General features: G+C 50.3%; 61 protein-coding genes (2 of these 61 running past the window's edge). 35 read left to right on the top strand and 26 right to left on the bottom strand.

Annotation, left to right across the window (positions count from 1 at the left end; all coding sequences use genetic code 11):
- From AB7038_RS07145 to AB7038_RS07115, 7 genes are all read left to right on the top strand, one after another.
- On the top strand, window positions 1-450 hold the 3' portion of the coding sequence (locus tag AB7038_RS07145; protein ID WP_369453016.1) for a CDP-alcohol phosphatidyltransferase family protein. Its footprint begins 222 nt before the window's first position; 450 of the gene's 672 nt are visible here — the last part of the coding sequence; its start codon lies beyond the left edge, outside the window; it ends in the stop codon at window positions 448-450.
- Entirely contained in the window at window positions 447-1124 is a 678-nt protein-coding gene (locus AB7038_RS07140; protein WP_368888522.1) for a lysophospholipid acyltransferase family protein, read from the top strand. The genes AB7038_RS07145 and AB7038_RS07140 overlap by 4 nt, the downstream gene beginning before the upstream one ends.
- On the top strand, window positions 1114-2040 hold the full coding sequence (locus AB7038_RS07135) for a phosphatidate cytidylyltransferase (protein ID WP_369453015.1): 927 nt from the start codon (window positions 1114-1116) through the stop codon (window positions 2038-2040). Before AB7038_RS07140 ends, AB7038_RS07135 begins: the two co-directional genes overlap by 11 nt.
- On the top strand, window positions 2040-2624 hold the full coding sequence (locus AB7038_RS07130) for a hypothetical protein (protein ID WP_369453014.1): 585 nt from the start codon (window positions 2040-2042) through the stop codon (window positions 2622-2624). The genes AB7038_RS07135 and AB7038_RS07130 overlap by 1 nt, the downstream gene beginning before the upstream one ends.
- Before the next feature lie 206 nt (window positions 2625-2830).
- Window positions 2831-3598, top strand: a complete 768-nt coding sequence (locus tag AB7038_RS07125; protein WP_046892383.1) for a basic amino acid ABC transporter substrate-binding protein — start codon at window positions 2831-2833, stop codon at window positions 3596-3598.
- Window positions 3599-3666: 68 nt separating this feature from the next.
- Complete coding sequence (locus AB7038_RS07120; protein ID WP_368888525.1) at window positions 3667-4431, top strand: amino acid ABC transporter permease; 765 nt, start codon at window positions 3667-3669, stop codon at window positions 4429-4431.
- Complete coding sequence (locus AB7038_RS07115) at window positions 4418-5140, top strand: amino acid ABC transporter ATP-binding protein (protein ID WP_004240079.1); 723 nt, start codon at window positions 4418-4420, stop codon at window positions 5138-5140. The genes AB7038_RS07120 and AB7038_RS07115 overlap by 14 nt, the downstream gene beginning before the upstream one ends.
- A 56-nt stretch (window positions 5141-5196) precedes the next feature.
- Here the strand turns inward: AB7038_RS07115 and adeD are convergent, their stop codons facing one another.
- Entirely contained in the window at window positions 5197-6963 is a 1767-nt protein-coding gene (gene adeD / locus AB7038_RS07110; RefSeq protein WP_368888526.1) for an adenine deaminase, read from the bottom strand.
- A gap of 221 nt (window positions 6964-7184) precedes the next feature.
- On the opposite strand from adeD, the gene AB7038_RS07105 reads away from it, so the two are divergent.
- On the top strand, window positions 7185-8519 hold the full coding sequence (locus tag AB7038_RS07105) for an NCS2 family permease (RefSeq protein ID WP_195430991.1): 1335 nt from the start codon (window positions 7185-7187) through the stop codon (window positions 8517-8519).
- 38 nt (window positions 8520-8557) lie between these two features.
- Here the strand turns inward: AB7038_RS07105 and AB7038_RS07100 are convergent, their stop codons facing one another.
- Window positions 8558-8971 (bottom strand): putative signal transducing protein, encoded by a 414-nt coding sequence (locus AB7038_RS07100; RefSeq protein ID WP_368888527.1) that lies wholly within the window; start codon window positions 8969-8971, stop codon window positions 8558-8560.
- 187 nt (window positions 8972-9158) lie between these two features.
- On the opposite strand from AB7038_RS07100, the gene AB7038_RS07095 reads away from it, so the two are divergent.
- The 4 genes from AB7038_RS07095 to AB7038_RS07080 all read left to right on the top strand — a co-directional run bounded on the left by AB7038_RS07095 (window position 9159) and on the right by AB7038_RS07080 (window position 12555).
- Window positions 9159-10346: a glycosyltransferase gene (locus AB7038_RS07095; RefSeq protein ID WP_369453013.1), complete on the top strand. Its 1188-nt coding sequence runs from the start codon at window positions 9159-9161 to the stop codon at window positions 10344-10346.
- 41 nt (window positions 10347-10387) lie between these two features.
- Entirely contained in the window at window positions 10388-11365 is a 978-nt protein-coding gene (locus tag AB7038_RS07090; RefSeq protein ID WP_368888529.1) for a hypothetical protein, read from the top strand.
- A gap of 353 nt (window positions 11366-11718) precedes the next feature.
- Window positions 11719-12174 carry a hypothetical protein gene (locus tag AB7038_RS07085; RefSeq protein ID WP_139294267.1) on the top strand — a complete coding sequence of 152 codons (456 nt, stop codon included), beginning with the start codon at window positions 11719-11721 and terminating at the stop codon, window positions 12172-12174.
- An 87-nt stretch (window positions 12175-12261) separates the two neighbouring features.
- A complete protein-coding gene (locus tag AB7038_RS07080; RefSeq protein ID WP_368888531.1) occupies window positions 12262-12555 on the top strand; it encodes a DUF1883 domain-containing protein in 294 nt (97 codons plus the stop codon).
- Between the two features lie 74 nt (window positions 12556-12629).
- Here the strand turns inward: AB7038_RS07080 and AB7038_RS07075 are convergent, their stop codons facing one another.
- Window positions 12630-13256 carry a hypothetical protein gene (locus AB7038_RS07075; RefSeq protein ID WP_369453012.1) on the bottom strand — a complete coding sequence of 209 codons (627 nt, stop codon included), beginning with the start codon at window positions 13254-13256 and terminating at the stop codon, window positions 12630-12632.
- 349 nt (window positions 13257-13605) lie between these two features.
- On the opposite strand from AB7038_RS07075, the gene cycA reads away from it, so the two are divergent.
- On the top strand, window positions 13606-15003 hold the full coding sequence (gene cycA / locus AB7038_RS07070; protein WP_368898405.1) for a D-serine/D-alanine/glycine transporter: 1398 nt from the start codon (window positions 13606-13608) through the stop codon (window positions 15001-15003).
- A gap of 48 nt (window positions 15004-15051) precedes the next feature.
- On the opposite strand, the gene putP is transcribed toward cycA, so the two are convergent.
- Window positions 15052-16539, bottom strand: a complete 1488-nt coding sequence (putP, locus tag AB7038_RS07065) for a sodium/proline symporter PutP (protein ID WP_368888824.1) — start codon at window positions 16537-16539, stop codon at window positions 15052-15054.
- Window positions 16540-17066: 527 nt separating this feature from the next.
- Here putP and putA point away from each other — a divergent pair.
- The gene (gene putA, locus AB7038_RS07060; RefSeq protein ID WP_369453011.1) at window positions 17067-21041 is read left to right on the top strand and encodes a trifunctional transcriptional regulator/proline dehydrogenase/L-glutamate gamma-semialdehyde dehydrogenase; all 3975 of its coding nucleotides are present in this window, start codon (window positions 17067-17069) and stop codon (window positions 21039-21041) included.
- Between the two features lie 86 nt (window positions 21042-21127).
- Here the strand turns inward: putA and fliZ are convergent, their stop codons facing one another.
- From fliZ to AB7038_RS07040, 4 genes are all read right to left on the bottom strand, one after another.
- Window positions 21128-21640, bottom strand: coding sequence for a flagella biosynthesis regulatory protein FliZ (fliZ, locus tag AB7038_RS07055; RefSeq protein WP_004236794.1), 513 nt, complete (start codon window positions 21638-21640; stop codon window positions 21128-21130).
- A gap of 57 nt (window positions 21641-21697) precedes the next feature.
- Window positions 21698-22420, bottom strand: coding sequence for an RNA polymerase sigma factor FliA (locus AB7038_RS07050; RefSeq protein ID WP_024473838.1), 723 nt, complete (start codon window positions 22418-22420; stop codon window positions 21698-21700).
- Between the two features lie 323 nt (window positions 22421-22743).
- Complete coding sequence (locus AB7038_RS07045; protein WP_369453010.1) at window positions 22744-23826, bottom strand: FliC/FljB family flagellin; 1083 nt, start codon at window positions 23824-23826, stop codon at window positions 22744-22746.
- Window positions 23827-24056: 230 nt separating this feature from the next.
- Window positions 24057-25202: a FliC/FljB family flagellin gene (locus AB7038_RS07040; protein ID WP_368888536.1), complete on the bottom strand. Its 1146-nt coding sequence runs from the start codon at window positions 25200-25202 to the stop codon at window positions 24057-24059.
- Window positions 25203-25532: 330 nt separating this feature from the next.
- On the opposite strand from AB7038_RS07040, the gene fliD reads away from it, so the two are divergent.
- Genes fliD through fliT form a run of 3 tightly spaced genes read left to right on the top strand, consistent with a single transcriptional unit; the run spans window position 25533 to window position 27761 of the window.
- Window positions 25533-26978 (top strand): flagellar filament capping protein FliD, encoded by a 1446-nt coding sequence (gene fliD / locus AB7038_RS07035; RefSeq protein ID WP_368888537.1) that lies wholly within the window; start codon window positions 25533-25535, stop codon window positions 26976-26978.
- A gap of 5 nt (window positions 26979-26983) precedes the next feature.
- Window positions 26984-27382 (top strand): flagellar export chaperone FliS, encoded by a 399-nt coding sequence (fliS, locus tag AB7038_RS07030; RefSeq protein WP_036406930.1) that lies wholly within the window; start codon window positions 26984-26986, stop codon window positions 27380-27382.
- Entirely contained in the window at window positions 27372-27761 is a 390-nt protein-coding gene (gene fliT / locus AB7038_RS07025) for a flagellar protein FliT (RefSeq protein WP_349418514.1), read from the top strand. The genes fliS and fliT overlap by 11 nt, the downstream gene beginning before the upstream one ends.
- Window positions 27762-27855: 94 nt before the next feature.
- Here fliT and AB7038_RS07020 read toward each other — a convergent pair whose 3' ends face one another.
- The 3 genes from AB7038_RS07020 to AB7038_RS07010 form a co-directional block, all read right to left on the bottom strand.
- A complete protein-coding gene (locus AB7038_RS07020; RefSeq protein ID WP_368888538.1) occupies window positions 27856-28254 on the bottom strand; it encodes a CrcB family protein in 399 nt (132 codons plus the stop codon).
- A 10-nt stretch (window positions 28255-28264) separates the two neighbouring features.
- Window positions 28265-28645, bottom strand: coding sequence for a fluoride efflux transporter CrcB (gene crcB, locus AB7038_RS07015; protein ID WP_004236805.1), 381 nt, complete (start codon window positions 28643-28645; stop codon window positions 28265-28267).
- Window positions 28646-28807: 162 nt separating this feature from the next.
- Window positions 28808-29140, bottom strand: a complete 333-nt coding sequence (locus AB7038_RS07010; RefSeq protein ID WP_369453009.1) for a hypothetical protein — start codon at window positions 29138-29140, stop codon at window positions 28808-28810.
- A 132-nt stretch (window positions 29141-29272) separates the two neighbouring features.
- Here AB7038_RS07010 and AB7038_RS07005 point away from each other — a divergent pair, with 132 nt between their 5' ends.
- Window positions 29273-29776, top strand: a complete 504-nt coding sequence (locus AB7038_RS07005; protein WP_369453008.1) for a DUF4377 domain-containing protein — start codon at window positions 29273-29275, stop codon at window positions 29774-29776.
- Window positions 29777-29839: 63 nt separating this feature from the next.
- Here AB7038_RS07005 and AB7038_RS07000 read toward each other — a convergent pair whose 3' ends face one another.
- Window positions 29840-30172, bottom strand: a complete 333-nt coding sequence (locus tag AB7038_RS07000) for an MliC family protein (RefSeq protein WP_369453007.1) — start codon at window positions 30170-30172, stop codon at window positions 29840-29842.
- A gap of 223 nt (window positions 30173-30395) precedes the next feature.
- Between AB7038_RS07000 and AB7038_RS06995 the strand changes: the two genes are divergently transcribed.
- Both AB7038_RS06995 and AB7038_RS06990 read left to right on the top strand, forming a co-directional pair.
- Entirely contained in the window at window positions 30396-30989 is a 594-nt protein-coding gene (locus AB7038_RS06995) for a cytochrome b/b6 domain-containing protein (RefSeq protein WP_369453006.1), read from the top strand.
- 108 nt (window positions 30990-31097) lie between these two features.
- The gene (locus AB7038_RS06990) at window positions 31098-31793 is read left to right on the top strand and encodes a hypothetical protein (protein ID WP_369453005.1); all 696 of its coding nucleotides are present in this window, start codon (window positions 31098-31100) and stop codon (window positions 31791-31793) included.
- Between the two features lie 131 nt (window positions 31794-31924).
- On the opposite strand, the gene AB7038_RS06985 is transcribed toward AB7038_RS06990, so the two are convergent.
- Window positions 31925-32614, bottom strand: a complete 690-nt coding sequence (locus tag AB7038_RS06985; RefSeq protein ID WP_369453004.1) for a DUF7424 family protein — start codon at window positions 32612-32614, stop codon at window positions 31925-31927.
- Window positions 32615-32919: 305 nt separating this feature from the next.
- On the opposite strand from AB7038_RS06985, the gene AB7038_RS06980 reads away from it, so the two are divergent.
- Window positions 32920-33138 carry a hypothetical protein gene (locus AB7038_RS06980; protein ID WP_139294265.1) on the top strand — a complete coding sequence of 73 codons (219 nt, stop codon included), beginning with the start codon at window positions 32920-32922 and terminating at the stop codon, window positions 33136-33138.
- Between the two features lie 150 nt (window positions 33139-33288).
- On the opposite strand, the gene fliE is transcribed toward AB7038_RS06980, so the two are convergent.
- A complete protein-coding gene (fliE, locus tag AB7038_RS06975) occupies window positions 33289-33600 on the bottom strand; it encodes a flagellar hook-basal body complex protein FliE (RefSeq protein WP_368888544.1) in 312 nt (103 codons plus the stop codon).
- 274 nt (window positions 33601-33874) lie between these two features.
- Between fliE and fliF the strand changes: the two genes are divergently transcribed.
- The 13 genes from fliF to fliR all read left to right on the top strand — a co-directional run bounded on the left by fliF (window position 33875) and on the right by fliR (window position 44849).
- A complete protein-coding gene (fliF, locus tag AB7038_RS06970) occupies window positions 33875-35575 on the top strand; it encodes a flagellar basal-body MS-ring/collar protein FliF (RefSeq protein WP_369453003.1) in 1701 nt (566 codons plus the stop codon).
- Window positions 35572-36564, top strand: coding sequence for a flagellar motor switch protein FliG (fliG, locus tag AB7038_RS06965; RefSeq protein ID WP_024473852.1), 993 nt, complete (start codon window positions 35572-35574; stop codon window positions 36562-36564). The genes fliF and fliG overlap by 4 nt, the downstream gene beginning before the upstream one ends.
- Window positions 36557-37288, top strand: coding sequence for a flagellar assembly protein FliH (gene fliH / locus AB7038_RS06960; protein WP_368888546.1), 732 nt, complete (start codon window positions 36557-36559; stop codon window positions 37286-37288). The genes fliG and fliH overlap by 8 nt, the downstream gene beginning before the upstream one ends.
- Window positions 37285-38649, top strand: a complete 1365-nt coding sequence (gene fliI, locus AB7038_RS06955; RefSeq protein WP_369453002.1) for a flagellar protein export ATPase FliI — start codon at window positions 37285-37287, stop codon at window positions 38647-38649. Before fliH ends, fliI begins: the two co-directional genes overlap by 4 nt.
- An 11-nt stretch (window positions 38650-38660) precedes the next feature.
- A complete protein-coding gene (gene fliJ / locus AB7038_RS06950; RefSeq protein WP_004236816.1) occupies window positions 38661-39104 on the top strand; it encodes a flagellar export protein FliJ in 444 nt (147 codons plus the stop codon).
- Complete coding sequence (locus tag AB7038_RS06945; protein ID WP_369453001.1) at window positions 39104-40471, top strand: flagellar hook-length control protein FliK; 1368 nt, start codon at window positions 39104-39106, stop codon at window positions 40469-40471. Before fliJ ends, AB7038_RS06945 begins: the two co-directional genes overlap by 1 nt.
- A gap of 164 nt (window positions 40472-40635) precedes the next feature.
- Window positions 40636-41121 (top strand): flagellar basal body-associated protein FliL, encoded by a 486-nt coding sequence (fliL, locus tag AB7038_RS06940; RefSeq protein WP_024473857.1) that lies wholly within the window; start codon window positions 40636-40638, stop codon window positions 41119-41121.
- A 5-nt stretch (window positions 41122-41126) separates the two neighbouring features.
- Window positions 41127-42140, top strand: coding sequence for a flagellar motor switch protein FliM (gene fliM / locus AB7038_RS06935; protein WP_024473858.1), 1014 nt, complete (start codon window positions 41127-41129; stop codon window positions 42138-42140).
- Window positions 42133-42543 carry a flagellar motor switch protein FliN gene (gene fliN, locus AB7038_RS06930; protein WP_025152197.1) on the top strand — a complete coding sequence of 137 codons (411 nt, stop codon included), beginning with the start codon at window positions 42133-42135 and terminating at the stop codon, window positions 42541-42543. The genes fliM and fliN overlap by 8 nt, the downstream gene beginning before the upstream one ends.
- Window position 42544: 1 nt before the next feature.
- Complete coding sequence (fliO, locus tag AB7038_RS06925) at window positions 42545-43012, top strand: flagellar biosynthetic protein FliO (protein WP_369453000.1); 468 nt, start codon at window positions 42545-42547, stop codon at window positions 43010-43012.
- Between the two features lie 8 nt (window positions 43013-43020).
- Window positions 43021-43761, top strand: a complete 741-nt coding sequence (gene fliP / locus AB7038_RS06920) for a flagellar type III secretion system pore protein FliP (protein WP_072871791.1) — start codon at window positions 43021-43023, stop codon at window positions 43759-43761.
- Window positions 43762-43790: 29 nt separating this feature from the next.
- A complete protein-coding gene (fliQ, locus tag AB7038_RS06915; RefSeq protein ID WP_004236823.1) occupies window positions 43791-44060 on the top strand; it encodes a flagellar biosynthesis protein FliQ in 270 nt (89 codons plus the stop codon).
- A gap of 3 nt (window positions 44061-44063) precedes the next feature.
- Window positions 44064-44849 carry a flagellar biosynthetic protein FliR gene (gene fliR / locus AB7038_RS06910; protein WP_004236824.1) on the top strand — a complete coding sequence of 262 codons (786 nt, stop codon included), beginning with the start codon at window positions 44064-44066 and terminating at the stop codon, window positions 44847-44849.
- Window positions 44850-45012: 163 nt separating this feature from the next.
- Here the strand turns inward: fliR and AB7038_RS06905 are convergent, their stop codons facing one another.
- Window positions 45013-45750 carry an SDR family NAD(P)-dependent oxidoreductase gene (locus AB7038_RS06905; protein ID WP_368888551.1) on the bottom strand — a complete coding sequence of 246 codons (738 nt, stop codon included), beginning with the start codon at window positions 45748-45750 and terminating at the stop codon, window positions 45013-45015.
- Between the two features lie 112 nt (window positions 45751-45862).
- Here AB7038_RS06905 and AB7038_RS06900 point away from each other — a divergent pair, with 112 nt between their 5' ends.
- On the top strand, window positions 45863-46816 hold the full coding sequence (locus tag AB7038_RS06900; RefSeq protein ID WP_349418503.1) for a LysR family transcriptional regulator: 954 nt from the start codon (window positions 45863-45865) through the stop codon (window positions 46814-46816).
- Window positions 46817-46885: 69 nt separating this feature from the next.
- On the opposite strand, the gene flgL is transcribed toward AB7038_RS06900, so the two are convergent.
- The 11 genes from flgL to flgB all read right to left on the bottom strand — a co-directional run.
- Complete coding sequence (gene flgL / locus AB7038_RS06895; protein WP_368888552.1) at window positions 46886-47833, bottom strand: flagellar hook-associated protein FlgL; 948 nt, start codon at window positions 47831-47833, stop codon at window positions 46886-46888.
- Window positions 47834-47857: 24 nt separating this feature from the next.
- The gene (gene flgK / locus AB7038_RS06890) at window positions 47858-49498 is read right to left on the bottom strand and encodes a flagellar hook-associated protein FlgK (RefSeq protein WP_368888553.1); all 1641 of its coding nucleotides are present in this window, start codon (window positions 49496-49498) and stop codon (window positions 47858-47860) included.
- A 149-nt stretch (window positions 49499-49647) separates the two neighbouring features.
- Window positions 49648-50625, bottom strand: coding sequence for a flagellar assembly peptidoglycan hydrolase FlgJ (flgJ, locus tag AB7038_RS06885; RefSeq protein ID WP_369452999.1), 978 nt, complete (start codon window positions 50623-50625; stop codon window positions 49648-49650).
- Window positions 50625-51731 carry a flagellar basal body P-ring protein FlgI gene (locus AB7038_RS06880; protein WP_025152188.1) on the bottom strand — a complete coding sequence of 369 codons (1107 nt, stop codon included), beginning with the start codon at window positions 51729-51731 and terminating at the stop codon, window positions 50625-50627. The genes flgJ and AB7038_RS06880 overlap by 1 nt, the downstream gene beginning before the upstream one ends.
- 17 nt (window positions 51732-51748) lie before the next feature.
- Window positions 51749-52498, bottom strand: a complete 750-nt coding sequence (locus AB7038_RS06875) for a flagellar basal body L-ring protein FlgH (RefSeq protein ID WP_072871785.1) — start codon at window positions 52496-52498, stop codon at window positions 51749-51751.
- A gap of 75 nt (window positions 52499-52573) precedes the next feature.
- On the bottom strand, window positions 52574-53356 hold the full coding sequence (gene flgG, locus AB7038_RS06870) for a flagellar basal-body rod protein FlgG (protein WP_004236835.1): 783 nt from the start codon (window positions 53354-53356) through the stop codon (window positions 52574-52576).
- A gap of 19 nt (window positions 53357-53375) precedes the next feature.
- Window positions 53376-54131, bottom strand: coding sequence for a flagellar basal body rod protein FlgF (locus AB7038_RS06865; RefSeq protein ID WP_369452998.1), 756 nt, complete (start codon window positions 54129-54131; stop codon window positions 53376-53378).
- 21 nt (window positions 54132-54152) lie between these two features.
- Window positions 54153-55571, bottom strand: a complete 1419-nt coding sequence (gene flgE, locus AB7038_RS06860; protein ID WP_369452997.1) for a flagellar hook protein FlgE — start codon at window positions 55569-55571, stop codon at window positions 54153-54155.
- 30 nt (window positions 55572-55601) lie between these two features.
- The gene (locus AB7038_RS06855) at window positions 55602-56408 is read right to left on the bottom strand and encodes a flagellar hook assembly protein FlgD (RefSeq protein ID WP_368888557.1); all 807 of its coding nucleotides are present in this window, start codon (window positions 56406-56408) and stop codon (window positions 55602-55604) included.
- An 11-nt stretch (window positions 56409-56419) separates the two neighbouring features.
- Window positions 56420-56824: a flagellar basal body rod protein FlgC gene (gene flgC, locus AB7038_RS06850; RefSeq protein ID WP_004236840.1), complete on the bottom strand. Its 405-nt coding sequence runs from the start codon at window positions 56822-56824 to the stop codon at window positions 56420-56422.
- 5 nt (window positions 56825-56829) lie between these two features.
- Window positions 56830-57148, bottom strand: the 3' portion of a protein-coding gene (flgB, locus tag AB7038_RS06845) for a flagellar basal body rod protein FlgB (RefSeq protein WP_368888558.1). Its footprint extends 98 nt past the window's final position; 319 of the gene's 417 nt are visible here — the last part of the coding sequence; the start codon falls outside the window, past its right edge — the gene reads right to left on this strand; its stop codon occupies window positions 56830-56832.

Here is a 57148-nt window from a genome sequence, read left to right as displayed (position 1 = left end):
GTACAGGGACGGCTCATCTGTAATCTGCTCGATGGTATGGTGGCGGTTGAAGGCGGCCTGCGCAGCCCTGTTGGCGCCGTATTTAACGATTTGCCGGACCGCGTTTCGGACAGCCTGATCCTCATCGGTGCCGGTTACGGGCTGGCCGGTTTTATCACTTATGCCCCGCAGCTCGGCTGGGCCGCTGCGCTGATGGCAGTGATAACCGCCTATGTCCGGGTGCTCGGCGGCAGTTGTGAACAGCCGCAGAAATTTTCCGGCCCGATGGCCAAACAGCACAGGATGGCGCTGCTGACCGCCGGTGCCGTTGCCGCCTGTTTTCTCCCGCTGTATCAGGCTCAGTGGCTGTTTCTTATCATACTGTGGGTGATTACCCTCGGCGCACTCTGGACCACCGTGCGCCGTACCCGCATACTGATAGCTGATTTACGTAAGGAATATAAAGGATGACCCGTAAAACGTTTTCGCCGGATCAAAAAATTGTCTCGGCGCTGCTGGTGTCGGTATGCCGGTTTCTGACCGGGATCCGCGCAAAGCAGAACGCTCCGCTGCCGGAAGGTAAACCCTGTATTTATTATGCCAACCACTCCAGTCACCTTGACGGACTGGTGATCTGGTCCTGCCTGACCGGTGCGGCGCGAAAACGCGTTCACCCGGTAGCGGCGCAGGATTACTGGGATAAAACCCGGTTCCGCCGCTATATTGCCAAACGTATTTTTGGTGCGGTGCTGATTGCACGCGGTAAAAAAATCGAACCGGCAACGGAAGATGAACAACAGGAGACTGCGCCGGCGGAGAATCCGCTGGATGTGATGCAGAATGTCCTCAATACCGGGGATTCCCTGATTCTGTTCCCGGAAGGCACACGCGGTGACGGTGAAAAAATTCAGGATTTCAAAGCCGGGCTCTGGCATTTATCCCGCAATAATCCGGATGCGGTGCTGGTACCGGTCTATCTGGAAAACCTTAACCGCGTACTGCCGAAAGGCTCACGGCTGGTTGTACCGATTATCTGCACCGCCACATTCGGTGCCCCGGCTGAACCGGCCGGGGAAGAAGAGAGCAAAGCGGACTTTTTAGTGCGGACCCGCCTGGCGTTAGAGGCAATACATCATGAAAGATAATGAATTATTCTGGATCTTCAGCGGGCTGTTCGGGTTCCTGGCGGTGGCAACAGTTATCGGCCTGATCCTGAAACAGATTAAAGGAAATACCTCTGTTATCAGTAACCTGAATGCCCGTATCCGCGCCTGGTGGCTGATGTGTATTATCGCCGCCGTGGCTATCAGCATCGGGCCCATCGGCTCTGTGGTGCTGTTTGCCTTTATGTCCCTGCTGGCACTGCGTGAGCTTATCACTCTGACACCGACACACCGCGCCGATCACGGTGCCCTGTTCTGGTGTTTCTTTATCATCCTGCCGGTGCAGTATGTCCTGGTCGGTATCCAGTGGTATAATCTGCTGGCGGTCTTTATCCCGGTATATGCTTTCCTGTTTATCCCGACCCGCATGGTGCTCTCCGGCGACACCCGCCACTTCCTGGAGCGCATGGCAAAAATCCAGTGGAGTGTGATGATTGCGGTTTACTGCCTCAGTTACGCCCCTGCACTGCTGGTACTGCCGATTCCGGATTTCACCGATAACATCAACCTGCTGCTGTTTCTGATGATCGTGGTTCAGATTTCTGACGTGCTGCAATATGTATTCGGTAAACTGTTCGGAAAACACCCGATTGTGCCGAAACTCAGCCCGAACAAAACCATCGAAGGCTTTATCGGCGGGATCCTCAGCGCAAGCTGTGTCGGGATGGCGCTGTGGTGGGCCACACCGTTCAGCCCGTGGGCGGCGTTTCTGCTCTCACTGATGATTTGCCTGGCCGGTTTCGCCGGTGGATTATGTATGTCCGCCATCAAGCGGGACAGCGGGATCAAAGATTTCGGTGCCATGATTGAGGGCCACGGCGGCATGATGGACAGACTGGATTCCCTCTGCTTCGCTGCCCCGATCTTCTTCCATGTGCTGAAATATTTTTATACCTGATGACTCAGGAAATTCTGCTGATCCGCCACGGCGAACCGGTGCCGGATAAAAAAACACCGCTGGCGCTGCGCGACCTTCGTGCCTGGCTGGCGGAGTATGATGCGGGCGGAATTATCCCGCCGGCAGCTCCGCCGTTATCCCTGTCCGCAGAAGAATTATCCCGTTATTTCCCGGTAGCCAGCCCGCTGTTCCGTACCACGGCATCACTGGACGTTCTCGGGCTCACGCCCCGCGCCATTGTTGACGAGCTGCATGAGGCGGTACTTCCCCTGTTTTCCCCTGCACTGCTGATGCCGGTAAAACTGCCGCCGATGTGGTGGGTAACGGCGTTCCGTCTGCTGTGGCTGGCAGGTGGCGGAAAATCTGTTCCCTCTGTGGCACAGGTACGCGGACGGGCACAATGCGCTGCGCAAATCCTCTCCGGCTATGCACAGGAACACGGTGCAGTACTGGTGATGGCACACCGGATTATCAATCACGCCCTGCGCCCCGCACTCGAACAATCCGGCTGGCGGATAACAGAAAAAACACATAACAGCTACTGGGGAATGATGCGGTTCACCCGCGCCACACCACACCTGTGATGCCTGCCGGTGTATTCTGAACCGCATTCCTCCGCACGTTCCGCCACATCCGCTCTGTTTTACTCACTTTCCCGTATATGACTCTGCCTGCTTTGTTCCGCAGGCTGATCATCTGCTGCCGCCTTGCTTATTTTTAAATAGTTATTGCCATTAAATGAATATTTATGTATTTTTAATTGAAAATCACGCATAAAAATGAGGTTATCATGTTTAAGAAATTAGTCTTTGCAGGCTGTTTATCATTATTAGCATTCACCGGGGTAAGCCAGGCCAAAGAAACCTATGTGGTCGGTGCGGGCGGCACCTATCGTCCGTTTGAATTTGAAAACAGTGAGAAACAACTCGAAGGGTTTGATATCGATATTATCAAAGCGGTTGCTGCCGCTGAAGATTTTGACGTCAAACTAATTAATACGCCGTGGGAAGGTATTTTCGCCACACTGTCCGCCGGGGATCGCGATATTTTAATTTCCGGTATTACCATCACCGATAAACGCAAACAGATGGTGGATTTCTCCGCCCCGTATTTCCCGGCAGAACAGGCGATTGTGGTGAATGAAAATTCACCGATCAGCGCATTATCTGAACTGAGTAAATATAATGTCGGCGTGGTGAACTCCAGCACCGGAGATATTGTGGTTTCTGATGTACTCGGAAAAAACAGTACAGCTATCAAACGGTTCGACAATACTCCGCTGCTGTTACAGGAATTATATGAAGACGGTGTGGATGCGGCGGTCGGCGATGTCGGTGTGGTGAAGTTTTATATTAAAACCCATCCGGATAAGAAATTTAAACTGATTTACGACAATCATTTTGAAAAACAGTATTTCGGCATTGCAGTCGCCAAAGGTAATACGGAATTACAGGAAAAAATTAACCGGGGCCTGGCCAAAATTATTGCTGACGGTACTTACGCCAAAATCTATCAGAAATGGTTCGATAACGACGTACCTTCCCTGCCCGCGCAGTAATTCATTATTTATCTGATTAAAAATCCGCTCCTGCGGCGGATTTGATCTGTTTTTTCAGGATGGATGTTATGTCAGCTTTCCGCTGGGAAATTATAGAAGAATACGCTCCGTTATTTATGGACGGGGCACTGATGACAATAAAATGTACCATTATCTGCGTCATCTTAGGGACTCTCTGGGGACTGACACTCGGCCTCGGCCGGACAGCCCGTGCCGAACGCGGCCCGGCAAAATGGCTGCTGCTGTTCTTTGTGCAGTATCCGGTACGGTTTTATGTCAGCGCATTCCGCGGTACACCGCTGTTTGTGCAGATCATGGTGGTGCATTTCGCCCTGGTGCCGCTGTTTATCAACCCGCGTGACGGTCTGATGGTCACCGGCGGTATTATCTCTTCCGACACGGCCAGAATGCTGCGTTCGGACTATGGCGCATTTCTCTCCTGTATTGTTGCTATCACACTCAATGCCGGGGCGTATGTTTCCGAGATTTTCCGCGCCGGGATTCAGTCCGTTGATCGCGGTCAGACAGAAGCCTCCCGCGCGCTGGGCATGAGCTGGGGGAAAACCATGCGCAAAGTGATCCTGCCGCAGGCTTTCCGCCGTATTCTGCCGCCGCTGGGTAACAATGCGATCGCGATTGTCAAAGACTCCTCCCTGGCCTCCGCTATCGGCCTTGCCGACCTGGCTTATGCCGCACGGACCGTGTCCGGCGCATATGCGACTTACTGGGAGCCGTACCTGGTCATCTCCGTTATTTACTGGATGCTGACATTCCTGCTGGCGCAGCTGGTTCAATACACCGAAAGAAGGTTGAGCAGAAGTGATTCACGTTAATAATTTACAGAAAAAATTCGGCAATACCCATGTGCTGCGCGGCATCAGCTGTGATATCCGTCCGCAGGAGGTTGTCTGTGTGATAGGGCCGTCCGGCTCAGGGAAAAGTACCTTTCTGCGCTGCCTGAATGCCCTGGAACGCCCGGATTCCGGTGAGATTGTGGTAAACGGTACCGATGTGTGTGATCCGAAAACAGATCTGAACAAAATGCGCGAGCATACCGGTATGGTATTCCAGCGCTTCAATCTGTTTCCGCATATGACGGTGCTGGATAACATTACAATGGCGCCGCTGATGGTGTCCGGGCTGAAAAAAGCCGATGCCCTGCTTAAAGCGGAGCGGTTGCTGGAAAAGGTCGGTCTGCCGGATAAAATTGATGCCTGGCCGGAGAGTTTATCCGGCGGTCAGCAGCAGCGCGTGGCCATTGCCCGTGCCCTGGCGATGGATCCTACGGTGCTGTTATTTGATGAACCGACTTCCGCACTCGACCCGGAGCTGGTCGGCGAAGTGCTCAATGTAATGAAAGCCCTGGCTCATGAGGGCATGACGATGGTGATTGTGACCCATGAGATGAATTTTGCCCGCGAAGTGGCAGACCGCGTCTTTTTTATCGACCAGGGGATCATTCAGGAGTCCGGCACACCGGAGCAGATTTTTAATCATCCGCAGAACCCGCGTACCGCCGCGTTTCTCAGCCGCGTGCTGTAGTTGCTGTAATGAACAAAGAAGAAGGACAGAGACATTCAGCCTCTGTCCTTTTCTGTTTATGCCGTTAACTCACTGTGTGTAAAAACAAATTTATTCACATCATATAGCCCGAGACTGGTGAGTTTCAGTGTCGGGATCACCGGCAATGACAGGAATGCCATCTGAATAAACGGCTCATCCAGCATCACCCCGCAATCGCGGCAGGCCGCTTTCAGTGACTCAATTTCAGCGGCGATTTCATCCGCCGTTTTATCACTCATCAGCCCGGCAATCGGCAGTGTCGCATGGCTCAGCACCCGCCCGTCCGCAACCACACACATCCCGCCGCCACCGGCAATCAGCTGATTCACCGCCAGCGCCATATCCATCGGATCAATACCGGCGACAACAATGTTATGGCTGTCGTGGCTGACCGTTGAGGCCAGAGCCCCTCGCGTCAGGCCGAAATTGTGCAGCAATGCCGTTGCCGGTGGTGTCTGGCGGCCATAGCGCTCAATCACCGCAAGCGAGCAGATATTATCGCAGTCATAGCGGCGTCCGTCCCAGCTGACCCGCTGCTCGCAGGTAATCAGCTCATTCGGGATCACACTGATAGCACGGTATTCATGACCGGCAACCGGCACAAAAGCAAGAGATTGCGCTGTCACAGCCTGACGGCGGACAGTATTCTGCACCGGCGGACGCGATTCTGCCTGTTTAGCTTCCCGCTCACGCAGCAGCGCCGCTTTATCCACCCAGCGCCCGCCGCACATAACCGCCTGAATATCGACTATCTTCTCATCCCGCAGCAGAACCAGATCCGCCTGTTTGCCCGGCGCTACCAGCCCGAGGTTTTTCAGCCCGAAATGCCGGGCGGCAGACCAGCTGGCAACACGGTAAGCAATATGTACCGGGATCTGATGCTGATTGATCAGACGATACACCAGCGCATTCATATGCCCCTCATGAATGATTTCCCACGGATTGCGGTCATCGGTGCATAACAGACACTGCGGGCTGCTCATCGCCGTGATAAGCGGTGCCAGCGCATCCAGATTCCGTGCCGCCGACCCTTCGCGGATCATCAGTGCCATTCCCAGCGCCAGTTTTTCCAGCCCTTCCTCATAACGGTGCGATTCGTGACAGTTTTCAATCCCCCCGGCAATATAGCCGTTGAGATCTTTCCCGGTGACCATCGGGCAGTGACCATCCAGCGTCATATCGCGGAATGCATCCAGTTTATCCAGCGTTTCTGCCTCACCGGCAATCACCGCCGGGAAATTCATCATCTCCGCCAGTCCCAGCACATGCGGATGATCCTTGTATTTCAGCATCTCTGCCAGCGGGAAATCCGCGCCGTTCACATCACTGCCCGGTAATGCCGGTACACAGGAACTCACCTGAACAAACTGATTCTGCTGTGCCTGTTCCGCGCAGCGCAGAAACCACTCAATTCCCTCTTCGCCCATGACGTTCACAATTTCATGCGGGTCACACACAATGGACGTGACTCCCAGCGGTAGTGTGGCACTCTCAAAAGTGACCGGGGTCATCATGCTGGATTCAATATGCAGATGCGCATCAATAAACCCGGGGACGACCACCGCGTTTTTACCGTCGATAACCTGATGCGCCGGTGCATCCTTATACACCGTACCGACACCGGCAATGGCATTTCCGCTTATCACTACAGGGCCCGGAAATTCCCCGCCGTTAATCAGATCCAGAATCCGGACATTATCAATACGATAATCCGCCGGTGCCTCACTGCGGGCCACGGCGAGGAGTGTTGTCATTTCTTCACGGCTGCGCGTGCAGGTGCGCTTATTTTTCTCACTGTTCATCACTGTCCCCTGTTTTTCTCTCACATTGATAATGCGAATTCGCGGTGTTCTCTCTGTGCTGTGAGGTGTACCGGAATAAAGGTGATCCCCGCCGCAATTGTTACAAATTATTGCGACACAACCGGATGATTACGGTTTCTCACGGAATGTCATTACGATGCTGGCATTGATTATGCATTTATCAGACCAGTTATCTTTTCCCCGGGAGACAGGAGCATAAAATGGATAGTCAAACACCGGAAACCATCCGGGAAACAGGTGTACTGGGACGTTTATTCCGTTTACAGGCACACGGTACCACTGCACGAACCGAAGTTATCGCCGGTATAACCACCTTTCTTACCATGGTGTATATCATTTTTGTTAACCCGCAAATCCTCGGCGCTGCCGGGATGGATACACAGGCTGTCTTCGTCACCACCTGTCTGATTGCGGCATTCGGCTGTATTCTGATGGGTTGTCTGGCAAATCTGCCGGTTGCACTGGCACCGGCAATGGGACTGAACGCCTTTTTTGCTTTCGGTGTGGTCAGCGCCATGGGTTACTCCTGGCAAATCGGGATGGGGGCTATCTTCTGGGGTGCACTCGGCATGCTGCTGCTGACTGTCTTCCGCATCCGCTACTGGATGATAGCCAATATCCCGCTGAGTCTGCGGGTGGGGATCACCAGTGGTATCGGGCTGTTTATCGCTATGATGGGGCTGAAAAATATCGGTCTGGTCGTGGCGAACCCGGCCACGCTGGTCTCCATGGGGGATCTGACCTCCCATTCCGTCTGGCTCGGCGCACTGGGCTTTTTTATTATCACGATTCTGGCCTCCCGCCGTATTCACGCGGCGGTGCTGATCTCCATTGTGGTCACCACGCTGATTGGCTGGTGGCTGGGGGATGTCACCTACAACGGTATTTTCTCCATGCCGCCGGATGTTACCAGTGTGCTGGGCAAAGTGGATGTGGCCGGGGCCTTTAACATCGGGCTGTCGGGGATTATTTTCTCGTTTATGCTGGTTAACCTGTTTGACTCATCGGGTACCCTTATCGGGGTAACCGATAAAGCCGGACTGGCAGATAAAGACGGTAAATTCCCGAATATGCAGAAAGCGTTGTATGTGGACAGTGTCAGTTCCGTAATCGGCGGGTTTATCGGCACATCATCTGTCACCGCGTATATTGAAAGTACCTCAGGGGTCTCTGTCGGCGGCCGGACAGGACTTACCGCCGTGGTGGTCGGGCTGCTGTTCCTGCTGGTGATTTTCCTCTCCCCGCTGGCCGGGATGGTGCCTGCCTATGCAGTCGCCGGTGCGCTGATTTATGTCGGGGTGCTGATGACGTCCAGTCTGGCGCGGGTAAACTGGAATGACCTGACTGATGCGGTACCTGCCTTTATCACCGCGATTATGATGCCGTTCAGTTTCTCCATCACGGACGGTATTGCGCTTGGTTTTATCTCTTACTCTGTGATGAAGCTGGGTACCGGGCGCTGGAAAGAACTGAATCCGTGTGTGATTCTGGTTGCCCTGCTGTTTGTGCTGAAGTTTGTGTTTGTCGATCACTGATGTCTTTTCCGGATGGCGGGTTTCCCGTCATCCGGACATTATTTTGTTTTCTCTTTCAGACGATGATGCAGCGCTTTAAACGGAATAGCCAGGCCGAGCGTCAGGAAAATAAGAAATACAAACCCTATATTGACATAATCTTCTTTACTGTTTTCAATCACCGGCTCCGGATCAACTGCCGCCGGTTCCCCTTCCTCATTAATCCCGAAATCTCCGTGATGATAATCCGCCAGAATCTCCTGTGCTCTGATTAACTTATCCTGATTAACCAGCAGCTTCACACCGCCGACAGCCTGAGCATACATCTGGTTATTCCAGACAATATTTTCATCCAGCAACATCACCTCAATCCCTTCGGATTCCAGCAATCCGGCTTCAATCCTGGCATCCAGCGGCGACAGATACTGAGCCAGTAATGCATAGCGGCTGCGTGTCGGGTGTATGTTCCACATAATACCTCCTTCGGTTAGCTGTTTTTATCCCTGCATTCCGGATGATGTTGTGGTTATGGATCTCAAAATTGGTAATACATACTGTAATAAATTGATTTAACAAAGATATCATTAATGCTGAACCTGATTATACAACAAGGAAACTTGTGATAGAATAGGTAAACGGCATTGCCTTAGATATAAGGTATTGATTTTAAATAAAACGGATACTACTTCTGCCAATATGAAAATTTTACATCTGATTAATTTACAAGGATTCGGCGGTGCAGAGCGCCTTTTTATTGAGTATTTAAAAAATAGTTCCTTTACTAACGAAGTGCTTTGCAGCAGTAATCAGATAAATGAAAATATTATTTCAGAATTGAAATCCTATAAAATCATTTATGCAAACCGTATTGGCAATACATCCGTTAAGTATCCTGCATTTTTGAGAAAACATATATTAAGCAGAAAAATTAACCGAAGAAATTCGGATATAACGTTAGTCTGGGATTTTGTCCCGAAGCTAAATAAAAAACCTGAAAATGGTGTTTTTCTGTATTATGACCACGGATGTTCATGGCGTTATCCGGACAATAAAAAAACATTTACCTTTTTGAATATGCTGGATGGTGCTATTTCAGTTTCTGTGGCATCAAAACGGATTATGCAATTACGATTCAATCCTGATTTTAAGATCAGTACTGTTATTAATCGGTTACCTATGAAAACTGCTGTCAGTTCTCATACTCCTCCGATAAAAAAGGTTATTCTGGGAACCGCCTCCCGTCTCGTTGGCCTGAAAGGCATCGGTGTTTCTATTCTTTGTCTGAAAGAATTAATAGAATCGGGGAAAGATGCAGAACTGATTATCGCTGGTGACGGAGAGCAAAAATGTCAGCTGGAAGAATTAGCTGCTAAATTAAATATTTCTGATAAAGTCAAATTTACCGGTTATCAGCATAATATGGAAAATTTCTATAACAGTATAGATATCTACCTGAGCACACCAGTGACAGAACCATTCGGCTTATCCTGTATTGAAGCTTTATCACAAGGTATACCTGTAATTTTCCCGTTAATAGACGGACAACCGGAAGCTGTTAAAGATAAATACTGCGGTATCGGGATAAAACCGTCATTATCTGTTGAAAAATATCAGGAACTGACCGGTTTGCCTGTTGATTTCCCCTATGATGTTTATGACCCGGTAAATGATTGTCTGTCAGAGACAGCATTAATTTCACCTTCAGATATACTTCCTGCTATTGCCGGTATCATTTCTGATTATGACTCCTACAGCGGGAATGCAAAAAAATGGTCATTGCAGACTACAGACTATAGTGCTTTCATCTGTGAATTTGAATCTGTCTTAAAAAAAATGAAATGTCATTAATAAGCAGTATATTCTGTAAGAAGAGAACAGAAATGTATAATGTGAGTTTATTTTACAACAAATCAAACCATATAAATCAATATATTTATGGGTTTTTATTACTCCAAAAACAAAAAATAATAAAAATTAATTCAATTAATAATTCATGCCCCGACATTACAACTCAGCATATACTCAGAGCAGAAATTAACGGAAAAAAATTCATCTATGATGCCAATGATGGTGATCATATTGACAGAGGATTTTTTTCATTATCTGACTATAACTGGTGTGACATATACTATAAACGTAGTTTTTCTCGTCAGCTATCCGAGAATTTTCCTAAATGTCAGCCTTTGGGATTTAATTATGACATCAAGCCGGTATTCAATCGATGGGAAGCTATATCGGTAGCCTGCCGGCGAATTTTAGGGAAAGACATCATTAAACATACTGATCTGGAAGTTGATCCAATTGTTACTGATAATCCTAAATTATTATTTTTAACCCGTTTATGGGATCCAGATACAGTAAGAAAAAATCATAATGGGGATACCATCATTACTGATGAGTATCATAAATTAAATGATTTCCGTTTGATGGTTTTGGATACTATAAAAGAAAGATTCTCATCTGCAGCCATGTTTGGTCTGAGTGATAATGAATACACCAGAAAAGTTGCTCCTGATTATATTTTACCATCGGAACTTACATCCCGTCGAAAATTTATCAAATCACTGAAAGAATATGAGATTTGTATTGCAACCACCGGCCTTCACGACTCAACCGGCTGGCGTTTCGGTGAATATATTGCATCTTCCCGTGCGATTATTTCTGACCCGTTAAGGTATATACCAACAGGAAATTATTCCCATTACCTTCCTTTTGAAAATAAAAAAGAGTTAGTTCTGTCAATAGAAAAATTGATGGGTAACAGTTCGTTACGGTTAGATTTAATGCAGAGAAACAAAAAATATTATTCAGAATTCCTTTCCCCTGACAGATTAATATTCAATACGATATTAAATATGAATTATTGATATCATAATGCGCTAAGTTTCAAACCAGAAAATCAAACTTAGCGCGTCTGCACAACCTTAAGTAAAACATTTAGTTAAAAATTCATCCATATTTTTAAGAATAATCTCTACCCCTGAATGTCAGAATCCGAAATTTTATTTAGCAACGGTTTAACCGCATTACACAATACTCTCCCTGTTTTTCGTAAACATCCTAAATTATCACTGTGACTCTTGTGTTACAGTCACCACACGGTAAATATACAGGGAACCGTATTTCCATGAAGAATTGGATATTTTTGGCCTGGATGCTGAGTTTTCCGTTTACATCCTATGCTTATACAAACACAGAACTTGCCCCGAAAGATCAGGCTATGTCGTATGTCATTAAATACTCCGGCAGCAAAACGGATGAGGGGAAGGAAAAAGCGCTGGATCAGTTTGATACCCTGATCCGCCAGTACCCTGATGATATTGCGCTGCGCGAGCTCTACAGCGATTTACTGATCGTGGACAACCGCTATGAGAAAGCGATCACGCAACTGAAAATAGTTTATCAGAATACCGGTGTTCCGTCGCTGAAACTGATGGAGTGCATGTTAACCGAGCGCATTAAATTGCCTCATAATATGTGCTACCGGGATGTTATTTCTGTATTTGAACAAAGTAATGTCCGGGATTTTAATTATCTTCTGGCGCTGTATCTGGGTGAATCCCCTGACTTTGAGAGACACAAAGCCCGCTGGCTGGAAACACACACATTATCGGAAGAACAGAAAAAGGTTATTGCTTTACAGCCGCGTATGCTGGTCAATGCCTATTATCCTTAATATGGTCCGGTGCAGATTATATCTGCGTAATAATACGCAATAAATAGTGACCATTCTGCCCCGGGAAATAAAAACAGGAGTGTTATCATGCCGTTTTTACACAAAAGAATGCACCTGACAGCAGGTGATACGGTGGTAGTGGATTGCGGTCGTCCGTGTAATGTTTTAATGATGACCAAAATGAATTTTAATCAGTACCGCAAAGGCATGCCGTTCCGGACACATGGCGGCAGTGGTTTCTTCCATGAACTTCCGGCCAGAATGGTGGTACCGTTTGATGCGGACTGGAATATTACCCTGGATATCGAGGAAGGAGCACTGACGGTTGAGCATTCCATTACCGTCGAGCCGCACGCTGATAAAGCGATTGCCAAAAAATAGCCCGCCGGTTCCGTCACCGGAATAATACCTGTCCGGAGAATTCCCCGCAGATAATATACACTGCGGGGATCGTTTTATATTGCCAGTAATTTATCCAGCCCTGCCGTTTTCACGGAGCCGTGTGAGATGAAACAGAGCTGATACCAGAGAGAGCCACTTTCTGACTGCAGTTTTTCCGTATAAAACGCATTGGCTGATAATGCACGGATAAGCAGCCCGGTCCGGTAAAGCATAACTGCAATAATAATAGCGGATAATCCCGCAAACAGGGTGGTCAGGCTGAAGGCATCCGCATTTGTCCGGATATACTGAACCAGTAACAGCACAATAAAACCCAGCTGGGTAATACCTTTCAGTAACAGCAACCGGAAGAAAAAATCCTTCATATTTTGTTCAAGTGCAAAGCACGGATTTTTTAAAATCGCCCGCTCTTCTTTCACCGGTATGCTGTAAACATACACTATCCAGTGACTGATATCATGGCTGCGGGAAACCAACCCCTTCTCTTTCAATGCATGTAACCGGAGAGAAACCACCAGCTGCCAGACAATTCCGTGAAATAACAAATAAAGCAGAAACGCATTCATGCCCGAAAAACCGGTAAGCACCGCGAGCAATATAAAAAAAGCAACTCTTCCTGAATAGATCCAAAAAGGAACAACCTGGTAATTCATCGTCGTTCCCTGTGTTTTTTTGTCCATAAATACCATTCCGCAATAAAAAAACGCCCCTGTGATATATCGTCAGTATAACCGGAAAATCCCCAAAATATACTATTCTGACCCGTTACCGCCGGTTTGGGTTTTCTTATTAATGTTACTGCAAAAAATGCCCTTTTCTGATGTTTCATAAACCGGCGTGACATTATTTTCACCCACAAAAAAACTAATGTGAAACAATAGCTTCAAGGCTATATTTAACACCAACCCCATGAATTTAACGGAAAATTTCTCGTTACTCATTCTGAGAAATGTGTCACACTATTCGCTTACAGCACCATTTTTGAATGAATAAAAATAATGGTTATTTTTTAGCTTAACGGATTTGTTTATGGACGAAAAAACGCCTGCCACGCCGCCCCGCGGCGAACTCAAACGTAGTTTAACCAACCGGCATATTCAGCTGATTTCCATCAGCGGGGCAATCGGCACCGGATTATTTATGGGCTCCGGTAAAACGATTTCACTGGCAGGCCCTTCGGTATTATTTGTCTATATGATCATCGGGTTTGTCTTATTCTTTGTCATGCGGGCAATGGGTGAGATCCTGCTGTCAAACCTGAATTATAAATCGTTCAGTGATTTTGCCGGTGACCTGATTGGCCCGTGGGCCGGTTTTTTTGTCGGCTGGACGTACTGGTTCTGCTGGGTAATAACCGGCATTGCCGATGTGGTGGCCATTACCGGCTATATCATGCACTGGGCACCGGATTTTCCGCGCTGGGTCAGCTCATTGCTCTGTATTCTGCTGTTACTGTCCCTGAACCTGGCAACGGTTAAATTATTCGGCGAAATGGAATTCTGGTTTTCCATGATAAAAATTGTCGCGATTGTGGCACTGATTATCATCGGCGGCATTCTTATCGGTACACATTTTGTTTCACCGGAAGGGCATGAAGCGGCGTTATCCAATATCTGGTCCGACGGAGGTATGTTCCCGAAAGGGATAATAGGGTTCTTTGCCGGATTCCAGATAGCGATCTTTGCCTTTGTCGGTATCGAGCTGGTGGGTACCGCAGCAGCAGAAACCCGTGACCCGGTGAAATCCCTGCCGCGGGCCATTAATGCCATTCCGTTCCGGATTATTGCGTTTTATGTGCTGGCGCTGATTATTATTATGTCCGTTACACCGTGGCGCTCCATTCCGGCAGATAAAAGCCCGTTCGTGGAACTGTTTGTTATGATCGGGGTTCCGGCGGCGGCGAGTCTGGTGAACTTTGTGGTTCTGACAGCCGCAGCGTCCTCTGCAAACAGCGGCGTGTTTTCCACCAGCCGGATGCTGTTCGGATTAGCCAAACAAGGCAGCGCACCAAAACAATTCTGCCGTCTGTCAAGACAGGCAGTACCGGCCACCGGGCTGATTTTTACCTGCATCTGTTTATCCGTCGGGGTGATTCTGCTCTATTTTATCCCTGATGTGATGCATGTGTTTACCCTGGTCACCACGGTATCGGCGATCCTGTTTATGTTTATCTGGAGCATGATCCTGTACAGCTACATTATGTTCCGCCGCCGTCGTCCTGAACTGCATGCCGCATCCGTTTATAAAGTGCCGTTCGGCAGTTGGATTCCGTGGGTTTGTCTCGCCTTCTTTGTTTTTGTGATTGTTTTGCTGACGCTGGAAACGGATACCCGTCAGGCACTGATTGCCACACCGTTATGGTTTATCCTGCTGGCAGTCGGTTACCGGAATGTCAGAAAACACCGCCTTGCACAGGCACAAAAGTAACGGACAAAAAAATCCCGGCAGCGCCGGGATTTTTGTTTTTATACTCTGTTACTCAGTCCGTCCGAGGTAACGGTCTTCCGCCTCAGCGAAACGTCCCTGAACTGATTTGTCCGGCTCACGGCCTGCCAGACTAACCACCACAATCGCAATACCAGCCAGAATAAAGCCCGGAATAATTTCATATAAATTAAACCACTTATATTCTATCCAGATAAGAACCGTTACCGCACCGGTAAACATCCCGGCCAGAGCGCCGTTACGGGTCATCCGCTTCCAGATAACAGAGAACAGGATAACCGGCCCGAATGCCGCACCGAACCCGGCCCATGCGTTACTGACCAGTCCCAGCACTTTGTTGTTTTTATCCATTGCGATGTAAATCGCAATCGCCGCAATCACCAGCACCATGATGCGCCCGACCAGCACCATCTCTTTTTGTGAGGCATTTTTGCGGAAAAACGGCTTGTAGATATCTTCCGTCAGCGCACTGGCACTGACCAGCAACTGACAGCTCAGGGTACTCATGACCGCCGCCAGAATCGCAGACAGCAGAATACCGGCAATCCACGGATTAAATAAGATGGCTGTCAGGCTCATGAAAATACGCTCACGGTTTTCAGTGACCGCCCCTGCCAGTTCCGGGTTTTGCTGGAAGAAGGCAATACCGAAGAAACCGACACAGATGGTTCCCGCAAGGCAGAGGATCATCCAGGTCATACTGATACGGCGTGCGCTGCGGATGGTGTGATGAGAATCCGCCGCCATAAAGCGCGCCAGGATATGCGGCTGCCCGAAATAGCCCAGTCCCCAGCCCAGCAGAGAGATAATAGCGACAATATCCAGCCCGCGGAACATATCCACATACGCCGGGCTTTTTGCTTCGATAATTGCCAGCGCAGTATCAAACCCGCCGACAGACACAATCACCATAACCGGTGTCAGGATCAGGGCGAAAATCATCAGTGTCGCCTGCACGGTATCGGTCCAGCTTACCGCCAGAAACCCGCCGAGGAAGGTATACGCGATAGTAGCCCCTGCCCCGAGCCACATAGCTTTTTCATAACTGATACCGAAGGTGCTTTCAAACAGCAGACCACCGGCCACGATGCCGGAAGCACAGTAAATGGTGAAGAAAATCAGGATCACGGCTGCAGAGACAATCCGCAGGATACGGCTTTTATCCTCAAAACGCTGCGTGAAATAATCCGGCAGCGTCAGCGCATTGTTGACTTCCGTCTGAAGACGCAGACGACCGGCAACAATCCGCCAGTTAAGCCAGGCGCCGATACACAGACCGATGGCAATCCAGGATTCGGAAATACCGGAGAAGAAAACCACACCCGGTAATCCCATCAGCAGCCAGCCGCTCATGTCAGATGCACCGGCGGATAATGCAGTCACAAAACTGCCCATCCGGCGGCCGCCGAGAATATAGTCGTCGAAGTTATTAGTGGAGCGGTAGGCCATATAGCCGATGAACAGCATCCCGGTGATGTAGACAATAAATGTCACAATCAGCGGTGTGGTCAGCGTCATTGTCATAATTAAGTTCCTGTACTGAATTTATAGTCCGTCACGTATCAGCATTGCGTGTACCAATCGCTGTACAGGATGCGCGTCACACCGGTGTTACTGTGTTGCACATCGCCTCAGTCATCCCTGGTCTGCACAGACAATGCCCCGTTAATTATCATTATTTGTTAAATCTGTGATGAGTTGTGTTCAGCCCGATAGTAACGACAACAACAATAAAACAACAATTAATTAACGATATTAAAGTGAAGATTTGTGATTTTTATCACGGGATATGTCATCAGAAAGTGATGCGGTTAATCACCTGATTTAATCATTATACGCCTTAAAACTGACAATATACTATTGTTATATAATGATTTTATTTTAACCAATACGGTTTATTTATTAATCGTTTTCTCAGATCAGTATAAAACAGCGACATTATTCACACTTTGTACATCTCTTTATTTAACAATGTTGCACAAAGTTGCAACCTCATGGATATTAATGTGCAACGCATGACCTGTTGCCGTTTATGAGGAGTGAACATGGTGAGTACCACAATGGGCGTCAGACTGGATGATGAAACCCGTGAGCGGATCAAAGCCGCTGCGCAAAAAATCGATCGCACACCACACTGGCTGATCAGACAGGCTATTTTTGATTATCTGGCTCAGCTTGATTCTCTGCCGGACGGCACACTGCCTGCTGCCGGAGCCCCTTCCGCACAGGAAGATGAAACCTTACCGGCTGAGCCGCCGGTCAGCTGCCAGCCGTTTCTGGAATTTGCCGGTGATATCCTGCCGCAATCCGTTACCCGCGCGGCTATCACATCCGCGTACCGCATTCCGGAGCCGGAAGCGGTCGCTATGCTGCTGCCGCAGGCGCAACTCTCCCCGGATGCCGCACAGGCCACCCATAAACTGGCTTACGGTCTGGCAGAAAAGCTGCGTAATCAGAAAAACAGCAGCGGACGCGCCGGACTGGTACAGGGACTGCTTCAGGAGTTTTCCCTCTCCTCCCAGGAGGGGATCGCGCTGATGTGCCTGGCGGAAGCACTGCTGCGTATTCCGGATAAAGCCACCCGTGATGTGCTGATCCGCGATAAAATCAGCCACGGTGACTGGAATTCCCATCTCGGTCAGAGCAAATCCATGTTTGTCAATGCGGCCACATGGGGACTGCTGTTTACCGGCAAGCTGGTCGCCACACATAATGAAGCGGGACTGAGCCGCTCGCTGAACCGTATCCTCGGCAAAAGCGGTGAGCCGCTGGTACGCAAAGGTGTGGATATGGCGATGCGCCTGATGGGCGAACAGTTTGTTACCGGTGAAACCATCGCCCGTGCACTGGCAAACGCCCGCAAAAATGAAGCCAAAGGCTTCCGCTATTCTTACGATATGCTGGGCGAGGCCGCACTGACAGCCGCAGATGCACAGGCGTATCTGGTCTCTTATCAGCAGGCAATCCACGCTATCGGCAAAGCCTCCGCCGGACGCGGTATTTATGAAGGGCCGGGTATCTCCATCAAACTCTCTGCCCTGCACCCGCGCTACAGCCGCGCGCAGTATGACCGCGTGATGTCCGAACTTTATCCTATCCTGCGCGACCTGGTGGTGATGGCGCGTCAGTACGATATCGGTATCAACATTGATGCGGAAGAAGCTGACCGCCTGGAAATCTCCCTCGATTTACTGGAAAAACTCTGCTTTGATCCGCAGCTGGCGGGCTGGAACGGCATCGGTTTTGTTATCCAGGCCTATCAGAAACGCTGTCCGGTGGTGGTGGATTACCTGATTGATCTGGCATCGCGCAGTCAGCGCCGTCTGATGATCCGTCTGGTGAAAGGCGCTTACTGGGACAGCGAAGTCAAACGCGCCCAGGTGGACGGGCTGGAGGGCTATCCGGTGTATACCCGTAAGGTTTACACGGATATCTCTTACCTCGCCTGTGCCCGTAAACTGCTGTCAGTGCCGAATCTGATTTATCCGCAGTTCGCCACCCACAACGCCCACACCTTATCCGCGATTTATCAGCTGGCGGGCAATAACTATTATCCCGGTCAGTATGAGTTCCAGTGCCTGCACGGCATGGGTGAACCACTCTATGAGCAGGTGGTCGGCAAAGTGGCGGACGGTAAACTGAACCGGCCGTGCCGCGTGTATGCACCGGTCGGCACCCATGAAACTCTGCTGGCTTATCTGGTCCGCCGCCTGCTGGAAAACGGCGCAAATACCTCCTTTGTAAACCGGATTGCCGACGGCACGATTCCGCTGGAGATGCTGGTGGAAGACCCGGTTGCGGTGGTTCAGGCAATGGCCGCCAAAGAAGGTGCTGTCGGCCTGCCGCATCCGAAAATCCCGCTGCCGCGCAATCTGTACGGCAATACCCGGGTCAATGCCGCCGGTCTGGATCTGAGTAACGAACACCGTCTGGCCTCACTGTCGAGTGCCCTGCTCAGTCACGCCGGGGATAATCTGCTCAGTGAGCCGCTCACCGGCGGCACATTTACACCGTCAGCACCGGCAGAGCTGCAGCCGGTCAGAAACCCGGCGAATCATCATGATATTGTCGGTCACGTTCGTCCGGCCACTGAAGATGAAGTGGATCATGCCCTTGCCACCGCATCCGGTGCAGCGGAGATCTGGTTCGCCACACCGGCACAGGAACGGGCGGACATCCTTATCCGTGCCGCACAGCTGATGGAAGATCAGTTGCAGCCGCTGCTCGGGATCCTGGTGCGGGAAGCCGGTAAGACCTTTGCCAACGCGATTGCCGAAGTCCGTGAAGCCGTCGATTTTCTCAATTATTATGCCTCTCAGGTCAAAACTCACTTTGCCGGTGATACACACCGCCCGCTGGGACCGGTAGTCTGTATCAGCCCGTGGAACTTCCCGCTGGCGATTTTCACCGGTCAGGTTGCCGCCGCTCTCGCCGCCGGAAACCCGGTGCTGGCGAAACCGGCAGAGCAGACTCCGCTGGTGGCAGCCGTTGCCGTTTCACTGCTCCATGACGCCGGTGTCCCGTGTGAGGTTCTGCAACTGCTGCCGGGTGACGGTGAAACAGTCGGTAACCAGCTGGTGTGTGACCCTCGTGTTCAGGGTGTGATGTTTACCGGCTCCACAGCGGTCGCGAAGATTTTACAGCGCAATCTGGCTGCCCGTCTCAGTACCGAAGGCCGCGTGATCCCGCTGATCGCCGAAACCGGCGGCCTGAATGCGATGGTCGTGGATTCCTCCGCCCTGACAGAACAGGTCGTCACCGATGTGGTCAGTTCCGCCTTTGACAGTGCGGGACAACGCTGTTCAGCGCTGCGCCTGCTCTGCATCCAGGAAGATGTGGCCGATCGCACCATTGAAATGCTGAAAGGCGCGATGGCGGAATGCCGTCTCGGCAACCCGGACATACTGGCAACCGATATCGGTCCCGTGATTGATGAAGAAGCCCATAACGGCATCCGCCAGCATATTCAGCAGATGCGCGGTAAAGGCAGACCGGTGTATCAGTCCGCTTTCGGGATGGAAACCGGCTCACCGGCGATTCTTAATGGTACCTTTATCCCGCCGACACTGATTGAGCTGGATGATGTCTCTGAACTGACGCGGGAAATTTTCGGCCCTGTCCTGCATGTAGTCCGCTATCCGCGCGATACCCTGCCGGCACTGGCAGAGAAAATTAATGCCGCCGGTTACGGGCTGACATTCGGTATCCACACCCGTATCGATGAAACCATTGCACAGCTGACACAACAGATTGAAGCCGGAAATATTTATGTTAACCGCAATATTGTCGGTGCAGTGGTCGGGGTTCAGCCGTTCGGCGGCGAAGGGCTTTCCGGCACCGGTCCGAAAGCCGGCGGACCGCTCTATCTCCACCGTCTGCTGGCGGAACAGCCTGATGATTCGGTGGTCAGTCTTCTGGCAGAACAGGATGATCTCAATCCGCCGGATGTCACTCTGCGCGCACAGTTACTGGCACCGTTTGATACTTTCCTCGCCTGGCTGGAAGCGCAGCGCCGCCACGATGTGCTGACAGCGGTTACCCGTTACGGTGAGTTATCCCAGGCCGGTACCTGCCGTCTGCTGCCGGGGCCGACCGGGGAGCGCAACAGTTATTATCTGCTGCCGCGCGGAACCATTCTCGGCCTGAATGATTCAGAACAGGATGCTCTGCTGCAACTGGGCGCCACGCTGGCAGCAGGCTGCCGTCAGCTCTGGCCTGCGGCGGAACATACCCGTTCACTGTATAACGCTCTGCCGGACAGCGTCCGTGCGCAAATCACGCTGACAGAAGAGTGGTCAGCGGATGGTGTGGCCTTTAACGGTGTGATTTTCCACGGTGACAGTGATCGCCTGCAGGCGGTAAACCGGGATGTGGCTGCTCGCAGTGGTGAGATTGTGCCGGTTGCCGGGCTCAGTCACGGTGATACACAGATCCCGCTGATGCTGTTACTGCATGAGCGTGCGGTCAGTGTGAATACCGCTGCAGCGGGCGGAAACGCCAGTCTGATGACTATCGGCTGATAATCACAGGGTCTTAAAACGGAAAAAGGGAACGAAAGTTCCCTTTGTTTTATCAGTAAATGATAAAAAATGGTCTGACTGATAAATCAGTGTTTACCCTGCCAGTCAAGATACTGTTCGTACTTGCGCAGTGCGATGTTGTAGTTGCTCAGGGCAGAGTCAGATAAATCTTCACTCAGCTGTGCCTGGATAATTTCAGTGGAGAATTCCGTGGTGGCCGGGAAGGCTTTGGAGGACAGCAGTTCATCGAGACGGCGCAGACGGACAACATATTCGCGCACGGTGCTGTGGCTCATTTCCGTTTCTTCAAACAGATACTGTTTGAATGCCATGATATCGAAATAATCGGTTGCACTGTTGCAGTAGATCTCGCTGCAGAAACGGCAGAGTGCCACAAATTTGTCCTGTAATCCCATCCAGGTGGTGTCATCGATCATATCTGTCATTTCAGAAATAGCTTCTTTATTGATCAGCTGACCGTTGAACACCAGGGAGATACGATCGAGGGTTTTGTGACAATGACTGCAGTGAGTCTGACTGTGTTTGAAGTCTTTAATGTAACGGCTTACGGGCCGTTTCTTTTGTTTTGAAACAGACATATTCTGGCGCCTTGTGTAGTCTAGTCTAATAAAAATAAATCAAAGATAAAGTCAAAGTTACTTCATGGATTTTAAGCGCGCCCGCAGCCTTTTGATTGCCTGGCTGTGTAACTGGCTGACGCGGGATTCCCCCACTTCCAGCACTGCGCCTATCTCCTTGAGGTTCAGCTCTTCCTGATAGTAAAGAGTCAGAACCAGTTTTTCACGTTCAGGCAGTTGTTTTATCGCTTCAACCACCTGGTGACGCAAACTCTCGTCTACCAACAAACCGAGCGGGTTGCCCCCGTCATCATCATCACGGACGGGTTCGCAACTCTCACCGTGGATTTCGTGCCACTCATCGTAAGAAAACAGCTGACTGTTATTGGTATCGGTTAAGACCTGACGGTATTCTGCGATATCCATCTGTAACGAATCAGCGATTTCCTGCTCTGTGGCTGCACGCCCCAGAGACTGTTCGAGCGCACGCACGGCTTTGGTTATTTCCCGCGCCTGACGGCGCACACTGCGGGGGGCCCAATCTCTTCCCCGCAATTCATCCAGCATTGCCCCGCGGATCCGTTGTACCGCATAGGTTGCAAAGGTGGCACCCTGCATGGCGTCAAAACGCTCCACTGCATGCAGCAAGCCGATACCCCCGGCCTGAATTAAGTCGTCAATATCAACGCTTGCCGGTAATCTCACCTGCAACTTCAGGGCTTCGTGCCGGATAAGGGGATAATAACGCTCCCACAGGCTATTTTTGTTGATAACACCTTCGGCGGTATACAAATCACTCACAACCTGAAACACCCTTCGAGATTCATGAAAGGCTTTTATTATCGTGCCCTGAAAAGAATTCAATCCGGTGAGTAGTGAGGTAAATCACGCCTTATTTGCCTTATCCTAAATCACCTCATTAACAAATAGCAATACTCTCTTTCATTTTTATCATAAATTTTGCAAAATTCCGGTTATTTTATATGACAAAAAGAAAAATAGGCGTTCATTAATAGAATAAAAAAACAAATAGTTAGAATATTATTTGCTCTGTTATGGGTAACACCTATAAAAAAAGGCCAGAATATTCTGACCTTTTAAATACGTTAAAGCAACTACGTAAATTAACGTAACAGGCTCAGAACACCCTGAGGAACCTGGTTTGCCTGTGCCAGAACAGCGGTACCCGCCTGCTGCAGGATCTGACCACGGCTCATGTTAGACACTTCTGTTGCGAAGTCAGCGTCCTGGATACGGCTGCGTGCTGCGCTCAGGTTGTTAACAGAGTTGTTCAGATTGTTGATGGTAGACTGCATACGGTTCTGGAATGCACCCAGTTTTGAACGGTATGAATCAACAGTTTTCAGTGCGTCGTCCAGTTTTTTGGTGGTTGCAGAATTAACTGCATCAGCATCTGCTTTAGTTTTAATATCAGTAAGTTCTTCTGTACCGACAACTAACTTACCGACAACTTTATCAGCCGCAGATGTACCTTTAGCTTCGAAACCTTTCACTTCGTAATATTTGCCGCCTTTTGCAGCGACATAACTACCACTTTCAGTTTCGAACAAGTCATGGCCATCAACTTCTGTAGAAGTAAAACCAGCATCAGTTTTCTTAGCCAATGCCAGTGCTTGAGGGTCAGTAAGCTTAGTATCTGATTTCAGAGCAGTATAAGTCGGCAGTTCGAAATCTTTCAGACCCAGTTTATCCAGATCGATTTTCTGCATATCCAGTTCAATGATTTCACCATCGTTTGCACCAACCTGGAAATTCATTTTAGTGCCCTGCTCCAGCACTTTAATGCCGTTGAACTGAGTTTGTTCAGAAATACGTTTGATTTCTGACAGACGCTCGTTCACTTCTTCCTGGATAGAACCGATATCGCTCTTGGAGTTAGTGCCGTTTTTCGCCTGAACAGTCAGTTCACGGATGCGCTGGATGTTGTCGTTGATTTCGTTAACAGCACCTTCAGCGGTCTGTGCGATAGAGATACCGTCGTTAGCGTTACGGGAAGCCTGTGCCAGGCCTTTTACGTTAGCGGTGAAACGGTTGGCGATTGCCTGGCCTGCAGCGTCATCTTTTGCGCTGTTGATGCGGGCACCTGAAGACAGACGCTCAATTGCAGTGCCTAATACGCCCTGTGAACGGTTTAAGTTGTTCTGAGTAACCAGAGACAGAACGTTAGTATTGATAACCTGTGCCATGATATATGTCCTTGTTATTGAAAATAATAAACAGCGTTTATCTGTTTGGCTTTCTGATTTTCGCCAGCAATAACACTATCGGCACCCTGAGAGACCACTTTAGGTTTTTTGGTAAATATTTTTAGAAAATCGTCGCAGAAATGGTTTCCTCAGACATAAAAAAAGCCGGAACAACAGTTCCGGCCAAATCATAAAACAGAGGAATTGCCTGATTTATAATGAAATAATGATTAACGCAGTAAGCTCAGTACTGACTGCGGCACCTGGTTTGCCTGTGCCAGAACAGCAGTACCCGCCTGCTGCAGAATCTGACCACGGCTCATATTAGAGACTTCAACCGCAAAATCTGCATCCTGAATACGGCTGCGTGCAGAGCTCAGGTTATTGACCGAGTTGTTCAGATTATTGATAGTGGACTGCATACGGTTCTGGAATGCACCTAACTGGCTGCGCTGGCTGTCAATTTTTGACAGTGCTTTATCCAGTGTGCCCAGCGGACTTCTGGCATCAAGCACTTTTTGATCAGCAGCATCTAATGCAGCTACATTTTCAATCTTCAGTTCTGCAGGGGTTGCACCTGCCGCACCTGTTGCAGCAGTCGCGGTAATATCTGCTTTTAATGTAACGTCTTTACCGTCAACCTTACCCCGGATATATACTTTTGATTTATCAACAGAACCATCAGCTTTAACCTGGTAGGATACTTTTGCCCCTTCGACGTCTTTACCGCCAAGTTTAATGCCTTTCAGTGCGTCTTCTGCAACCTTTTGTGCATCGGCTTCAGTACCTGTACCTTTCAGATCTGCAACAAAATCACCTGCTGACAGTGTTGGTCCGAACCGGGAGGCTGCGATATCCAGTTTATCCAGGCCCAGTGCTGCACGGTCCACCTTCTTCAGGTCGATATCAATGGTTTCACCGTCGTTGGTACCGACCTGGAATGTCATTTTGTTATCGGAGGACAGCACTTTAATACCGTTAAACTGCGTCTGCTCTGAAATACGGTCAATCTCTTTCATGCGCTGATCAACTTCTTCTTTAATAGAGTTGATATCGCTTTCAGAATTGGTGCCGTTTTGTGCCTGTACGGTCAGTTCACGAATACGCTGGATATTGTCATTGATTTCATTCACTGCGCCTTCTGTTACCTGCGCCAGGGAAATACCGTCGCTGGCATTACGGGAAGCCTGAGTCAGACCTTTTACGTTGGCGGTGAAACGGTTGGCAATCGCCTGACCCGCGGCATCATCTTTCGCACTGTTAATGCGGGAGCCGGAAGAAAGACGCTCAATCGCAGTACCTAACGCGCCCTGTGAGCGGTTTAAATTATTCTGGGTAACCAGTGACAGAACATTGGTATTAATAACTTGTGCCATAATGATATTTCCTTTTTTTGTATGAAATAATGTGAATTATTTTCTGCCGCCGCAGCGGGGTAATACTGTTAACGGGAGATAATTCACTTTATTTACAGACAAAACGCCGCCATATTATCAATATCAGGCATATTTATCCGGATAACGCATTTTGTGAGTTTTGTAACCACATTGCAGCTCCCGATGCCCTTTTTTGTTTCCTTATCTTAATGGTGACAATAACCCTGCTTTCCCTGCGCAACTCCGCCCATCATTTTTTGCTGTTAACGCTAAAATTCTTCCGCTGCCAACCGATAACTATGTAAAACCAATTAAATTCAGGAGAAGTACATGGCAGGCATAGCATCGTTAGGCGTCGGCGCCGGAATGGATCTTAATCAGCAGCTGGACATGCTGGAAAAAGCAGAAATGCGCCGTCTGGAGCCGTTAACTGCCCAAAAAACAGCATGTGAAGCACAGATTAGTGCTTTTGGAAAATTACAGGCCTCACTGGAAAAATTAAAATCCGCCGCTGAAGCACTGAAAAAATACGGTGATATCAGTACAACCAAAGTCAGTGAAGAAAATAAATACTTTGGTGTGTCCACCACAGGTAAAGCACAGCCGGGCCAGTATGATGTCAGCATCGAACGGCTGGCTAAAAACCAGACCTTATCCGGAAAAGGTGTTGCTGACGGCAAGACATCAATGGGTAACAGTAACGCTGAACGAACTGTTTCCATTAAAATCGGTGACGGCAGTGATGCGAAAAAGAATTTTGATATAAAGCTGAGCAGCGATAAAACATCGCCGATTGAAGTCGCTGATGCCATAAATAAAGCGGATAAAGGCGTCTCTGCCAGTGTGGTAAAAGATAAACAGGGCGAATACCACCTGGTGTTAATCAGTAAAACCCAGGGAACCGATTCCGCTATCAGTATTTCTGTTACCGGCGATGATGATCTGGATAAAGCCATCGGCGGAAAATCAGAAAAACAAACCGACGGTACCGTTAAATTTACCGGTAATGGCGGAATGAAGCAGACGACCGCACCGGAAAATGCCCTGTTCACTGTAAATGGTATCGAGCAGGAATCACAGACTAACGAAGTCAAAGATGCTTTTTTTGGTCTGACACTGACACTGAAAAAAACCACTGAAAAAGACAGCGCCGGAAAACCAGTTACTGAACCGCTGGTTGTTTCTTCTGATATTGAACCGGCCAAAAAGAAAATCAAAGAGTGGGTGGATGCTTATAACGAGTATCAGAAACTCTGTAAAGATCTGACCAAATATACCAAGACAGAAAAAGGTGAGGTGGCAGATAAAAGTAATGGTCCGCTGATTGGTGATTCCACGGTACGCGGTATCCAGAACACCATCCGCGGGCAAATCAGAACACCGAATGGTGACGGTACACTCAACACCATGAGCAAACTCGGTATCAAACAAAAGTTAGACGGTACCCTGGAAATTGATGACAAAGTCCTCGATAAAGCATTAAAAGAAAATGGTTCCAGTGTAAAAGAATTCTTTGCCGGTGACGGAAAAGAGACCGGTTTTGCTACTGAAAACTTTAATTATCTGAAAAAGATATTAGACAGCCGTGAAGGTACGATTCATAACGCCACCGATGGTCTGGAGAAAAAGAAAAAAGGTATCGATAAACGTATCGAACAAACCAATAAACAGATCGAAAACACCATGGATCTGTATCGCCGTCAGTTCCAGAATCTGGACAAAATGATGAACTCCCTGAGTGGCACCACACAAGCACTCGGCAGAATGTTAGGTTAAAAATAATGTATCAGCGCAAGGCAAATCAGGCTTATCAGCAAGTTAATCTTGAAAGTGAAATTACCAATGCCTCGCCTTATCAGTTGATCCGGATTTTGTTTAACGGGGCGCTCAGCGCCCTTCGCCGCAGCGAAATCTTCATGGAGCAAAATGATATTGCCGCCAAAGGTAATGAATTATCAAAGGCTATTAATATTATTGATAATGGTCTGAAACAGGCTCTGGATTATGATGCCGGCGGTGAGCTGGCACATAATCTGGCCTCTCTGTATGACTATATGATTATGCGGTTACTCAACGCAAATATCGAAAATAACGTGGCCTACGTAAAAGAGGTCTATCAACTGCTCTCCGATCTCGCGGCAACATGGCAACAAATCGGGGCAAATGTGGATGAAAGATAATCAGGTGAGTATTCAAACAACCATCAATTTACACGATATATATCAACATGTACTGACACTGAGTGAAGAACTCGTTACCCTGGCCAGAAACAGTGAATGGGATGATTTGATTGCCCGTGAAACTGATTATGTTTGCGCGGTTGAACACCTGACACAGTTATCTCATGAACTGGAAAAAGAACAGCCGGTTACCGGCGAACTGGTGGAAATACTGCAGGCAATCATTGAGAATGAGCGGGTAACAAAAATTTGTTTACAGGATCACCTCAACTTTCTGAGTAAAGAAATAAAACAGCTTGACCAACAACGGGTGATTAATAAAAGTTACGGGCAATTCAGTGACCCGGATTATTCCATTAATATTAAACCAGCAGAATAAATTTTTTTGATCAGTGCAGTGTCTTAAAATAATGAAAAAATAGCCTGATCTGTTCCGGCCGGACAGTCGTTCTCTGCCCGGCCGGAACGTTTTGCTATTCAGCGGTATTTTTTTCACCGGGTTTCACACAATTTCCCAGATATAACCCTGCCATAACAGCTGCAAATCCGCCAATCATACTGACCAGTAAATACGTTATTCCGGTACCCAATAGCGCCGGGGATGACATAATTTCAAAGGTTCCGTACACAAAACTGCTGAACGTGGATAACCCGCCCATAATACCGGTTGCCACCAGCGCATTGACATACTGATTAATCCGGTTGCGCTGTAACAATGCTGCCGTTATTCCCAGCAGGAATGAGGCAATAATATTGGCCGCCAGAATATCAAGCGGAAATCCGTCATGCAGCGATGGCACACCAAGCATCAGTAATTCACGGCAGATTGCACCGAAGGCTCCGCCAATAAAAATAAGAATCACCATATTCATATTGTTATCCTTATGCCGCCAGCCAGACACCCAGTGCGGCAGCCGCCAGACCCGCCACAACAGAGATAAGCAAATACCCGAAAGCCAGCATCCGCTGTTTGGAATTCACCAGTTTGGCTGCATCCAGCTGCATACTGCTGAATGTGGTGTAACCGCCGAGAATACCGGTCAGAACAGCCGCATGCAGGAATGAACCGAAGCGATCATGCCAGTCAATCACGAATAACGTGCTTAAAAAACCGATAATAAAGGCACCCGAGATATTAATAATAAAGGTACCCAGCGGAAAATGGCCGTGATAACGTTCGCCTGTCAGTTTACCGACCCACCAGCGCAGTAATGAACCGCTGCCGCCGCCGATACCGACCCAGAAAATATCAATTGCTGTCATATAACCTCACCTGTAAATACCATCGTCAGGAGAAATACGTACAGCGGATAGTGTAGATCCTCTCTCTTTACTTCACAATTACCGGATTGAAACCAACTGAATTTGTACAAAGATGCCGGATCTGAAGTCCGGTTACAGGTTATCCCCTGCAATATTCTGTGACTATACGGAGAACGGATACCAATAACTGACGGTCAGCAGAAAAATAGCCACACCACCTGCCAGTGCGGTAACCGTCAGATAAAAACGGGTCTGTGATGCAGTTATTACCGGGTTACGCCGGATATTGCGGTAAACACGGATCAGATCCCCTGATAATATCAGCAGCAGAATAACCAGCAGGAATTTACTGACCAGATATAACGAATCCCAAAAATCAGCGGAAACCGGCGGCTCCCGCAGATTATTATTTATCCATTCTGCCAGTATCATACCGGTTGTTGTATACAGCCATACCCGGAAATAAAAACCGGCCAGTATTATCACGCTTGTCACTGATATTTTATATCTCTTCATTTATACTCTTTTTGCAGATAAAAAACCACCAATGCGGAACTAATTCCATTTTTATGCTGTCATAAACAGAGTGAAAACACACTATTTTAATATACACATTAAGGACAACTGATGAAATCAGCCTATGTTATTGCTCCGCTCTTCTTATTAATGGCAGGATGCAGTCAGAGTGCACGGACAGACCAGGCAGCAGAAAACACCAAAACATTATATATTGACTCTGAACTCGCCGACTGCACAGGTGTCGCACCGATGAAGTGCATGAAAATAAAAGAATCTCCGGAAGCAAACTGGGAATTCTTCTATCAGAATATTGACGGTTTTACTTACGAACCGGGGTACCAGTACCGGGTATCTGTCAAAACCACCCATGTTCCGAATCCGCCTGCCGACGCACCCAATATCCGTTATCAGTTAATCTCCGTGCTGAATAAAGATCCTGTACCGGCGAAAGACACAAAAATTGGCATGGCAAACCCGGCATCCGTGTATTGTGAACAATCCGGCGGTAAAACAGAAATCGTGAAAGCGCCATCGGGCTGGACCGGTTACTGCAATTTACCCGGTGGTGAACGGGTTGAAGAATGGACTTACTACCGTAAGAATCATAAATAAACAGATCAAAAGGAGCGGGACAACCCGCTCTCTTTATTTATCCGGTATAAAAAACGGTTTTTATTATTTCACTAATTTACAGGTACGGCCTTTATCTTCCGCAACCTTGCCTTTCACCGCATCATCCTCAGAAATGCTGGCCAGGTTCAGCTCATTTTTTCCGTTTGACCAAAGCTGGAAATTTTCGCCGACATAACGGGCACCGCTGGCAGCAACCGCTTCTTTCAGAACAATAATTTCATCGCTGTATACCATCACTGCTGTTTTGGCATCCGGGAAAGCAACTTTAATTTTTTGCCCGTCACAGTTATAGGTATCCGTTTTGGCAGCAAATGCAGGGCTTGCCAGTAATGCAGAAACTAACGCGACAACAGACACAGACAGAATTTTACGCATAGAATGCTCCTGAAAACGAGTAATACAACCGTTAATATTGTTGCGCTGTAATTATGCACCCGCCATCAGGAACCAATATAGGATATCTCTGTAATCCTGTTGTTCCGGTTAATTTCCCCGCTGTTACCTGATGATATTTAAATCGCTATTCTGCGGAATGGTGCTATTATCAGTATAATTACGCAGACATTATTTAATCTTTATTACGGGCGGAGTTATACCAATGATAATATTCTCATCTCTGCGGCAGTTTATGCGTATTTATCAGTCACCGGCAGTATTGATATTGCATTTCATTATCATTATCTCCGTTATTCTTCAGATTGTGATCAGCAATTGGATGTCTGTTTCGGTCACCGGCGTTATTCCTGCTGATGGCTATCGCTTATTTTTTACCTGGCTGCATATTATTACCGGCCTTTCATTCTGGGTTTCCGGTACCCTGCTTATTGCTCTCTGCTTTCATCAGCGGGGAATAAAGCACTATTATCCGTGGGCTTTCGGCTGTTTTTCACAGATAGCGGCAGACTGCCGCGCCCTGTTGCACGGGAAATTACCGGAATCCTCTCCCGGAGGTCTGGCAACCAGCGTTCAGGGGCTGGGTCTCGGGGCTATGGTGCTGGTCGTGCTATCCGGTACCGCCTGGTTTATATTATGGGCGGCGGGCTCAGTTTATGCCGGTGAAATACGTAATCTGCACAAAACACTGACGGGACTGATTGAAGCGTATATTATTGGTCATGGCGCAATGGGGTTATTACACTTTATACTCTGGTTGCGAAAGAAAAACATTTCAGACAACAACCAGCCGGGCTGATTTTTATTACAGGATGTAATGATGAAAAGATTATTATCCGCTTTACTTATTATATTTTCACTGAATGCTTATTCAAATGAAAATCAGGATTTTGAAGGGACCTGGGCAATGGTACCGCTTAAAAACGGGATCGCCAATGTTGTACAGTATAATACTGACGGAACATCTTCGTTGTATTCGTTTAATTGTGCAAAACCGGATGAGAAAGAACCGGTTGAAACATACACCTACACCGTCGATAAAGAAAACAAGACTATCATACTGACATCCGGCACTTATCAAACCAGCCTGAAAATAGTCAAAATAACGAAAAGAACAATGGCGCTGGAACAGAAAATTAATGACGATTTCAGCGTATCACTGCTGTATGCAAAAGTCTCTGACATCGCCCCGCTTTGCGGCCTTTATACCGGTGAAGTTAATCCGCCGCCGAAAACAGCCTATCAGGCTGCGGATTTTATTCCGGATCCGGTTATTCCGCCACATCCGGAACTCAGCCGCTTTGAAGGAAAGTGGATGTACGATAATGTCGTTCAGATTGAAGTGACAAAAAACCGTGACGGTAATTTTATGCTGAAACTTGACAGTAATCAGAACTGGAATCATCTGTATAATCAGGTTCACTGGGTGGGTGACGAACTGCATTTTAAATCCTATGCATATTCGGATAAAGAATCATTATATGAACATCCGTATCATAAATCCCGGTCTGATAGTATTCTCCGCCTGACATCAGACACCACCATGACACATTCCCACATTATCGGTAAAGAACGCTACGATACAGAACTGATAAAACAATAAGCCCGCATCCATACAGGCTTCTGTTATCAGGCTGACTCTGACAGACTGTAATACAACTGCCGTAATTCTTAAATATGAATAAAAAAACCGCCGGTAAATACACGGCGGCGGATAACGGCTGACTGCCGCGGTTAATCTTTCTTCAGATTAGCCACTAATTTTTCCAGCATCTCTGCTTTGTATAATACCGGTGCGATATTGCCGCTCTCAATTAACGCATTAGAAACGTCAGATAACTTAAAGCGGACTTCTTTCCCGGCGATACCCACACGGCTCGCAATCAATGGTTTATTTTTCGCTTCCGTACCGGTCATGAACACACTCATCGCCGCAATATCCGGGATCGGTAATTTACCTTTTTCCAGCACCAGCGTCATTTGCAGTTTCAGATCACCGGGAGAAGATTTTTTGGCCGATTTCAGGCGTTTAATCGCTTCAGGGGTGATCATCACTCCGGCATAGAGTTCATCATTTGATAAGATATAAATCTCGGCATTTACCGCCTTCATATCATCAGCGATAAACCCGACCCCGACAGGAACGGTAAAACTGGCATAGGAATTAAATTTCTCTTTATAACATTCCTTGTATTCCGCACCGGAGAAGACAGCCGGCATCTGTTCTTTAATTCTGATCAGACTTTTTGATTCTTTCCGTGAATCTTCGAAATCATTGCAGGCCGGTACTTCCACATTGATATTACCGGCGACCAGTTTGTGTTCATGAGAAACCAGGTCATCCGTATTTACCGTGGTTTCAACATCTACTTTACACCCTGCCAGCAATGAAACAGCAATCAGAACGGGAAGAATTTTTTTCATTTTTTTACCAAAATGTGTTTATGATTTATCTATTTAAACATATACCCAGTAAAATTACAGGGATAAGCGTGATTTTTGTGATGAGATACTCCCCCGGCTGTACAGTGACCGGATTACCGCTATAAACAGTTGATGTTATAGATAAATAATGACACTATTCCTGAACAAAACAGTAAAGGAGAAATAATAAAAACGATACCGCACATAACGACCTTTGGAACATGAACTATCCGGAAATCCCGGAGAACTGAAGCCTGAGTTATGTCATAGCGGAATTTAATAACTTAATGTAAATGGAATTTATTATGAATATAGCCAAAGTTTCTTTTATTATTTCGATGGTCAGTCTGGTACTGATGCTTGTCACCTTCAATATCAATCCGACAGTTATAACCGGAGTTGCCGGGGTACCGGGAAGTCATGTTTTTCTTTTCTTCGCTATTTTCATTATTTCACTCTTAATAAGCATCCTGGCTATTATTGTGAGAGCCGTTTCGGACAAAGTGAAAGAAAAAAACAGGTAACAAAAAAGATGTTGGTCTGCTTTAATTTGGCGGTTAATGTCTGCAATATTTTCCAAACTTCCGAAACCGATCCGGCACCGGAACAATATCAATACGCCGGGTATAGAAAAGCCTCACCGGTGTGAGGCTCATAAAAATACATTCACACCGCTACACCGGCATTGACATGATTTCCTGGTAAGCAGCCACCAGTTTATTACGCACCTGAATGCCCATTTGCAGGCTCAGGCTCGCTTTCTGCATGTCCACCATGACATCATTAAGGGAAATATCGGCTTTGCCGAGTGTAAAATCTTCCACCTTTTTTGCTGAATTAACACGGGTGGTATTGATCTCATTCACTGCCGAGATCAGGTGATCACCAAATCCCGGCGCTTCAGCGACCGGTTTAGTCTGGCTTGCTGCCTGTGCTGCTGTTACATTCAGCTGGGAGACGACTCCCTCAATTGCCTGAATTGTCATGTTTTTTCTTCCGTTTACAGGGATAAATGTGTACTGAGGAAGCCATTTTCTGCTGAAAAAGACACCGGCCACATCCTATTGCCTGCATACCCTAACATACCCTTTTTAACTTGAAGCCCGTAAATAACACCAAAATCACGGGCTGATTCTGTCATTAGATTTGTTATTTGCAGGGAATAATAGCAGCGTAAAAAAGTGACGTTACAAAGAGGGAAATTACGTTGTTTCGCCAAAACTATTTTCACCCGTCAAATCTGCAAGGCAGGGAATGTTTATGAGTGCCGCACCACAAGACACCGGAGATACCAAAAAGGGATTCGCCCTGATTATTGACCGTATTAAGGCTGATCCGAAGGTTCCGCTGATGGTCGCCGGCGCGGCTGCAATCGCCGTTATTGTTGCGCTGTTCCTCTGGATGCGCAGCCCGGATTACCGCGTTCTGCTCAGTAACCTGAGTGCCAAAGACGGCGGCGATATTGTCAGTCAGCTGACACAGATGAATATGCCTTACCAGCTCGCGGATAACGGCAGTGCCATTCTGGTACCTGCTGATAAAGTGCATGAGCTGCGTCTGAAGCTGGCGCAGGCCGGTCTGCCGAAAGGCGGTAACACCGGTTTTGAACTGCTGGATAAAGAGCAGTTCGGTATCAGTCAGTTCAGTGAGCAGGTGAACTATCAGCGCGCCCTCGAAGGGGAATTGTCACGCACGATTGAATCACTCAGCCCGGTTCAGACCGCGCGGGTGCATCTGGCGATCCCGAAGCCGACCCTGTTTGTCCGTGAACAGAAATCACCGACAGCCTCCGTCACCGTCGGATTGCTGCCGGGCCGCGCACTGGATGAAGGTCAGATCAGTGCGATTGTACATATGGTCTCCGGCAGTGTATCAGGATTAACCTCCTCCAATGTCATTATTGTTGACCAGACCGGACGTCTGCTGACAAACAATGATAACAGCCAGCAGTCTGTCAGCACATCCCAGATGCGCCTGACTCAGGAAACTGAAGCCCGCCTTAAACAGCGTATTGAAGATCTGCTTGCCCCGCTGGTCGGCCGTGCCAACGTACAGGCGCAGGTAACCGCTCAGGTCGATTATTCCAAAGTCGAACAGACTGCCGAAGAATACAAACCAAACCAGCAGCCGGATTCCGCCGCTGTCCGCTCGCGTCAGAGCAGCCGGAGTCAGCAGAACAGCAACGGCGGCCCGGGCGGCGTACCGGGTGCATTATCCAATCAGCCGGTCAGTGCCCCTTCCGCCCCTGTTGAAACAGCAAAAGCGGATACAAAAGATAACAAAAATGCATCTCCTGCCGATAATAAAAGTAACAGCAACATTAATTCGCAGAGTGATGAGACCACAAACTACGAAGTGGATCGCAAAATCAGCCATACCCAGCGCCAGATTGGCGTGGTTGACCGTCTCTCTGTCGCGGTGATCATCAACTGGCTCCCGCAGAAGAAAGAAGACGGCACCGAGGAAATGCAGCCGCTGCCGCCGGAGATGATTAAAGAGATTGAATCGCTGACCCGCGAAGCGATGGGGTATTCCGTCAGCCGCGGCGACAGCCTGAGCATCACCAACTCCCGCTTTACCGATGAAGGTCAGCTGACCGAAGAGCCGTCGCTCTTCACAAGCCCGGTCATCATTGCGCAGGCACTGGAGTACGGCAAGATCCTGCTGTTGTTACTGGTGGGCTGGCTGTTGTGGCGCAAAGGTATCAGACCGCAGTGGCAGCGCTACCGTAAAGCACAGCAGGCGGAAGCAGAAGCCCGTATGTTTAAGGCGACTCAGATGAAAACCCCGCTCGTGGCTGATGATGTTATCAGTGACGATATGGACGAGAAAACCCGCCGCCGCCTGACCCGTCAGCGTGTCAGCGCCGAAATTCAGAGCCAGCGTATCCGTGAGATGGCGGATAAAGATCCGCAGGTTGTGGCAATGGTTATCAGTCAGTGGTTAGGAAAAGCACAATGAATTTAAGCGGAACAGAAAAGAGCGCCGTCATGCTGATGACGCTCGGTGAGGACCAGGCCGCCGAGGTCTTTAAACACCTGAACAATAAAGAAGTTCAGCAGCTGAGTATGGCGGTGTCCAACATGCGTCAGGTTTCCAACGCTGAACTGGCGGAAGTCCTGACGGAGTTTGAGGAAGCGGCGATTCAGTACGCGGCGCTGAACATCAATACCAATGACTATCTGCGTTCCGTACTGGTCAAGGCGCTGGGTGAAGACCGCGCTGCCAGTCTGCTGGAAGATATCTTCGAGAAACACGAAAGTGCGTCCGGGATCGAAAGCCTCAACTATATGGAGCCGCAGACGGTGGCCGATATTATCCGCGACGAACATCCGCAGATTATCGCCACCATCCTGGTGCATTTAAAACGCAACCTGGCCGCCGATGTACTGGAGCTGTTCGACGAACGCCAGCGCAACGACATCATGCTGCGTATCGCCACCTTTGGTGGTGTGCAGCCGGCAGCACTGGCGGAACTGACCGAAGTCCTCAACAATCTGCTGGACGGCCAGAACCTCAAGCGCAGCAAAATGGGTGGCGTGAGAACCGCAGCCGAGATCATCAACCTGATGAAAAGTCAGCAGGAAGAAGGTGTTATCGGTGCAATGCGCGATTACGACGGCGAACTGGCACAGCGGATTATCGACGAAATGTTCCTGTTCGAGAACCTTATCGAAGTGGACAACCGCAGTATCCAGCGCATCCTCCAGGATGTCTCCAACGACTCGCTGGTTATTGCACTGAAAGGCTGCAACGAAGAGCTGCGCGAACACTTCCTGCGCAATATGTCCACCCGTGCGGCTGAGATTGTCCGTGATGATCTGGAATCCCGTTCACCGGTACGTATGTCGCAGGTTGAGAATGAACAGAAATCGATTCTGCTGATTGTCCGCCGTCTGATGGAAACCGGCGAAATTGTGATTGGTGGTGGTGACGATGTCTATGTCTGATAAGGAAAATACCGGTCTGCCATGGAAGCGCTGGCAGCCGCGGGAGCTGAATCAGTGGGATCTGAATTCCTCTGTGCTCCCTGCCCTGTCCGATGAGCCGGAGCCGGAAAAGCCGAAAGTACCCTGCCTGGAGCCGAAAGAGGTACTCGAGCAGATCAATCTGCTGGATAACCTGAAAGAAGAAGCGCAGCGCAGCGGTTTTCAGTCCGGCCATGAGCAGGGACAGAAAGCCGGTTATGATGCCGGATTTGCTCAGGGGCTGCAGGAAGGCGCTGAACAGGGCCGTCAGCAGGTACTGGCAGAACAGCAGCCGGTCACAGAAGCATGGCAGAAACTGTTATCCGAGTTCAGTTATTCTCTCGACAGTTTTGACAGCGTGGTAACCACCAAACTGCTGCAGATTGCCCTGACCGCTGCACGTCAGGTGCTCGGTCAGCCTGCGGTCTGTGACGGTACCGCACTGCTTGAAGAGATCAGCCGTCTGCTTCAGCAGAAACCGCTGTTTGCCGGTCAGCCGGAGCTGCGGGTCAACCCTGCACATATTGAGATGCTGGAGCAGCATATCGGTACCCAGCTCAGTCTGAACGGCTGGCGTCTGGTGCCGGATCCGCAGCTGCATGCGGGCGGATGCCGTGTGGTGGCGGATGACGGCGAAATCGATATGAGTGTCGCCACCCGCTGGCAGGAGCTGTGCCGGTTGTACGCGCCGGAGACCCTATCATGACCGCGCGGATTGGCCGCTGGATAGGCGCGCTGGAAGGCTTTGAATCACGGATATCCGGAGTGGCGATGACCCGCCATTACGGACGTCTGACCAAAATTACCGGGCTGGTGATGGAAGCCGAGGGCATCAAAATGCCGCTCGGTGCCACCTGCTTTATCGAACGGGTGATCAACGGGAATACCGAAGAAGTCATCTGCGAGGTGGTCGGTTTCAACGGACCGCGTATGCTGCTGATGCCGCTGGCGGAACTGGAGGGGATCGCCCCGGGTGCGCGTGTCTATGCGCAGTCCACCGGAAGCGGCGGGCAGACCAGCCGCCAGCTGCCGCTGGGTGATGAGCTGCTCGGCCGTATCCTTGATGCCTCCGGTAACCCGCTGGACGGCAAAGGGCCGCTGGAAGCCAAAATCCGCGCCCCGCTGATTACACCGCCGATCAACCCGCTGGAACGATCACCGATTAACAGTGTGCTGGATGTCGGTGTCCGCGCTATCAATGCCCTGCTGACCGTCGGGCGTGGTCAGCGTATGGGCCTGTTTGCCGGTTCCGGTGTCGGGAAAAGTGTGCTGCTCGGCATGATGGCGCGTTTCACACAGGCGGACATTATTGTGGTCGGACTGATTGGTGAGCGAGGCCGTGAAGTAAAAGATTTTATTGAAAATATCCTCGGTGCCGAAGGTTTAAAACGCGCCGTGGTCGTCGCGGCACCGGCGGACGTTTCCCCGCTGCTGCGGATGCAGGGGGCTTCTTATGCCACGCGGATCGCGGAATATTACCGTGACCTGGGTCGCAATGTGCTGTTAATTATGGATTCACTGACCCGTTACAGTATGGCACAGCGTGAAATTGCGCTCGCCATCGGAGAACCCCCGGCGACAAAAGGCTATCCTCCGTCGGTGTTCGCAAAATTACCGGCACTGGTCGAACGGGCAGGTAACGGCAAAAACGGCGGCTCTGTTACCGCATTTTACACTGTACTGACCGAGGGGGATGACCAGCAGGATCCGATCGCTGACTCCGCGCGGGCCATTCTTGACGGCCATATCGTGCTTTCGCGTTCCCTGGCGGAATCCGGACACTACCCTGCTATCGATATCGAAGCCTCCATCAGCCGGGCCATGACTGAGCTGATTGAGAAAAGCCATTACCGGAAAATTCAGCGTTTCAAACAGCTGACCTCGGCTTACCAGCGCAACCGCGATCTGATTAATGTCGGTGCTTACGCGGCGGGCAGTGACCCGATGCTGGATGAGGCCATTCAGCTGTTCCCGTATATGGCGAAGTTTCTGCAACAGGATATCGATGAGCGCTGTGACTACCCGGCCGCCTGTGAGCAGCTCAGTCAGGTGATACCGGACGCATAACGAGGTCGTCAATGTCAAATACGCATGCACTCACCACGTTGTTAAATTTAGCTGAAGAGGCCGCCGAAGAGGCGGCTAAAGTGCTGGCTCAGGTTCGTCAGACCCACACACAGATGAGTCAGCAGCTGACCATGCTGGAGAATTATCAGGCCGATTACCGGCAGAAGCTGAATCAGACACTGCATACCGGGATGGCTGCCGATAAATGGCAGAACTATCAGCAGTTTCTGGTCACCCTCGAACTGACCATTGAACAGCAGCAGGGTCAGCTGAACCTGTGGGAGCAGCGCGTCAGTGATGCCAATCGTCACTGGCAGGAAAAACAACAGCGCGTCAATGCCTTCGATACTCTGATCCGCCGTGCGGATCATGCAAAAAATCAACGACAAAACCGGCTGGAGCAAAAACAGATGGATGAATTTGCCCAGCGCGCGACTTTATGGAGAACCCGCTAATGGATGTCAATGCCGGTACCAAAGTGGTCAGTTCTGCTGACAACGCATTGAATAAACAGGAATCACCGCGTGCGGAAGATGCACAGGCAACCGCCCTGCCGTTTCAGGCCGTGATGGATGCGCAGCAGCCGCGCCCGGAAAAACCGGCACAGGCCGTACATGCGGTAAAACAGACCCGTAATGACACTGCCGCGCATAAACAGGCTGCGGAAGGCAAAGCGGCTTCCGCGCAGGAAAAACAGACCGGTGCCGATACCATGGCACAACTGAATTTCTCCCGCCGCCTTGCCGGGGATGCTGCCTCTCCTGAGCTGGATGCAAAATTGCTGACCTCCGGGGATGATGCCCCTGCATTACCACAAACAGAAGGTGAAACGGACAATGCCCTGCTCGCGGCACTGAAAGAACGTCTGAGCGGACGGGGCAGCCGCACAGCGGAAAAACCGGCGGCGGATACAAAGCTGCAAATCGGTGACAGCGGGAAAAACATCGCCAAAACCGCAGAGTTGCCGGAAGACGCACTGGCCAAAACCGGTGATAAACCGCTGATCACGGATGAAAATAACGATGCCCGCACCCTGTTTGCGGATGACAAATCCAAACCGCGCGTGGATCAGCCGCGTTTCTCACTGACCGATGCCCAAAAACCGGATCAAAAAGCGCTGCCGGATGATTTCCTGCCGCTGAATAAGAAATCTGCTGATACGTCTGTGCCGTTATCGCTGGCATCCGCCACCGATACCGCCGGTGCGGATAACAGCAAAAGCGCATTCAGTATCAAAACAGACAGCAGCGCCTTTCAGACTGTCACCGCGCCGGGCAGCCATACTGCCGTCCAGAGCCCGGTACTGATGCCGGCGGCGGCACAGAGTACCGCTGCCCAGACCAATGCGCCGGTGGCACAACCGTCCATGCAGTTAACCGCACAACTCGGCAGCGAACTGTGGCAGCAGCAGGTCAGCCAGAATATGATCTATTTCTCCCGTCAGGGATTGCAGCAGGCACAGTTGCGTCTGCATCCGGAAGAGCTGGGCTCACTGAATATCCATCTTAAAATTGAGGATAATCAGGCGGTGATGCACTTTGTCTCCCCGCACAGCCACGTCCGCGCGGCGATGGAATCCATGATGCCGGTACTGCGCAACGCCCTTCAGGAGAGCGGGATCCACCTGGCGCAAAGCTCCGTCGGTCAGGAGTATCACGGTAATCAGCAGGGTTCCGGTGATGAACGTCACAACGGCGGCAGCGCTGATGGTATTGCTTCCGCCGGAAGTATCAGCAGCGTGAATATCAGCACAGATACCCTTGTCCGCCCGGCGGCACTTCATGAGGCCCGCGCCCGCGGCGGGATCGATACCTTCGCCTGATTCCTGTACATAACGGCGGTACGAGGGACTAAAGCCCCGAGTTACCGCCTTTTTGTTTCGTTTTTCCCCCCTTTAGTCCTTCAGAACCACGCCATAATGGATGGGCTTACAGAGTATGAAACCCCTGCCGGGTTTTGCTATCAAGAAATAGGAATTCAGTTAACATGTCGTCTTCACGCAATGCCTCAAAAGGTTCCAATACCGGGTTACTGGTTATTTTCGCCCTGATTGCCCTCGCAGGAGCAGGTTTCGGGGGTTACAGCTGGTGGTCTTCTCACCAGGAGAGTACCACCGCCGGTACCGCAGACGAGAAACGGGCCAATATGCCTGAGCCTATCTTTATGGGCATTGAACCGTTTACCGTGAATCTTCCCGGTATGAATAACGGCCGTGATCGTGTGCTGTATATTGATATGACACTGCGTCTGGCCAACGAGCGTTCCCGCAAACAGCTCCATGAGTATCTGCCGGAAGTCCGCAGCCGCCTGTTACTGCTGCTCTCACAGCAGTCCCCGCAGACACTCGGAACCCATGACGGCAAACTTCAGCTGATGAAGGCAGTTAAAACCACCTTAGCCCCGACCGTGGTACAGGGACAGCCGGATCAGGAAATTTCGGATGTGTTATTCACCACCTTTATTCTCCGGTAAAACTGATGAGCGATAATATTTTATCTCAGGCAGAGATAGACGCGCTGCTCAATGGTGACTCGCCGTCAGAGCCGCAGCCTGCCGACACAGCACTCAATAAAAGTAAGGACAAAGTCCGTCCTTATGATCCGAATACCCAGCGCCGCGTTATCCGCGAGCGTATGCAGTCCCTGGAAATTATTAACGAGCGTTTTGCCCGTCAGTTCCGGATGGGATTGTTCAATATGCTGCGCCGCAGCCCGGATATCACTGTCGGTGGTATCAAAATTGAACCTTATCATGAATTTGCCCGTAACCTGCCGGTGCCGACCAACCTGAACCTTGTGCATATGCCGCCGCTGCGCGGAACCGCACTGTTCACCTTTGAACCGGCACTGGTCTATATCGCTGTCGATAACCTGTTCGGCGGTGACGGCCGTTTTCCGGTCCGTTCCGAAGGCCGGGAATTCACCAACACCGAGCAGCGCATTATCCACCGCATGCTGAAACTGGCACTGAACGCCTACCGCGATGCCTGGAAGCCGATTGCCGAAGTGGATGTGGAATATGTGCGTTCTGAAATGCAGGTGAAATTCACCAATATCACCACCTCCCCCAACGATATCGTGGTCACCACCTCCTTCCTGGTGGAAATCGGCAATACCGTGGGTGAGCTGAGCATCTGTATTCCGATTGCCATGATTGAACCTATCCGCGAGCGGCTGATTAACCCGCCGATGGAGCACGGTCACCAGGAAAATGAAGCCTGGGTATCCAGCCTGGTGACACAGGTGAAGCATTCCGAGCTGGAACTGGTCGCAAATTTTGCTGAAATCCCGCTGCGGATTTCAAAATTACTGCAACTGCAGAAAGGGGATGTGATCCCGGTGGAGAAACCGGATCGCCTGATAGTCAGTGTGGACGGCGTACCGGTACTGACCAGTCAGTACGGCACACGGGACGGCCAGTATGCATTGCGTGTGGAACATTTGATTAATCCTGTATTAAACACTCTGGACGAGGAAAAAACCAATGAGTGAGGCGAACAACACTCCTGATATGAACCCGGAACACGATGGCGAGTCTCTGTGGGCAGAGGCAATGGAACAACAAAAAAAAGCAGAAACCGGGACCAGTCAGGCGTTTGATAATCTCGACAGCCAGAATCCGCTGAATCAGCTGTCTGATATCAATCTGATTATGGATATCCCTGTCCGTCTCTCTGTGGAACTGGGCCGGACAAAAATGACCATCAAGAAGCTGCTGAGTTTATCCCAGGGCTCTGTGGTGGCACTGGACGGGCTGGCCGGTGAGCCGCTGGATATCCTGATCAACGGCTATCTGATTGCCCAGGGTGAAGTAGTGGTGGTCTCCGACAATTACGGTATCCGCATCACGGATATTATCACCCCGTCTGAACGTATGCGCCGCCTGAGCCGCTGATATGACACCGACCGCTTCCGGAAAACCCGTTTTACCGGCCGCAGAGAAAACGGCAGACAGTGCCGTTTTTTCTTCCGTCGCCCTGCCGCCGCCCACCGCCGGTTCTCAGGCGATTAACAGCACGGACAGCCTGCTTCAGGTATCCGGTGCCCTCAGCGGCATTATTCTGCTGATCCTGGGACTGACCTGGTTTGTCCGCAAATTCGGCTTTACCGCAAAACTGGCCGGCAAAAATCCGCTGCTGAGTATCAGAAGCACCTGTTCTCTGGGAAACAAAGAACGGCTGGTGGTGGCGGAGATTCAGGGAGAATGGCTGATTCTGGGTGTGACCGCGCAGTCGGTTAATCTGCTGCACCGCTGCCCGGCTGACCCGGCGGCGGTAACTGATGCTCCTTCCGCCTTTCAGGCGCTGCTGAAAACCAAACGTGCCGCAAATAAAGATGCGGTACCGGCTGATGAACCACGCTGAGATTTTTCATGATGTCATTGCTCAAACGCGCCCTTCCCGCACTCGCTCTGTTTCTGCTGGTTCCGCAGGCACAAGCTTCACTGCCGGGGGTCGTCAGCCATGTGCTGCCGGACGGCGGCCAGAGCTGGTCTCTGCCGGTTCAGACCCTGCTGTTCCTGACACTGCTGGGCTTTATTCCTGCCCTGCTGCTGATGACCACCAGTTTTACCCGCATCATTATTGTGCTGGGCTTATTGCGAAATGCTCTCGGCACACCGTCCGCACCGCCGAACCAGGTTCTGCTGGGACTGGCCCTGTTTCTGACATTTTTCGTGATGTCACCGGTGTTCGATAAAGTCTATGACGAAGCTTACCGTCCGTTCAGTGAAGACAAAATCAGTCTGGAAACAGCACTGGATCGCGGTACCGCACCGCTGCGCACCTTTATGCTCGGCCAGACACGGGAAAGCGACCTCGCACTGTTTGCCCGTATCGCCAAAACAGGTGAAATTCAGGAAGCCAAAGATGTGCCGATGCGCATTCTGATCCCGGCCTTTATCACCAGTGAGCTGAAAACTGCCTTCCAGATTGGTTTCACGCTGTTTATTCCGTTCCTGATTATTGACCTCGTGGTTGCCAGTGTACTGATGGCACTCGGGATGATGATGGTACCGCCCGCCACAGTTTCCCTGCCCTTTAAGCTGATGCTTTTTGTGCTGGTGGATGGCTGGCAGTTGCTGCTCGGTTCGTTATCACAAAGCTTTTTTTAGCCGGGAAATAATATGAGTCAGGAGAGAGTATGACACCGGAATCCGTAATGGCGATGGGCACCGAAGCCATGAAAATCGCCCTGATGCTGGCCGCCCCGCTGCTGCTGGCCGCCCTGGCAGCCGGTCTGCTGATAAGTCTGTTACAGGCCGCAACCCAGGTGAATGAGATGACCCTGTCATTCATTCCGAAAATTCTGTCTGTTATCAGTGTGATTGTGATTGCCGGTCCGTGGATGCTCAATCTGCTTACTGACTATATGCGCGCACTGTTAACCAATCTGCCGTTTATCATCGGCTGACCTATGTTAAGTATTACCAGTGAAACACTGACGCTGTGGCTGAGCCAGGGATTTTACCCGTTTATCCGGGTGCTGGCTTTGCTGGGTACCGCGCCGTTTTTCAATGAAAAACAATCAATCAGTAAGGTGCGGGTGATGCTGGCCTTTTTCACGGTTCTGATTGTGTCCCCGCAGTTGCCGGTGGTGAATATCCCGCTGTTTTCCGCTCCCGGTCTGTGGGTGATTTTACAGCAGGTGGTGATTGGTGTGGCGATGGGGCTGACCATGCAGATGGCGTTTGCTGCCGTCCGTCATGCGGGGGAAGTGATCGGTCTTCAGATGGGCTTATCCTTCGCCACCTTTTTTGACCCGAGCGGCGGGCCGAACATGCCGATTCTGGCACGTATTCTGAACCTTATCACCCTGCTGCTGTTTCTCGCATTTGACGGGCACCTGTGGCTTATCCATATTGTGATAAGCTCATTTGATCTCATTCCGGTACAGGTCACCCCGCTTAACCGTGAAGGGTTCCGCATGCTGGTGCAGTCTGCTAACCATATCTTTCTCAACGGATTAATGCTGGCGCTGCCGTTTATCACCCTGTTCCTGATTCTTAACCTTGCATTGGGGATTCTGAACCGGATGACACCGCAGCTTTCTGTTTTTGTGGTGGGTTTTCCGCTGACGCTGACCGTCGGCATCAGCATGCTGGGTCTGATCATTTCTGTCCTGCCGGGCTTTACCGAGCGCGTGATCCATCAGGCATTTGAGCAGCTCTCACTGATTTTCAATCTGTTTGCCTCTCCGTAACCGGATCCAACTCATATCCGGTGTCAAAACAGTATAAATATCCGGTTTTCTCCCTTAAATAAAAAACCGGTAATCACCGAGAAAGTGATTACCGGATCCGGTAATGGCGTACAAATGAATATTGCTGTGTATAATCCGGAAAACGACTTGAGAAATAACACGGTTACCAGTTTCCTGCTGAATAGCCTCCGTCAACCGGCATAACAGTGCCGTTAATATAATCAGACTTCAGCAGAAAACGAATACTTTCTATAATATCATTAATGGTTCCGACTTTATCCGCCGGTGAAACTAAATTAATAAAATCCTGATTGAGTTCTGTATTCAGCGGGGATTCAATATACCCCGGTGCCACAGCATTAACACAGATGTTTTTCTTCGCGTACTCCAGCGCCAGCGCTCTGACCAGTCCGTGCACACCTTCCTTTGCCAGGACACTCAGTGCAGCCGGTATTTTCTGTGACGGCTGCAGGGCAATACAGGAGGTTACCACGATAATTTTACCACCGTGATTTTTCAACATGTTTTTAATCGCCAATTGACTCAGATTAAATAAACTATAAATATTGCTGTTTATTAAATGCATGAAATCATCCGGCGTCGTTTTTTCATAAGTTTTGCTGAGAAAAGCACCGGAATTATGAATAATAATATCGATATTTCCGAAGTGAATAATCCCCTGTTGTATCAGTTGTCCGGCAAAATCGACACAATGGCTTTCACCGGTCACGGGCAAAAATGCGGTTTTATTATCCAGTTCCTGTAAAAAATGTTGCTTGTTTTCATCACTGCTGAATATACCGATCACGTTATAATCTTCATCAAGCAGTGTTCTGACTAATGCTTTCCCCAGACAACTTTCTGCATCAGTGATGATGGCAGTTCGCTGTTGTGGTTTCATAAATAGCCTGTGATTATGATTTAATACTTGCAATTGATGTAAATTATTATATTTCTTCGCTGCGTGAAATAAACTACTCTGATGTCACTTCATTACCAACCTGAGGTTAATAATGCCGCGCCATTTTGATGACCTGATGCTGGGAACCCTGGAACTGTTCTGTTGTGCCGCTGAACAGAAAAGTTTTACCGGCGCTGCCAAAGCCATGAATATTTCACCGGCGGCGGTCAGTAAAACCATTTTACGGCTGGAGCAAAAACTCGGCAGTACGCTGTTTCTCCGTTCCACACGACATATCCGCCTGACAGAAGCCGGAGAGCAGTATCTCAGTTACTGCAAAACCGCTTTACAGGCCATGTACACGGCTGAAGAAACGTTGCTGGATATGCGCACCATCCCGGCCGGGAAAATCCGCGTCAGCCTGCCGAATGACTATGCTTACCGCAAAGTGTTTCCGCTGATGCCGAAATTCCGCCACCGTTACCCGCAGATTGAGGTCGATTTCCATCTGCGCTTCCGTATTCTGAGCCAGGAAACCACCGAGTGTGATGTGGTGGTCACCAGCTGGATTGACCGGCTGCCGGACTGGGTTGCCACAAAAATAGATTATGCCCGGTTCTGGATCCTGGCCTCACCGGACTATCTGAAACATGCGCCGCCGCTGAACACCCCGGATGATCTGGTGCATCATAATTGTCTCCAGATGCATCTGCCGGAACATACCCGCCCGCTGCCGTGGCCGCTGGTGATCAATGATGAGGTTGTGCATGTTGAAACCACCGGCGATATGGCTTTTTTTGAGGATGTGATGGCGGCCTATTATATGGCGGTTGACGGTAACGGCCCGGCAATGATGCACGATTTTATTGCCCGTAAGGCGGTGGAAAGCGGAAAACTGGTGCGGGTGCTGGAAGATTATGCCAATGTCTCACACATCTATTATCTGGCCTGTCCGGCGGATGCCCGTCATTCACCGCGTATCCGTGCTTTTATGGATTTTCTGACTGAAGAACTGAAACCGGAAGGGGATTTTCCGGATCACTGGGTGATAGCCCCGGTACGCTGACCGGTGTCCGGCATAAAAAAAGGCCGTCGCAATGACGGCCAAAGGAATTCAGTACTGCATCCGGATAGTTTAACGACCGAACAGCGACATGCTGTTGAGATCCTTAAAAATATCCTGTGAGGCCTGAAACAGCGCCATTTCTTTTTGGTAATCCGATACCGTACTGGTCCAGTCGGTGTGGAGCAACTCGCTCAGACGGCCTTCATTCTGGATCTTACGGGTCTGTGACAGGAAATCCAGGCTGTCAATTTCCTGTAATTGTAAGCCCTGTTTCGCTTCAATATTGGAGATTTTTTCCATCCCGGCTTTCACACCGCGGTTTGCTTCCTCCATCCCGGCTTTGGCTCTGTCCAGATCAGCCTGTGAGGCATTCTGCTGAGGAATTTTCAGTGCTTCCAGGCCTTTGTTGATCGCAGTAAACATATCAGCGACTTTTTCACCTCTCGCGTTTGTCGTGGTGGCAAACACCTCCGAACCGGCAAAATAGCTTGTCATTTCACGATCACTGCCCACGTTCTGGGTAATGGATTTATCGCCGCCTTTGTAAAGCACATCACCGGTCGTTGCATCCGCTTCAAACGGTGGCGTGTCTGATTCATAACCACCGAAAATATAACGACCATTACCGTCAGTCGTGTTGCCCAGCGACACCAGTTGATCCTTCAGCCCCTGCAACTGTTCTGCCAGTGAGGCGCGGTCATTGTCACTGAGTGAGCCCTGGTTGGATGCCTGAATAATCGTGGTATCCATCTGCGTGGAAACGCTGTTCATCTGCGTCAGAATACTCATCTGCAGTGTCATCCCGGTTTTGGCATAACCGCGTGTGGAAGCATACTGCTGATTACGGCTCTCAGACTGAGTGACACGCACCGCCTGCGCGGATGCCTGCGGGTCATCAGACGGTTTACTGACACGTTTACCGGAAGCCAGTTTACTGCCCGCTTCCATCCAGCGGGCCGTGGCATTGTTCATATCCGACACACGCTGACTGAACATTAAATTGGTGCTGAAACGCATGATAATTTCCTTCTTAACTCAAAATCAGAATGCACGCATCAGAACGTTGAATAATTCATCAACGGTTGACAGCACTTTGGCGTTGGCATTAAAGAACTGCTGCATTTTCTGCATCTGCACACTTTCTTCGTTGGTGTTAACACCGGAGATGCCCTGCTGCTGCTCATAGAAGCTGACAGTCAGTTTGTTCTGCACTTCAGAATCAATCTGTGCCTGGCTGGCCTTGCTGCCCACCTCATTCACGACTGATGCATAGAAATCAGACAGCGTGGATGTGCCGCCGACCAGTTTCTGATCCTGCAGTTTTACCAGCTCTTTGATGTTTTCATTGTTGCTGGCACCACCGGTGCTGTCTGCCGCCGCAAAATCCGCCGCATTTGTCACCAGCGTGTTCAGGCCGCCGATCACATTATCCACCGGCTTAAGCAGGAATTTGTCACCAGCCTGTGCGGTGTTATTGCTGATTTTGATATCCATGCCATCAAAACTTAATGTTCCGGAGGTGGCATCAAAATTCGCATTCACAACTGTACCTTCCGGTAATTTGGTCACATTCCAGTTGGTGCCGTCATAACTGACATCGTAGTTATTACCTGTGACTTTGGAGACATCGTTGTATTTGATATCAAAATCGGCTTTGCCTTTGTTGTGGGTATTGCTGACCACACTCCCGTTGCCGACCGCAAAGAAATCCTTGCCGGTGTTGCCGTTGGCATCATAACCTTTGCGGTGAACCTCATTGAATTTCTCTGCGAAAACCAGCGCCATCTGGTTCAGTTTTTGTCTTGCCGGGTCGATAACTTCACGGCGTGAGCGCAGAACACCACTCAGTTCACCGCCGCGGATCTGGTCATCTTTGATTTCACGGACATTACCGGCAGAATCAACAAAACCGATGCTCAGACGGCTGTCATCCGCTCCGGAGGCCACTGCTTCCAGGCGGTTAGCGCGTCCGCCGGTCACCAGCGGCAGGCCGTTGGCGAACGAGACGTTGAAATTGCCGTTCTGCTCGATCACTTTGATGCCGATAACAGAATTGAGCTCGTTCACCAGACGATCACGCACATCCAGCAAATCATTCGGCTCTGCACCGTTCACCGCGCGGGAGTTGCTGATCTGCTCATTCAGTTTGGCAATTTTTTCCGCGTAGGTATTGATATCTCTGACTTTATTATCGATCTGATGGTTAACATCATTATCCATCTCACGCAGACGGCGGTCAGCTTCTTTCAGCTGGCTGACCATGGTTTTGGCTTTGCCCAGAAACACGTCCACCAGGGTTTTATCACTGGCGTCGCTGGCAGCTTCGTCCAGTGCAGTGAAGAAACTGCCCAGCATCCCGGCGATATCATCGGTGCTGTTGGATAACAGGTCATCCACCCCGGAGGCATTTTTCATAAACGCTTCGTAGTCGCCGCTGCGGGAACGCGCATTGTTATACTGCATGTTGACGAACTCATCGAACTCACGGCGGACATGGCTGAAATAAGTGCCGTTACCGAAGTAGCCGTTGGTTGTCATGGTACCCGGGTTTTCACCGAATACCGCGCTCTGGCGGTGATAATAACCCACCCCGGCGTTGGCCAGGTTGTTGGAAATAACACTCAGCCCGCCCTGGGCCGCGTTAATTCCGCTTAATGCGTTATTCATTACATTATTCAGCATGTGCTTTTCCTTTCTCTGGCGACTGCTTTCCCGGCGACTTACTGAAAATGCAGCGCAGATAGCATCCGTTTAAAATTATGTCTTACCTTGTTATCGGAAAGACGGCGCAAAAATTTAGTGTTCACTGCATTTTTTTACGCCGGAAATGTTCAGAAAATGTCACTCAAATCGAGGGTGTAAGCCTGTACCGCCCGTGAAGCCACCGGTGCGGCTGCGGGTGTGCCGCGGATTTGATTTATAAGGACAATCAGCTTGTCGGAATATCCCGGGTCGGTGGCATATCCGGCCTTGTGCAGACGCTGTGCCGCCTGTTCCGGGCTGGCCGCCTGTTTCACGCCGTGATAACGCGGGTTTTCGGTCAGCAGGCGGATGTAATCGGCAATCGCCTCTTCATAAGAGCAGTAAACCCGGAAGTTATCGCGCATTTTGATGGTCTTGCCGTTAATAACCTCGGTGGTCATAATATTGGTGACCGGCCCTTCCCAGCCTTTCCCGGCTTTGATACCAAACAGGTTGTGACTGGTTTTGCCGTCTGCAGTCAGAATTTCCCGCTTTCCCCAGCCGCTTTCCAGCGCCGCCTGTGCCAGGATCAGCAGATGATGTACACCACTTTTTTGTGACGCGGCTTTCGCCGGTTCTGTCAGTTTTGCAATGAAATTCTGACTGTTAAGCCCCAGTTCGCGCACTTTTTTCAGCGGTGAACTCAGTGCATCCCCCGCTGAACTGAATTTTCGCATCAGCTGCGCCATTGCCTGTTGCGGCATCGACTGAATCATCGTGGCATCATCCAGCGCCATCATTGACGAACGCAGCGGCAGATCCGGTTCATTATCCGCAGAAAGCTGCTTAAACATCATATCGCCGAAGCCCAGCCCCTTTTCTGACAGGTTCTGGGCTATCTGCTGGTCATACATGCTGGTCATCATCCGGGTCTGATCGCTGGAGAACAATCCGTCCTGCGGCAGTGCCGCGCGCATACTTTTCAGCATCATCTGAACAAAAGTCGCTTCCAGTTGCTGCGTCACCTGACGCAGCCCCTCCTGCGGTTTTTCATTCAGCTGCTGTTTCAGGCTGCCCAGCGACTGCACATCATAGGCTGCACTCTGCATCAACTGTATGTCGCTCATCAGATGATCTCCAGCTTCGCCCGCAGACAACCGGCACTTTCCATCGCCTGTAAAATCGACATCAGGTCAGTCGGTGTGGCTCCTAGTGTATTGAGCGCCTGAATCACCTGGTTAAGATTCGCCCCGGCATTGACTTTTTTCAGGGTGCCGTCCTGCTCGCGGATGCCGACATTGGTATTGCGGGTCACGACAGTCTGACCACCGGCAAACGGCGTGTCCGGCTGGCTGACCTGTGTCTGGCGATCGACCGTCACCGCCAGGCTGCCGTGGGCAACCGCGCAACTGTCGAGCGTCACTGTCCGGTTAATCACAACAGAACCGGTACGGGAATTCAGGATAACTTTGGCTTCATTCTGCGGCGGACGGATATTCAGATCCTGCACCCGCGCCAGGAAACGCACCTGATCACTGCTGCTCTGCGGCACCCGTAACTGCACGGTGCGGGAATCCAGCGGCGTTGCGGTACCAAAACCGTTCATACGGTTCACCGCATCACTGATATCCTGAGCCAGCGCAAAACTGTCTTCATTCAGCTGAAGATTAATCACGCCGCTCTGACCGAATGCGCCCGGCAGTTCACGCTCAATCGTCGCCCCGCCGCTGATCCGGCCACCGGCCAGCTGGTTCACTTTGACACTGCTGCCCCCGGCACTGACACCAGCACCGCCGACCAGGATATTGCCCTGCGCCAGCGCATACACCTGACCATCCACGCCTTTCAGCGGGGTCATCAGCAGTGTGCCGCCACGCAGACTTTTGGCGTTACCCATTGAGGACACCACCACGTCGATTGCCTGGCCGGAGCGGGCAAACGGCGGCATTTTGGCGGTAACCATCACCGCAGCCACGTTTTTAAGCTGCATATTGGTGCCCGGCGGTACGGTGATCCCCATCTGCGACAGCATATTATTCAGACTCTGCGTGGTAAACGGTGTCTGCATGGTCTGGTCACCGGTACCGTCGAGGCCGACTATCAGCCCGTAACCAATCAGCGCATTTTCACGCACGCCCTGTACGGTGGTCAGATCCTTAATCCGCTCACTGTGTGCGGGAAGACTCGCCACACCTAAAACCGCAATCAGCAGGCCGGTCAGTACTTTTTTCATTCTCACTTTACCTCTGCTCAGTACGGTGACACATTCAGGAAGAAACGTTGTAACCAGCCCATATTCTGCGATTCGTTGATGTAGCCGTCGCCGACATACTCAATACGGGCATCCGCCACCTGAGTGGAGCTGACACTGTTATCCGCCCCGATGGTGCGCGGGTTCACCACGCCGGAGAAACGGATGGATTCCGTGCCCTGGTTGATGGCGATCCGTTTTTCACCCACCACGTGCAGGTTACCGTTCGCCAGCAACTGATCGACCGTGACTGTAATCGTGCCTTTAAAGGTGTTCTGGGCGTTAGCGCCGCCTTTGCCGGTAAATTCACTGTTACCTTTTACGTCCAGTTCCGTGTTACCGCCGCCGAGCCAACCCTGCATAAAACCGGGCAGGATTGCCGCGAGAAACCCGGTTTTCCCGGCACGGTTAGCATTAGCGGAGGAGTTTTTGCTGGCGCTGACGTTTTCCTGCAGATTGATGGTGAGGATATCGCCGACGTTACGCGGGCGTCTGTCCTCAAACAGCGGCTGGTAGCCGTAGTAGGCAGGCTGCGCACTCTGAAAAATAGCACCGTTCGCGGCCGGGGCAGTCGGTGCGACCGGCAGCGCGGTGGTATGGGTATCCACCAGCGGTTTGGGTTTGATGTAAGCACAACCGCTGAGTGATACGGCAAGCACTGCCGCTGTCACCAGTCCGCGCCCGCAAACAGAAGTGGCAGGAGAACTTGCGCAATCCTGCTGCCGTGGAACAATGCCGCTTTCAGTCATCTTAATACTCTTGCTGTTCTGTGCGTGTCTCAGTAAAAAGCCCCGGCGGCGATAACCTCAGCGCCGGGACAGGGATTACAGTTGTGTCAGACGCTGTAACATCTGATCAGAGGCGGAAACGGCCTTACTGTTGATCTCATACGCGCGCTGCGTCTGGATCATATTGACCAGCTCTTCCGCCACATTGACGTTAGAGGTTTCCACCATGCCCTGATACAGACGGCCTGCGCCGTTGGTTTCAGGGGCACTTTCTGTCGGTGCGCCGGAGCTGGCGGTTTCCATGTAGAGGTTTTCGCCGATACTTTCCAGGCCCGCATCGTTAATGAAGGTGGTCAGGGTAATCTGGCCGATCTGCTGCGGCTGGCTTTCACCGTACATGGTGACAGACACGGTACCGTCACGGCCGATTTCCATCTTCTGCGCCCCTTCCGGGATCATAATGGCCGGGACAATCTGATAACCGGATGAGGTCACCAGCTGACCGTTCTGATCCGGATGCAGTGAACCGTCACGGGTATAGGCATCAGAGCCGTCCGGCATCTGGACATGGATAAAACCCTGTCCGCTGATGGCGATATCGGTCGAGGTACCGGTTTTGTTCAGCGCCCCCTGGGCATGAATACGGGTGGTCGCCACCGGACGCACACCGGTACCCAGCTGAAGGCCGGTCGGCAGAGAGGTTTGTTCGGAGCTCATGGCACCCGGCTGACGGATGTTCTGATACAGCAGATCTTCAAACACCGCACGCTGGCGTTTAAAACCGTTGGTGCTGACGTTGGCCAGGTTGTTGGAAATAACATCCAGGTTCGTCTGCTGGGCTTCAAGCCCGGTTTTGGCAATCCATAATGAACGGATCATGATAATTCCTTACTGAATATTAACTCACAGAAAGCAGCTGATTGGCCCGCTGGGCATTCTCGTCCGCACTGTGAACCACTTTCATCTGCATCTCGAAATGACGCGCGTTGGCGATCATTTCCACCATCGCCTGTGCCGGGTTGACGTTACTGCCTTCCAGTACACCGGACGATACTTTGCCGCGTTCACTCAGCGGCAGTTCATTACCGTTGGCGTTACGTGCCGCCGCCGTGAGATGAAACAGCCCGTCTTCGCCGCGCAACACATCCTGCGGTTTCGCTTCCACCACTTTCAGGCGTCCGATCTGGCCGAGCATAGTCGGCGGATCGGTCGGGATCAGTGCCGTAATCGTACCGTCACCGCCGATGGTCAGTTCCGCGTGCGGCGGCACATCAATCGCTCCGCCGTCACCCTGCAGAAGGTGTTCGCCCAGCATCAGCTGACCGTCCGCTGAAATCTGAATGCTGCCGTTACGGGTATAGGCTTCTTCCCCGCCCGGCAGTGCCACCGCCAGGAAATGACCTTCATTCAGCGCCACATCCATCTGACGGCCGGTGTAGTTCAGCGGCCCCGGAGTCATGTCCGCCCCGGGGGTCGAAGAGACCACCAGTGTCCGGGTCTGCTCTGTATCACCGTTTACCGGTACCGCCCGCATGGCGGATAACTGTGCCTTAAACCCGGACGTCGAGACGTTGGCAATGTTGTTCGAGACAATGGCCTGATTTTCCAGCGCATGTTTAGCGCCGCCCATTGCCGTATAAATAACGTGATCCATGGCCACCTTCTGTCTTTATGCTTAACGTAAGTTAACCAGCGTCTGCAGCATCTGATCCTGCGTTTTGATGGTCTGTGAGTTGGACTGATAGTTACGCTGCATCACAATCATGTTGATCAGTTCCTGGCTCATATCCACGTTGGAGGCTTCCACCGCGCCGCCGGTCAGGTTACCGAACTGCCCGGTGCCCGGAACGCCGTCCATCGGGTTACCGGAAGCATTGGTCGCTTTCCAGACGTTACCGCCCTGGGATGCCAGGCCGTTATTGTTGGCAAACGTAGACAGTGCGATTTTGCCGACAGTCCGCTTCTGCTGGTTGGAATAACTGGCGGTGATGGTGCCGTCATTCTCAATTTTAAAGCTGGTGTATTCGCCGGACTGATAGCCGTCAATATCAATTTTGCTGACAGATGATTCTGTGACTTTCTGCTGACGGGTTTTGCCGACGTCCAGTGTAATACTGCCGGCGTTAGCGCCATTCAGCCCGTTAAAATCAAAATTGAAGTTATTGATTTTAACCTCAATAATTTTACCGCCGTCCAGGACCGGATTACCGCCGGCATCCAGAATCGGGTTACCGTCCTTATCCAGTACAGGCTTACCGCCATCCAGAACCGGATTTCCGTTGGCATCCAGAACCGGTTGATTTGTCACCGGATCGAGAACCGGGTCACCGCCATCACGGATAGGTAAACCATTTTTATCTACAGCCGTCATTTGGAGTAACTTACCGTTACCATCAAATTCCATATTGCCAAGATGCTGAATAACTGCGGTGTTATCACTGCCGTCTTTCGCTTTGACGGTCCATTTGTTATTGTCAGTTTTGATAAAATAAACCGCGACTTCATGGGTATTGCCCTGACTGTCGTAGGTTGTCATTGTGGTACTGAAGTTGTAACTGTCCGGATTATTCGGATCAAACGTGCTGACTGACGGCACTTTGTCGTCCGAATTCAGGTTGATGGTTAATTCGCCTTTAGCTGATGCTTTGGCATCCATCATATCAGTCGGAATATTCAGGATCTGCGGAATGCCGCCGGTCTGGATAGTGGCGTTACCGGCGGCATCCAGACCCGCCGGGAAACCGGTGACCATCATGCCCTGGTTGTTAACCAGGTTACCGCTCTTGTCACGGTGGAATTCACCGTCACGGCTGTACACCACGTCACCGTTACCATCCAGCAGACGGAAGAAACCGTTACCGGAAATTGCCACATCGGTCGCACGGTCAGTACGGGTGATTGCACCGTCTTTGAAGTTCTGGGAAACCGCAGCAACGTTAACCCCGAGACCCACACCGGAACCGGCAAACATATCAGCAAAAGAAGCATGCGCCCCTTTAAAGCCGTTGGTTGCGGAGTTGGCAATGTTGTTACCGATCGAATCAAGACCGGATGAAGCGGCATTCAGGCCGCTGACTGCTTGTGAAAAAGACATGTCACCTCCATGACAATTAAACTTTAAATATTATTTGGTCGGATAGACTTTAAAAATTGCTGCCAGCGGCACACTGTTGCCAATCCCGACATCCAGCAGTGGTGCACTTTCACCGGGAGTTACGCCATTGACAGTGGCATATTTCAACCGGGTAACCTGTGAAGCCGGAATTTCTTCCCCTTTCATGGTGGCTTTGACCTCAAAGGTGTATTTTCCTTTGGTATCGGCAACCAGCTCACCATTATCATTACGGCCGTCCCAGGTTTTGTCGTAGATATCCGGTTTGGTTTCACCGTCAATCGTGATGGTTCTGACAATCCCTTTATTTTTATCGCGGATGGTTATCTCAATTTTGTCCGCCGGTTTGGCGAGGAAGAAACCGAACGGCGAGGATTCAAATCCGCTGCCGCTGCTGTCATCACCGCCGTTATCATCGGCAAACGGGGCAATTGATGTGTCATCACCCGGAGGCGGATTATCGGCTTTCACGCGGGTTGTATCGTCACCGGCTGGTACCAGAACCAGGTCACTGCCCGGGATCAGGACATGTTTCCCGACCAGTTGTGTCGCCTGTAATGACTGGCCGGAGTTAATCTGTTTTGATATACCGCTGACGCTGTCATTCAGGCTGTTCATACTTTCCAGGGTGGCGATTTGCGCCAGCTGGCTGGTCAGATCCGTGTTATCCATCGGCTTGGTCGGATCCTGGTTCTGCATCTGCGTGACAATCATTTTCAGAAAGGTGTCCCGCATATCGTCACTCTGACTTTTCTGCGGCTTTTTCTGCGTATCAATGTCGTTATTGACCGGATCATTGGTTGCTGCATTAATCCCCATGACTCACTCCGTTACTGTCCGAGGGTTAACGTCTTCTGCAACAGCACCTTGGCTGTGTTCATCACTTCCAGGTTTGCCTGGTAGCTGCGGGAAGCAGAAATGGTGTTGATCATCTCTCCCACCGTATCCACGTTCGGCATACGCACATACCCTTTTTCATCGGCCAGGGGATGGCCGGGTTTGTACTCCAGACGTGGTGGTGCCGGGTCTTCAATCAGCTGGCTGACCTTCACGCCGCCGATGTCATAGCGCCCCTGCGGTGCCGTCTGAAATACCACCTGTTTCGCGCGGTACGGTTCGCCGTCCGGTCCTGCGACACTTTCGGCGTTCGCCATGTTACTGGCGCTGACGTTCAGACGCTGGGACTGCGCGGTCAGTGCAGAGGCGGAAATATCAAAAATACTCAGTAATGCCATGGTGATTACCCTTGCTGTAAGACAGCCAGCATGCTTTTCACGCGGCTGTTAATAAAGGTCAGGTCAGCCTGATATTTCAGGGTGTTATCAGCAAACTGACTGCGTTCAACATCCATATCCACGGTATTGCCGTCCATCGATGTCTGATACGGAACCCGGTATTTGAGATCAACTGCTGACGGTATTGCGGCACCGTGTCCGCTGATATGACCTTTTGCGGTCACAGTCATTGCCAGGCCGCCGTTTTTCACCGTGCCGTTATTCATCGCCTGTTTCAGCTGGCGGCTGAAATCGATATCCCGTGCCTGATACCCGGGGGTATCC

This window comes from Morganella morganii (genome assembly GCF_041099235.1).
GTDB lineage: Bacteria > Pseudomonadota > Gammaproteobacteria > Enterobacterales > Enterobacteriaceae > Morganella > Morganella morganii_E.
The sequence above is the reverse complement of the archived record's forward strand: the minus strand, read 5'-3'. Positions and strand labels throughout refer to the sequence as shown.

Coding starts and splice junctions, on each gene's coding strand:
- AB7038_RS07080 (WP_368888531.1), top strand. CDS start 12,262: ATGCCGTTTTTACACAAAAGAATGCACCTGACAGCAGGTGATACGGTG.
- AB7038_RS06900 (WP_349418503.1), top strand. CDS start 45,863: ATGCCGCGCCATTTTGATGACCTGATGCTGGGAACCCTGGAACTGTTC.
- flgG (WP_004236835.1), bottom strand. CDS start 53,356: ATGATCCGTTCATTATGGATTGCCAAAACCGGGCTTGAAGCCCAGCAG.
- flgC (WP_004236840.1), bottom strand. CDS start 56,824: ATGGCATTACTGAGTATTTTTGATATTTCCGCCTCTGCACTGACCGCG.
- flgE (WP_369452997.1), bottom strand. CDS start 55,571: ATGTCTTTTTCACAAGCAGTCAGCGGCCTGAATGCCGCTTCATCCGGT.
- AB7038_RS07020 (WP_368888538.1), bottom strand. CDS start 28,254: ATGAATATGGTGATTCTTATTTTTATTGGCGGAGCCTTCGGTGCAATC.
- fliR (WP_004236824.1), top strand. CDS start 44,064: ATGTTAAGTATTACCAGTGAAACACTGACGCTGTGGCTGAGCCAGGGA.
- fliT (WP_349418514.1), top strand. CDS start 27,372: ATGAAAGATAATCAGGTGAGTATTCAAACAACCATCAATTTACACGAT.
- AB7038_RS07100 (WP_368888527.1), bottom strand. CDS start 8,971: ATGTGGAACATACACCCGACACGCAGCCGCTATGCATTACTGGCTCAG.
- flgK (WP_368888553.1), bottom strand. CDS start 49,498: ATGCTGAATAATGTAATGAATAACGCATTAAGCGGAATTAACGCGGCC.
- fliD (WP_368888537.1), top strand. CDS start 25,533: ATGGCAGGCATAGCATCGTTAGGCGTCGGCGCCGGAATGGATCTTAAT.
- fliG (WP_024473852.1), top strand. CDS start 35,572: ATGAATTTAAGCGGAACAGAAAAGAGCGCCGTCATGCTGATGACGCTC.
- AB7038_RS07105 (WP_195430991.1), top strand. CDS start 7,185: ATGGATAGTCAAACACCGGAAACCATCCGGGAAACAGGTGTACTGGGA.
- fliJ (WP_004236816.1), top strand. CDS start 38,661: ATGTCAAATACGCATGCACTCACCACGTTGTTAAATTTAGCTGAAGAG.
- fliS (WP_036406930.1), top strand. CDS start 26,984: ATGTATCAGCGCAAGGCAAATCAGGCTTATCAGCAAGTTAATCTTGAA.
- AB7038_RS07040 (WP_368888536.1), bottom strand. CDS start 25,202: ATGGCACAAGTTATTAATACCAATGTTCTGTCACTGGTTACCCAGAAT.
- AB7038_RS06855 (WP_368888557.1), bottom strand. CDS start 56,408: ATGGGGATTAATGCAGCAACCAATGATCCGGTCAATAACGACATTGAT.
- putA (WP_369453011.1), top strand. CDS start 17,067: ATGGTGAGTACCACAATGGGCGTCAGACTGGATGATGAAACCCGTGAG.
- AB7038_RS07135 (WP_369453015.1), top strand. CDS start 1,114: ATGAAAGATAATGAATTATTCTGGATCTTCAGCGGGCTGTTCGGGTTC.
- flgJ (WP_369452999.1), bottom strand. CDS start 50,625: ATGAGCGACATACAGTTGATGCAGAGTGCAGCCTATGATGTGCAGTCG.
- AB7038_RS06905 (WP_368888551.1), bottom strand. CDS start 45,750: ATGAAACCACAACAGCGAACTGCCATCATCACTGATGCAGAAAGTTGT.
- AB7038_RS07045 (WP_369453010.1), bottom strand. CDS start 23,826: ATGGCACAGGTTATCAATACTAACGTTCTGTCTCTGGTTACTCAGAAC.
- AB7038_RS07120 (WP_368888525.1), top strand. CDS start 3,667: ATGTCAGCTTTCCGCTGGGAAATTATAGAAGAATACGCTCCGTTATTT.
- fliE (WP_368888544.1), bottom strand. CDS start 33,600: ATGACAATTCAGGCAATTGAGGGAGTCGTCTCCCAGCTGAATGTAACA.
- fliF (WP_369453003.1), top strand. CDS start 33,875: ATGAGTGCCGCACCACAAGACACCGGAGATACCAAAAAGGGATTCGCC.
- AB7038_RS07140 (WP_368888522.1), top strand. CDS start 447: ATGACCCGTAAAACGTTTTCGCCGGATCAAAAAATTGTCTCGGCGCTG.
- AB7038_RS07085 (WP_139294267.1), top strand. CDS start 11,719: ATGTCGTATGTCATTAAATACTCCGGCAGCAAAACGGATGAGGGGAAG.
- fliH (WP_368888546.1), top strand. CDS start 36,557: ATGTCTGATAAGGAAAATACCGGTCTGCCATGGAAGCGCTGGCAGCCG.
- AB7038_RS06980 (WP_139294265.1), top strand. CDS start 32,920: ATGAATATAGCCAAAGTTTCTTTTATTATTTCGATGGTCAGTCTGGTA.
- AB7038_RS07125 (WP_046892383.1), top strand. CDS start 2,831: ATGTTTAAGAAATTAGTCTTTGCAGGCTGTTTATCATTATTAGCATTC.
- fliI (WP_369453002.1), top strand. CDS start 37,285: ATGACCGCGCGGATTGGCCGCTGGATAGGCGCGCTGGAAGGCTTTGAA.
- adeD (WP_368888526.1), bottom strand. CDS start 6,963: ATGAACAGTGAGAAAAATAAGCGCACCTGCACGCGCAGCCGTGAAGAA.
- AB7038_RS06865 (WP_369452998.1), bottom strand. CDS start 54,131: ATGGATCACGTTATTTATACGGCAATGGGCGGCGCTAAACATGCGCTG.
- fliO (WP_369453000.1), top strand. CDS start 42,545: ATGACACCGACCGCTTCCGGAAAACCCGTTTTACCGGCCGCAGAGAAA.
- fliP (WP_072871791.1), top strand. CDS start 43,021: ATGATGTCATTGCTCAAACGCGCCCTTCCCGCACTCGCTCTGTTTCTG.
- AB7038_RS07130 (WP_369453014.1), top strand. CDS start 2,040: ATGACTCAGGAAATTCTGCTGATCCGCCACGGCGAACCGGTGCCGGAT.
- fliL (WP_024473857.1), top strand. CDS start 40,636: ATGTCGTCTTCACGCAATGCCTCAAAAGGTTCCAATACCGGGTTACTG.
- AB7038_RS07005 (WP_369453008.1), top strand. CDS start 29,273: ATGAAATCAGCCTATGTTATTGCTCCGCTCTTCTTATTAATGGCAGGA.
- AB7038_RS06880 (WP_025152188.1), bottom strand. CDS start 51,731: ATGAAAAAAGTACTGACCGGCCTGCTGATTGCGGTTTTAGGTGTGGCG.
- crcB (WP_004236805.1), bottom strand. CDS start 28,645: ATGACAGCAATTGATATTTTCTGGGTCGGTATCGGCGGCGGCAGCGGT.
- AB7038_RS07075 (WP_369453012.1), bottom strand. CDS start 13,256: ATGGACAAAAAAACACAGGGAACGACGATGAATTACCAGGTTGTTCCT.
- AB7038_RS06995 (WP_369453006.1), top strand. CDS start 30,396: ATGATAATATTCTCATCTCTGCGGCAGTTTATGCGTATTTATCAGTCA.
- fliQ (WP_004236823.1), top strand. CDS start 43,791: ATGACACCGGAATCCGTAATGGCGATGGGCACCGAAGCCATGAAAATC.
- fliZ (WP_004236794.1), bottom strand. CDS start 21,640: ATGTCTGTTTCAAAACAAAAGAAACGGCCCGTAAGCCGTTACATTAAA.
- AB7038_RS06875 (WP_072871785.1), bottom strand. CDS start 52,498: ATGACTGAAAGCGGCATTGTTCCACGGCAGCAGGATTGCGCAAGTTCT.
- AB7038_RS06990 (WP_369453005.1), top strand. CDS start 31,098: ATGGTACCGCTTAAAAACGGGATCGCCAATGTTGTACAGTATAATACT.
- cycA (WP_368898405.1), top strand. CDS start 13,606: ATGGACGAAAAAACGCCTGCCACGCCGCCCCGCGGCGAACTCAAACGT.
- AB7038_RS06945 (WP_369453001.1), top strand. CDS start 39,104: ATGGATGTCAATGCCGGTACCAAAGTGGTCAGTTCTGCTGACAACGCA.
- flgL (WP_368888552.1), bottom strand. CDS start 47,833: ATGCGTTTCAGCACCAATTTAATGTTCAGTCAGCGTGTGTCGGATATG.
- fliM (WP_024473858.1), top strand. CDS start 41,127: ATGAGCGATAATATTTTATCTCAGGCAGAGATAGACGCGCTGCTCAAT.
- fliN (WP_025152197.1), top strand. CDS start 42,133: ATGAGTGAGGCGAACAACACTCCTGATATGAACCCGGAACACGATGGC.
- AB7038_RS07000 (WP_369453007.1), bottom strand. CDS start 30,172: ATGCGTAAAATTCTGTCTGTGTCTGTTGTCGCGTTAGTTTCTGCATTA.
- AB7038_RS06985 (WP_369453004.1), bottom strand. CDS start 32,614: ATGAAAAAAATTCTTCCCGTTCTGATTGCTGTTTCATTGCTGGCAGGG.
- putP (WP_368888824.1), bottom strand. CDS start 16,539: ATGACGCTGACCACACCGCTGATTGTGACATTTATTGTCTACATCACC.